The organism is Lichenifustis flavocetrariae (assembly GCF_026130545.1).
In the GTDB taxonomy this organism is placed as follows: domain Bacteria; phylum Pseudomonadota; class Alphaproteobacteria; order Rhizobiales; family Beijerinckiaceae; genus Lichenihabitans; species Lichenihabitans flavocetrariae.
Genome location: NZ_JAMOIM010000006.1, coordinates 227,331 through 284,145 on the forward strand (window position 1 = coordinate 227,331; position 56,815 = coordinate 284,145).

A 56,815-nucleotide genomic window follows, 5' to 3' on the forward strand; every position below is an offset into this window, starting at 1 on the left:
CAATTAGAAAACCAGCCTCCTCCTCCTGGCACGCAAGATCACGACAAGCTTGGCTCGGACAATCAAATCAACGCCGATCCGAACTGCAAAACGTCACTGCGCGTCCAGAACGATCGGCTTCCGCACACCGAGCATGTAGAACACCGCCGCGCCAGCCGCGATGATCGCGCCTGTGGTGAAGGCCAGGCCGTAGGAGCCGGTCCGGTCCACGATGCTGCCGGTCAGCCAGGGCGACAGAGCGCCGCCGAAATAGCCGCCGAAATTCTGGATGGCACCCACCGAGGCCGTGAGGCCAACGGGCGCCACATCGGAGGACAGTGCCCAGGCCGATCCGGTGATGGCGGAGATCAAAAACAGCGCGGCCGTCATCAGCGCGATCGCACCCCAGACCGTGGTGACGCCCGGCAGGTACGCCACAACCACACCGGCCAGCAACGAGCAGACCATGATTGTATAACGCTTGCAATCGATCGACGTTGTTAGGCCCCGCTCGACGACCTGCTTGCCCACAAAGCCGGATAGGATCTCGCCACAGGCGCCGCCCAGCCAAGGAATCGACGCATAGAGCCCGAGCTGCGACAGCGAGAGGTGGAACCGGTCCACGAGATAGAGGGGGAGGAACACAAGAAAGATGTTCCAGATCCAGATCGTGCAGAAATAGCCTCCGATCATGGCCCAAACGGTGCGGTTGCGAAACAAGGCGCTCCAGATCGCCAAAGAGACGGCCGATTTCTGCTCCTCCATGCCACCGCCCGCCGCGATATAGGTTCGCTCGCTTGCAGTCAGCCGCCGTTCCGCAGCCGGATCGCGGTAGAATATCCAGAAGACGAGCGCATAGACGAGACCGAGGCTGCCAGCGAGATAGAAGAGCGGGCGCCACCCCAGCACCACCAAAAGGTTGACGAGAACGATAGGCGCGATGGCAGGCCCGAATTTGCTCGATGAATCCCACAGGCCCGCCGCGAGTCCGCGCTCCGCGCGGGGAAACCAGACGGTGGTAAGCTTGGCGAAAGTGGGAAAGCAAGGTGCCTCGCCGATGCCGAGCACGAAGCGGCTCGCCAGGAGAGCTGCGAGTGAACTTACGGCTCCGGTCGCGATCGTGGCAGCGCTCCAGAGCGTCATGGCCAGGGCGAAGATACGCTTGGCTCCGAGCCGGTCGATGAGCCAGCCGGCGGGCAACTGCATCACCGCATAGGTCCAGGCGAAGACGGTCCCGAGGAGTCCGATATCCGTGCGTGTGAGCCCGAGTTCGGTGATCATCGAGGGTGCCGCAATGGAAAGCACGGCGCGGTCGAGATAGTTAATAATCCCGCCGGCGATGAGCCAAAGAACCACCGTCCACCGGACGATCCCGGCCGGAGTCGGTTTCCGGATCGCGGTCTGAGTCTCCACCAAAATCTTCTCCTCATCAGCCCAACCTGGACAGCGACACGGCACGTGGCGTCTGCCCGGGGTAGGATGCGGCTCTCCGTCCGCTTGGTCGTTCAGAAGTGATCCGGCGTCGCTTCCGGGTTCTTCAACTCATGTTTGAGGATCAGTGGGACCTGACAGAGCGCGAACACGACCGTGATTGGCATGGTGCCGAAGACCTTGAAGCCGGCCCAGAAGACGTCGCTCTGCGTCCGCCACACCACCTCGTTCAGGGCGGCGAGAAAGAAGAAGAAGATTCCCCAACGCAGCGTCAGTTTGCGCCAGCCGGTCTCGTCGAGGGAAAGTGCCGTGTCCAGCAGTACCGAAAGCAGCGAGCGGTTGAACAGGAGGCCGCCGAGCAGAACCGTCCCGAAAATGCAATTGACGATGGTGGGCTTCACTTTGATGAAGATCGGATTGTCGAAGTAGAAGGTCAGCGCGCCGAAGACCAGCACCGCGACCGCTGTCACGAGCGGCATGATGGGCACGCGGCGGACGATCGCATAGGAGACCGCCAACGTCACCAGCACGCCGGCCATCAGGACGCCGGTCGCCACATGGAGATTGTAGCGATAGGAGGCGATGAAGAAGAGACCCAGCGGTCCGAATTCGAGCAGCAGCTTGAGGGTGGGGTCGAGCTTGCGCGGCGCCGGTGCGCCGGCGGGGATCGATTTTGCCGCCTCGGGCTTTGTGTCGGTCATCGTGTCTCTTTCTGAATCAGCGTTCGAGGCCCGCGATGGCGCGCGCGAAATCGCGCGCCGCGAAGGGTTCGAGGTCGTCCACGCCTTCGCCCACCCCGATGAAATGGACCGGCACTTTGAATTTCTCGGCGATGGCCACGAGGATGCCGCCGCGCGCCGTGCCGTCGAGCTTGGTCATCACGAGCCCCGTCACGCCCGCGACCCGGCCGAAAATCTCGACTTGGCTCATGGCGTTCTGGCCAACAGTGGCATCGAGCACCAGAAGCACCGCATGAGGCGCGTCGGCGTCGATCTTGCGGATCACGCGCAGCACTTTGGCGAGTTCGTCCATGAGCTCGGCGCGATTCTGCAGGCGCCCCGCCGTATCGATCAGCAAGACGTCGGTGCCGGCCGCCTGGGCGCTCTTGAAGGCGTCGAAGGCAAGGCCGGCGGCATCCGCGCCCGCCTCGCCCGATACGACGGGAATGCCGATCCGCGCGCCCCAAACTTTGAGCTGCTCCACGGCCGCGGCCCGAAACGTGTCGCCGGCCGCGAGCATCACGCTTCGGCCTTCCCGCGTGAATTTGGCTGCAAGCTTGCCAATCGTCGTGGTCTTGCCCGATCCGTTCACGCCGATCACCAGGATCACGAAAGGCTTTGGGCCTGTGATCACAAGGGGCTTTGCCACGGGATCGAGCACACGCTCCACATGGTTGGCGATGATGGCTTGCACGTCCTCCGCTCCGACGCCTTTGGTAAAGCGCCCGTCGCGCACCGTGTCGACGATGCGCAACGCGGTCGTCACACCGAGATCGGCCTGGATCAGCAGGTCCTCGAGATCTTCGACGGTCGACAACTCGAGCCGCCGCTTGGTGAAGATCCCGGTGAGCCCCTGACCGAGCGACGACGACGAACGCGACAGGCCTTTGCGGAGCCGGGACAGCCAGCCGGTCGGCTCTGGGTCCCCGCTTTCCCTTGTGGAGTCAGGAGAGGGAAGAGAGCGCTCCTCGCTCGCCGGTGCGGACATTCGGTCGGGCACTGGAGGCGGCGCGGCCTCTCCTTCCGTCTCAGCCGGCTCATCGAAGACCTCGATCAGGTCGGCCGGGGTGACAGCAGTTTCGATCGGCCCGGTCACGGCCGTGCGCTCCACCAGTTCCTGTTCGGGTGTCAGGAGCTCGACCTCGTCGTCCGGCGGCAGCTCAGGCTCGGCCGGCGCCGTCGCGCCGCCGAAGAAGCGGCGGAAGAAGCCGGGCCTCTTGCGATCGGTGTCCTCGGCGCTCATGAACCAGCCATCCGCATGAAGAAAGGTGTAAACCCGTGTTGATCGGTGAAGCCGGCCCTCGATAGACCTTTGCGCATGAACCCGGAAGACCTTAATGACCGCCTGCTCCATCGTGACGGGCTGATGCTCATCCTCGACAAGCCTGCCGGTATCCCGGTCCACCGCGGACCCAAGGGCGGGGCGAGCCTGGAGGACGGCTTCGATGTGCTACGTTTCGGCCTGCCCCGCGCGCCAGCGCTGGCGCACCGGCTCGACCGCGACACGTCCGGCTGCCTGGTGTTGGGCCGGCACCGCAAGGCGTTGGAGAAGCTCGGATTGCTGTTCAAGCAAGGCAAGATCGGCAAGGCCTACTGGGCGGTGGTCGAAGGCGGCCCCGTCGAGCCCGAAGGGCTGATCGACCTGCCGCTCGCGCGGCGCGACGAAACCCGCGGCTGGTGGATGAAAGTCGATCCGCAAGGCATGCCGTCGCAGACACGCTGGACGTTGCTGGGCCGGGCCGACGGTCGCTCATGGCTCGCCCTCGCGCCCCTGACGGGGCGGACGCATCAATTGCGGGTGCATTGCGCCGCGCTTGGCTGGCCGATCCTGGGCGATCCGATCTACGGCACGGGACGGGGCGGCCCGACGCCGCTGCACCTGCATGCGCGGTCGATCAGCGTCCCCATGTCATCCGCAAAACCGCCGGTCGCGGCCGTGGCGCCGGTTCCCCCGCACATGGAGGAGGCGTTGGCGGCGTGCGGCTGGGTGAGGTCTGGTGAGGCTGCAAACGTCCGTCTGGATATCGGCACATGACCGCCGATCGCGCCTTTGGCGAAGCCTTTCGTGTCGATCTGCTGGATCTCTTCGCGTGGCGACGGGATGTACGTCGGTTCCGCCGCGATCATTTGCCCGAAGGTACGTTCGAGCGTCTGGTGGCGGTCGCGTGTCTCGCCCCGTCGGTCGGGCTCAGCCAGCCATGGCGGTTCGTCTCGGTGGCGGACGCCGTGCGTCAACAGGCCGTTCGGGCGTCCTTCGAGCGCTGCAACGCAGACGCGCTGCGCCGGCAGGGCGACGACAAGGCCGGGCTTTATGCCCGTCTGAAGCTTGCGGGGCTCGACGACGCGCCTTGCCAATTCGCAGTCTTTGCGGATCGGGAGACCGAACAGGGGCATAGCCTCGGGCGCCTCACGATGCCGACGACCATCGACTACTCGGCCGTCATGGCCGTCCACACGCTCTGGCTGGCCGCGCGGGCGGAGGGGATCGGACTCGGTTGGGTGTCGATCCTCGAACCCGATTTGGTTGCGGCGGCGCTCGATGTGCCGCCGGCCTGGGTCCTGATCGGCTACTTCTGTCTCGGCTATCCCCTCGAACCCGACGACGCGCCCGCGTTGGAACGTGCCGGATGGGAGCGGCGCTGCGATCCGGCAAGTGTTCTGCTGGTCCGTTGACGGTCTGGATCGAGCCGCCTCGCGCGCACGACACTCGGAGAATGCCCAGTCGGAGTTGCGTGATCTATTCGGTCCAGCAATTCCGACGTTCTTCATCCTGAGGTCCGCCCGAGGCGGTGTATCGAAGGATGCTGATTGTTGCGCGCGTTTCGATCCGGCCGCAGCGCGGCCTACGCAGCAGGAGGAATTGTTCCATCCGACCACTCTAGGCCCAGGATCGGGTGCCGAAACAGCGATGAGGCTGCGCCCCTGTCCGTCGCCTCTGGCCACGCATGCTTCCGATGGTTACGATGACGCGGGAGCGGAGCGTGCCCGGCTTTTGGGAGGGCACGCGATGCCAAGCGCACACGAGCCAGGCCTTTGCCGTCATTTCTCCGCTTTTGAGGCCGCAAGGCTGTTGGTGATCGCGCACGTCACCCGATGCCACCGCGCTCCGGCGCGTCTGCTTCGGATCCGGGGCCCGGTATCAGGAAGGTTGAATCTTGAGTCATCACACTGACGCGACGCCGCCCGGGGATGCCAGGCCGATCAATATCGCGTTCGGGCTGGAGCGGCTCGGGCTCTGGTCCCTGCGCATCCCGCTCGTGGCGGCGTTGATCTTTGCGGCGCTTGCGATCGGGGCCGGAATCGGGGTCAGCCGGATCAGCGTCGATGATTCTTTAAGCCAGCTGTTTCGCTCGGACACGCCCGAATTCAAGCAATTCGAACAGGTGACCAAACGGTTTCCATCGAACGAATATGACGTTCTGGTCGTCGTCGAAGGCAAGACGTTGCTCGAACGCGATAATCTCGACAAGCTACGCAGCCTCGTGACCGACTTGCAACTCGTCGACGGCACGCGTGGCATCATCTCGCTCTTCTCCGCGCGGGCCGCGCCGGAAAACGGCCGGATCCCGGCGCCGCTGTTCCCGGAAACGCTCCCGGACGGCGGTGACTATCAGGCCCTGATCGACAAGATCCGCGGCAATGACATCATCCGCGGCAAACTTCTGTCGGACGATGGCACTCTGGCCCTCATCGTCCTGTCGCTCGAGCCCTCGGTCACCCAAAGCACCAAGCTCAACGGGATCGTCACCGATATCCGCAAGATGATGGATGAGGATCTCGCCGGCTCCGGCCTCAAGGGCGAGCTCTCCGGCGTGCCGGTGATGCAGCTCGAGATCCGCAATGCGGTCGAGCGCGACCGCCTGCTCTACAACACCATAGGCTTCGTGGCGGGCTGCCTCGTCGCGATCCTGTTCTTCCGCCGCGTGTCCTTCATGATCATCGCGGCCGGACCGCCGCTGATCGCCATCCTGTTCGCGCTCGGGGCCCTGGGTTGGCTCGATTTTCGGCTCAATATGTTCCTGAACGTGATGACGCCGCTCATCATGGTGATCAGCTTTTCGGACTCGATGCAGCTCACCTTCGCGGCACGCGACCGGTTGATTGCCGGTGAGAACAAGGTGCAGGCCTTCCGCAATGCCATCATCGTGGTGGGACCGGCTTGCGTCCTCACGCATGCGACGGCGGCGCTCTCCTTCACGGCGCTGATGTTCACCGAATCCGACCTGATCCGCACCTTCGGCGAAGCCGGGCTGATCTCGACCCTCATCGCGCTCGTCACCGTGCTGACGCTCGCGCCGCTGCTGGGCGTGCTTCTCGTGCGCGGCGACATGACCAGGCTGAAGACCGGCAAGAACGCCGACACGGGCGTGCAGGCCTTGCGCCGCTTCTGCGCCTGGATCGCCCACGGCATGGTCGCGCGGCCGGGGCTCTACAGCATTATCGGCATTCTGGTCGTGGCCGGTCTCGGCGTGTTCTACGCGCATCTCGAGCCGAGCTACCGGCTGGCCGATCAGGTGCCGGACAAGGAGCAGGCCGTCCAGGCCTCGGGCAAGCTCGACAACAAGCTTTCCGGCGCCAATCCGATCGACGTCTATGTTCAGTTCCCGCCCGGAGCGGATCTCTATTCGCCCGAGACCTTGAGCGTGATCGACCAGGTGCACGAGACGGTCGAGAAACAGGCGGGGGTGGGGAACGTCTGGTCGCTCGATACGCTGCAGCGGTGGTTGTCCCAGAAACTGGGCAAGGATGACGTCGCCACGCTGAAACAATATGTGGACCTGCTGCCGGCCCATCTCACACAGCGCTTTATCGCGCCGGACCATGGCGCCGTGCTGGTGTCAGGCCGCATCCCGGATCATGATTCGAGCCGACTGCTTCCCGTGGTGAACCAGCTCGACGCGGCGTTGGCTCCGATTCGCGTCGCTCATCCGGGCTATCAGATCGCCGTGACCGGCCTCGCCGTGATCGCGGCGCGCAACTCGTCGGCGATGATCGAAAAGCTCAACCGGGGCCTCACACTCGAATTCCTGTTCGTGGCGGCCTTCATCGGGTTGGCGTTCCGGTCGATCACCGTGATGCTGGCCTCGATCCTGCCCGGCATCTTCCCAGTCGTTCTGTCCGGCACGGTGCTCTGGTGGATGGGCGAGGGGCTGCAGTTTATCAGCGTCGTGGCCCTGACCGTGTCGTTCGGCCTCGGCCTCAGCGCGACGATCCACTTCCTCAACCGCCTACGGCACGAGGACGACGAGCATTATGCGGCCGACCCGGCCGTCGCGGTCGAGCGCGCGACCGTGCTGATGGGACCGGCGCTGATTCTGACTTCGATCGTGCTGGCCTGCGGGCTCGCCGTCACGGTCTTCTCGGACCTGCCCTCACTGCGTACCTTCGGCTGGCTCTCGGCCTTTGCCATGATGGCGGCGCTCGTGGCCGACTTCCTCATCTTGCGGCCGACGATCAGCTTCCTGCGGATTCACTTGCGCGGCTCGCGCCGTGGGCAACCGTCGATCCACTCACGGGCCGCGGAATAGGCTCTAAATCAACATGGCCCGAACCTGAGGTCCGGGCCATGTTTGGAGAGACGTCCAGATGAGATGTGCCTGCGCGTCGCTTCGATCTTCGCGACGGGTCAGGCGGTGTAGCGCATGTCGGGATACGTCGATCCTCGTCCCCGACGCCTGACGTTTAGGCGCGCTTCATCTCGATTTGCACAGACTGGATATCGGTTCCCGTCGGTCTGATGGAGACACTCTGCGAGTTGCCCCGCGTGGTCACCCCGAGCGTGGCCGAGAAGCCCGTGCCCTTCACCGAGGTCGAGATCTGGCCGCCCTGGATCGTGCCGGTCACATCCCCGGTCACTTGGCGCGTGGTTTCCGTCCAAGTTCCAAGGATGTTGGAGCCGTCGGCCTGAAGGCTGCTCTTCACCTCGAATTTGTAGCTGTCGCTCGCGCACCGCAGGTTCTGGTGCATGATGATGCCGCTCGGCGTGACCTCATAGGTCGCCTTACAACGGATGCGCTCATTGTGACCGTCATTCATGGAGATCGTCCCGGCCCCTGACCAGGAACCCGAAAGACTGGCAAACGGACTGCCGCTTTGCGCGATAGCGCCGGTCGAGCCCAGTGCAATCATCACCAGTCCCGCGACTTCGATGCGTCCGATCATAAAATGCCCCTCATCCTCTCAGCGTGTTGCGACACTACATGCCAGAGATCACGCGTCTTTGCGACTTTGATGAGGCTGATTTTCCGCGATCTCCGAGCGGCTCAGCCCCTGCCTGTTCATGCGCCCTTGTTCAGCGTCGCGGCGGCGTGGTGTGCCGCGGCTGTGATCGTCGCCGGATCGACCGGTGCGGCCGGTACGAACCAGGATCCTCCGACCGCGATGACATTGGGGAGCGCCAGATAGGTGTGCGCCTTGTCGGCTGCGATGCCGCCTGTCGGGCAGAATTTGACGTCGGGCAAGACGGACCCGATCGCCTTCAATGTCGCGATGCCGCCCATCGGCTCGGCCGGAAAGAATTTCTGAACCAGGAATCCATGTTCGCGAAGGTCCATGACCTCCGAGAGCGATGTGGCGCCCAGCATCCATGGCACGCCGATGCTCTTGGCACAGTCGACCAGCTTGGCCGTGTGGCCTGGTGACACCAGGAAGCGCGCTCCCGCCGCGACGGCCGCCTCGGCCTGCGCTTTGTCCAGGATGGTTCCGGCCCCGAGGACAAGCCCGGGGCATTCGGTTCTGAGCCGGCGCAGAGCTTCGAGCCCGGCGGCGGTGCGCAACGTCACCTCGATGACGCCGACCCCGCCCGCGATCAGCGCTTGGCCGACCGGAACCGCATCCTCCACCCCACGAAACGTGACGACCGGAATGGCTCTGTTGCCGTTGAGAAGCGCCGAGAAGGTGGCCGTATCGTTCATGCTGGTTCTCCGGACAAGACAGCTTCAACTTCCGCCCGACGCGGAATGGGCTCGATCGCGCCGATGCCGCGCGTTTTCAAGGCCGCGGCCACGTTGGCATAGCGGGCGGAAGCGAATTCGTCACCCGTTCTCGCATACTCGGCCAGAAACGCACCCGTGAACGTATCGCCGGCCCCGGAGGCATCCACGAAGGCGACCGGGAGGCACGGAATAACCTCACGCCTCGCGGGTGTCGCAACGAGACATCCTTCCGATCCGAGCGTCAACACGACAATGCGCGGCCCGAGTCCGAGGTAGAAATCCGCAATGGCATCGGGAGTTTGGCGCCCGGTCAGGAGCCTGGCGTCATCGAGGCCGGGACGCAGGATATCGGCGAGCGCCGCCGTGGCATGGATGATGGCACGAGCCCGGTCGAGCGGCCAGAGTTTCAGCCGGAGATTGGTGTCGTAGGAGATCGAGACCCCCTTTTCGCGGGCCAGATGGATGGCCTCGAAAGTCGCGTCACAGGGGCCGAGCCCGATGCCCTGGCTGATGGCCGACGCGTGGAACAGCCGCGCGGCGGCGATATCTGCCGTCGGCAAGTCGGCCGGCGTGTAGCGGCTCGCGGCCGACCCGTCACGCGCATAGGAGAAGACGTGCCCGGCCGCCTCGTAGGTGATGAAGTAAAGGCCGGTGCGCGAACCGCCGGGCCGCAGAACGTGTCGGCGATCGACGCCCTCCCGGTCCCAAAGGGCCTGAAGCTTGCCTCCGAAGGCATCGTCGCCGACCGCTCCGATCATGCCCGCGGAAAGACCCTGCCGGGCGGCGGCGATCGCCACATTGCTCACATCGCCGCCATAGCCAAGCCGCATGACTGAGCCCTCCTGGCCGGACGCTTCGGCGAATTCCATAAGAGGTTCGCCGAAGCAAAGAAGGGCGGGCGGGGGAGGAAAGATGTCTGTCATGGATCTCGAAATAACGGAAAAGCGGAGCCCGTGTCAGCGCCGAAAGCCCTCGGCGGCTGTTTGGAACCGGCGCCTCATTCAGCTCGCATTCACGGATTGCCGCTCATGAACCTATGACACTTCGTGATACTAAATTTGAACGACGGTCTTGTCGGACACTGGACTGCATCGTTGGAGGCGCAAGTTTCTTTTTCGTCGGTGGCTTGCGTTCGCTTGAAAACAAGGGAACATCATCGGTGTTCCAGAACTTTGAAGTCGATCGCTCCCGTTGCGCTTGACCTGATTCGCTTGAAGGGAACACGGTGATGAGCCTTCACTTCGGTCCCCTGTGACGACGACGGCAGACGACCCCAGCGAGGACGAGCCTGCTGCAAGCGGGCGGATACCCGAGGTGATCGGGCAGAAGGGCGATGGCATGGGTAAGGGGTCCGTGATTTTAGTCGTCGAGGACGATGCTCTTCTGGCCGATATGGCTCTCGAAATGATCGAAGAGGCGGGTCTGACGGCGATTGCCGTCGATTCCGTCGATGCCGCGCTCGATTATCTCAAAGAGAATGCCGAGCGGGTCGCGGCCATGTTTTCCGATGTCCGGCTGCGCGGTCCCTTGAACGGCATCGAATTGGCGGCTTTCGTGGCCGTCCGGTGGCCGCAGATCGCCATCTGCGTCACGTCCGGTGTCGCACTCGAACGGCCCTACAGATTGCCCAAAAACGCGCAGTTCATGCCGAAGCCCTGGAAGCCGCAGGAAGTAATCGCCTTCGTTCAAAAGGCGGTGCGGCCGCGCTGACTGGAGCGATCGAGACGTCTGGGCCAAATGTCCGAGCGGCCCGGATGGAGAGCATCCCCGACTTCGGAGCCGGCCTTTACCTTTTGAGCAGGGTTCGGAGAACCGTCTCGACCTGATCGGCCGTGAAAGGTTTCGGCAACGTTGGGTGATTCTGCCATCGGTCGGGCAGATTTGCGGAGCCGTAGCCGCTCGCGAACACAAACGGAATGTTTCGCTCGATCAGCCTCTCCGCCACGGGATAGACCGGGTCTCCGCCGAGGTTGACGTCAAGGATCGCGGCATCTGCCGTCGCGTTCATGGCGAGGTCTTCGGCCTGCCGGACATTGACGGCCGAGCCCGCCACCTGGCATCCGAGCTCTTCCAGAATGTCCTCCAGAAGCATCGTGATCAGCATTTCGTCTTCGATCACGAGAATCTTTGCACCTGCCAGTGCGTCGTCTTTCTCCCCCACCACACTCACAACCGATGTCCCCAGAACTTTCTTCCAGCCCCGTCCCGTTGTAGACATGGGATCGCGACCCCGCAAGCCGCTCGTGGGCACGCTCAGCCGACATGTCGGTACGACGACTAACAGGACGGCATGAGCCATTTCGCCTTCGTTGTTCCTCCGTTCCTTGGGCATCTCAATCCCATGCTGGCCTTGTCGGCGGCTCTGGTCGAGGCCGGCCATCGAGCCACGTTCTTTGGCATGGCCGATATGGAGGCGGCCGTGGGCGGCCAGGGAGGTTCATTCACGGGGCTGGGCGGCATCACGCATCCACCAGGCCGGTTGGCGTCGATGACGGCCCACATGGCGGCGCCTGGCGGTTTTGGCCTCTTCCCGATTCTCGCCGATATGGCGCGGACGACCGACATGCTCTGCGCCGAATTGCCGGAGGCCTGCCGCGCGCGACGGGTCGACGGCATTATTACCGATCAGCTCGAGCCGGCCGGCGGTCTGGTGGCGGCGCATCTCGGATTGCCGTTCGTGTCGGTCGCCAATGCGCTGCCGATTCGGCGGGACCCGACGCTGCCGCCGCCCTTCACCGATTGGCCCTACGATCCCTCGCCGCAGGGTCTCCGCCGGAACAGAGGCGGCTATCGCGTGGCCGACCTGCTGATGTGGCCGATGGCGCGTACCATCGCGCGGCAGGCGCGCAGGCTCGGCCTCGGCAAGCGAGGCTCGCTCGACGACTGCCTTTCGCCCTTCGCCGATCTGACCCAGATCATCCCGGCCCTCGACTTTCCCCGCTCCGACGTGCCGCCCACCGTGCATGCCTGTGGGCCGCTCCGCCGCACCGGGCCGTTGGACGATGTCGAAGACCTGCGGCGCGGCGACCGGCCGCTCGTCTTCGCATCGCTTGGCACGCTCCAGGGCGGACGCGTCGACCTGTTCCGCCGTATCGCGGAAGCCTGCGCGGATCTCGGCCTGCACCTCGTGATCGCCCATGGGGGCCGCCTCAATGCCACCGAGGCGGCTTCGCTGCCCGGCTCGCCGATCGTTCGCGCTTTCGTGCCACAACAGGCACTGCTGCGGCACGCTGCCCTCGCCATCACCAATGGCGGCCTCAACACCGTGCTCGACGCCGCCGCCGCGGCCGTGCCGCTCCTGATCGTGCCGATTGCTTTCGAGCAAGGGGCCATTGCGGCCCGGGTCGTCCATGCGGGCCTGGGCCGATCCCTCCCGCGCCGCCGACTGACCCGGCAGCGGCTCTCGCAAACCATCCGGGAGATCCTGGACAGCGCCGACATCGCGGGCCGCGCCCGGTCGATCGCGGCCTCGATGGCCACAGCCGGCGGCGTGAGCGCGGCAGTCGCGATCATCGAGGCCGTCATGCGTACCGGGCACCCCTTCATGCAGCCTGAGCCGATGTCCAGTCGTTCCGCACGTCTTCGTCCGGCATGAGCGACGTGGCTGCTTGGGATCTCATTCTCGTCGGAGGTGGTCTGGCCAATGGCCTCATCGCCTACCGGCTCGCGGCGGTCCGGCCCGAGCTTCGCGTTCTGGTGCTCGAAGCCGGGCGTGTGCTCGGCGGCAATCACACCTGGTCGTTTCACACGCGGGACCTCACCGACGCGCAAGCGGCTTGGGTCGCGCCGTTCGTCAACCATCGCTGGGACCATTACGACGTCATCTTTCCGGAGTTCACGCGGCGGCTCGATCTCGGCTATTGCAGCGCGACGTCGGAGCGCTTTTCGGCGGTTCTCGATCAGGCGAAGATCGCGACCCGGTTGGGAGCGAATGTGACCGAGATCGGGCCGACCGCCGTCACCCTCGCGGACGGGACCCGGATGGAGGCCGCGGCGGTCATCGATGGGCGCGGCGTCCCCTCGACGCCGCATCTGCGGCTGGCTTATCAGAAATTCTTCGGCCAAGATCTGAGGCTCGCGGCTCCGCACGGCTTGACCGGGCCGGTTGTCATGGATGCGACGGTGACGCAGGAGGACGGCTACCGTTTCGTCTACCTGCTGCCCTTCGAGCCCGACCGGGTCTTGGTGGAGGACACCTATTATGCCGATACGCCGGCGCTCGATGCGCGGGCGCTCCGGGCACGGATCGATGCTTATGTGAAAGTACGGGGCTGGACCGTGCTGCGTCTTCTGCGCGAGGAAAGCGGGATCCTGCCCATTACTCTGGCCGGGGACATCGACGCCTTCTGGGCCGCGCAGCCCGGTCAGCCCCGCGCCGGGCTGCGGGCCGGGTTGTTTCATCCGACGACCGGCTATTCCTTCGCCGAGGCCGTTCGTCTCGCCGATCGCCTGGCGAGCCTTCCGTCGTTCGAAGCTGCCGCCGTTCATGCCGCGATCGAGGCCACCGCGCGGCGGCGGTGGCGAGAGCAGCGAATCTTCCGCGGGTTGAACCGGATGTTGTTCCAGGCCGGTGTCCCGGCAGAGCGCTGGACCATGATGCGTCGTTTCTACCGCTTCCCCCGGGACACGATCACGCGCTTTTATGCCGGCGCTTTGACGGGCCTCGACAAGATGCGCCTGCTCAGCGGCAAGCCGCCCGTGCCCATTCTGGGCGCCATCAAGGCGTTGCTGGACAACGGGATGCATGAATGACGCGGACAGCGGCAGTGATCGGGGCGGGGTTCGGCGGCATTGCGCTTGCCATCCGGCTACAGAGCGCGGGGATCGCCACGACCCTCTTCGAGAAGCGCGACAAGCCCGGCGGTCGCGCCTACGTCTACGAGGACCAGGGATTCACCTTCGACGGCGGTCCCACTGTCATCACGGATCCGAGTGCCATCGAGGAGCTTTTTGCGCTCACGGGTCGTAAGCTCGCCGACTATGTCACTCTGCTGCCCGTGAGCCCCTTCTACGCCCTGTCCTGGGAAAACGGCTTCACGTTCAATTATGTCAATGACCAGGCCGAGCTCGACCGGCAGATCGCCCTCAAGAGTCCGGAGGATGTCGCCGGCTACCGTAAGTTCCTGGCCTATTCGGAAGCCGTCTTCGCGGAAGGCTATCTGAAGCTCGGCACCGTGCCGTTCCTGCAGTTTCGCGATATGATCAAGGTTGCGCCGCAGTTGATGCGGCTCGAGAGTTGGCGCAGCGTCTATGCGATCGTGGCGCGTTTCATCAAGGACGAGGAACTGCGGCAGGCCTTTTCGTTCCATTCGCTGCTCGTCGGTGGCAATCCCTTCGCGACCTCGGCCATCTATGCGCTGATCCACGCGCTGGAGCGGCGATGGGGCGTCTGGTTCCCCAAGGGGGGCACCGGGGCGCTGGTGAATGGGATGATCCGCCTGTTCCAGGATCTCGGCGGCGCGGTGCGGCTCAATGCGCCGATCGACCGGATCCTGACCGAGGGCGGTCGCGCCACGGGCGTCGTTCTCGCTGGTGGTGAAACGCTGGCCTTCGATCGTGTGGCGTCCAATGCCGACGTCGTGCACACCTACGACAGGATGCTGCGCGACACCCCGCGTGGTCCCGCCAAGGCCGCCAAGATCAAGCGCCAGCGGCACTCGATGTCGCTCTTCGTGATCTATTTCGGGTTGAAACGGCACCGGCCCGAGGTCGCCCACCACACGGTCCTGTTCGGACCACGCTACAAAGGGTTGATCGACGCGATCTTCAACAAGGAGACGCTCGCGGATGATTTCTCCTTGTACCTGCACAACCCCTGCGTCACGGACCCGTCTCTCGCACCGCCCGGCGGCGGAAGTTTCTACGTGCTGGCGCCGGTGCCGCATCTCGGAACAGCGCCCGATGTCGACTGGCAGGTCGAGGGTCCGAAATACCGCGACCGCATCTTCGCCTATCTCGAAGAGCGCTGTCTGCCCGGTCTCCGGGACGATCTCGTGACGAGCCGGATCTTTACCCCCCTCGATTTCCGCGATGAGCTGAACGCCCATGTCGGGTCTGCCTTCTCGGTCGAGCCGATCCTGACCCAGAGCGCCTGGTTCCGCCCGCATAACCGTGATGACGTGATCCCCAACCTCTACATCGTCGGGGCCGGCACGCATCCCGGCGCGGGCGTGCCGGGCGTGATCGGCTCGGCCAAGGCGACCGCCGGGCTGATGCTGGCCGACGCCGGTCTGGCGCCCGCGTGACGGCATCGGCCCTACCGCATGACCGGGCGAGGGTCGCGGCCGCCACCGCCACGATCCGTCAGGGATCGAAGAGCTTCGCGGCGGCCGCACGGTTGTTCGATCCGGCCATGCGGGCAGACGCGGTGCTGCTCTACGCCTGGTGCCGGCACTGCGACGATGTGGTGGACGGCCAGGATCTCGGCTTCGCGGCCGCTGTCGCAAGCCGGCTCGCGCCCGACGAGAGGCTCGCGGCCTTGCGCCGCGAGACCGAGGCTGCGCTCGCCGGCACAGCCACCGATCCGGTTTTCGCCGGCGTCGGCGCCGTGATGCGCCGTCATGCCATTCCGGCCCGCTATGCCCTCGATCATCTCGACGGCTTCGCCATGGATGTCGCCGGACAGCGTTATCGCACCCTCGATGACACCTTGGCCTATTGCTATGGCGTGGCGGGCGTCGTGGGTCTGATGATGGCCCATGTCATGGGGGCGCGGCAGCCGTCGGTGTTGCGGCGCGCCTGCGATCTTGGTCTCGCGTTCCAGTTGACCAATATCGCGCGCGATATCGTCGAGGATGCCGAGAACGGGCGGGTCTATTGTCCCGAGTCCTGGCTCGATCAGGAAGGCGTTGCGCGGGACGAGGTGGCACAGCCGGCCCACCGTGCGGCCGTGGCGCGCGTGGCGGCCCGGCTGGTCGCTGCCGCCGAACCCTATTACGCCTCGGCCACCGTGGGGATACGGGCGCTGCCCTTTCGAGCGGCCTGGGCCATCGCGACGGCGCATGGCGTGTATCGCGCCATCGGCACCGAAGTGGTCCGCCGCGGCCCGCAGGCCTGGGATCGCCGGGTGTCCACCTCGACGGCCGCCAAGCTCGGGCATGTCGCGGTCGGCGCATTCTCGGCAGCCGTCAGGACGATGCCTCGGGAAGAGCCGGCGAGAGCAGGATTGTGGACGGTGCCCTGACGGTTCCTAGACAAGAACGTCAGAGGTCGTCCAAAAAAGGTTCGACAGCGTCGTTCATCCGTGCCGGTGCGGGGCACCCTGCTCGAACTCCGACTGTTGCGTCGCGGTCGCTTCCCGCTGGTGCAAGGCCTTCCAGCTGTCATAGGGCATGCCATAGACCTGCTCGCGCGCTTCGGCCCGCGTCAGATCGAGGCCTTTGTCCCTGGCCGCATCCTCGATCCAATTGGACAGGCAGTTGCGGCAGAAGCCGGCCAGGTTCATGAGGTCGATGTTCTGGACGTCCGTGCGCTCGCGCAGATGCGCGACAAGGCGCCGGAAGGCGGCCGCTTCGAGTTCGGTCTGCTGGGCCGGGTCGGGACGGGTCATGGGGAGAACTCCAGGTCGGAGAGCCGCCGGGCCGGACGGCCGGCCCGGCTTCCATGGTGCCGAATGACGGCGATGTCGGGGCGGCGGAGCACCGGCGCCAGAACCTGTGCGAGTCGCACGCCCCAGGCCGAGGCATCGGCATCGTTGCGGATCAGGTCCTGTCGCACCTCGATCAGTACGTTGGCGAGGCCGCGCCGCGTGGCATGCGTGTCCATTGTATCGCCCGGCAGCGCGCCATCATAGGGCTCGTTGTCGCCGATGCGCTCCGCCGGGGGAGCCAGATAGGGCTCCTTCGCCAACGCCCGGAGCAAGGGTGCGGCGATGCGGGAATCGTCGTCCCAGAGCAGCCCGATGTGCCAGGGCCGTGCCACGCCCTTCATCGAAGGCGTGAAGGAATGCATTGCCACGACGGCCGGGATGCGGCCGGTCGCGATCATCGCGTCGAGTGTCACGTCGATGCGGTCCCGGTAGGGCTGCCAGTAGCTGGCGATTCGGTGCGCGACTTCCGCGTCGTCCACTGTCGCGTTGCCGGGCACGATGGCGCCATCGGAGATCCGCATCACCAGGGTCGGATCGCGGGCGCCGCGATTCGGATCGATGAGGAGACGCGAAAAGGTCGTCAGCAAAGCCGGGACCTTGAGGATGGCGGCCATCGTGCGGGTCACGATTTCGGCGCCGATGTCATAGGCGATGTGGCGCTCGAATTCCGACGGGTCGAGCCCCAGCCTGCCATAGCGTGCCGGCAGGCGGTTGGAGGCGTGATCGCATAATAGAAGCAAGCCTGCGTCCATCGGACCGTCCACAGCGATGACGGGAGGCTCATCCCGGTGCTCGGGTCCGGTCTGGATTGCTGGCATCAAAGTTTCGCGGCTCACGGCGGAAGGGTAGCGATTGTCACGCCCAAGTGCCATAGCACACACAGCTGCGCGGCGGCACATCCCGCCCGTTCGCCGAGGATCTCGCGCTCACTCATGTCGTCACTTGCGATCACGCGGCCCACGGGCAGTGTCATGCCCGTTGCGGCGCTCGTTCTCGGCGCCATCGCCATGGGATTGTCGCCCATCGCGGTTCGGCTGGCCGACGTGGGGCCGTTCACCTCGGCATTCTGGCGTGTGTTCCTGGCGCTGCCGGTGCTGTGGCTTTGGATGCGGGCATCCGAAGGCCGTCCGGCGAACCCGCCGCGCCCGTTCTCGCGGCCTACGATCCTTGCGGGTCTCGCCTTCGCGGGTGATCTGTTTTTCTGGCATCTGTCGATCGTGCACACGTCAGTGGCCAATGCCACGTTCTTCGCCACAAGTGCGCCGCTCTGGGTGGTGCTGTTCGGCTGGCTTCTCTTTCGCGAGCGCGTGAGCGTCGCGGTGCTGCTCGGCCTCGGCCTCTGTCTCCTCGGCGGGGCCTCCCTGGTCTGGCAAAGCTTGCAACTGGCGCCGGAGCATGTGAGCGGCGACGCCTATGGAATCATCACAGGCGTGTTCTTCGGCCTCTATTTCCTCGCCGTGAGGGCGGCACGCGGGAGTGTTGGAGCCGCCCGGGTGACGTTCGAGATCAGCGTCATCACGGCTGCGGTTCTCGCCGTCGCGGCGATCGGGTTCGAGCACCAGTTGCTGCCGCGGTCGGCGGCCGGATGGGGCGCGCTGCTCAGTCTGGCCCTCGTCAGTCAGGCGGGTGGCCAGGGGCTTCTGTCCTATGCGCTCGGGCTGCTGCCGACGGTCTTTTCTTCCCTGGTGATCTTTCTCGAAGCGGTTGCGGCTGCATTGGCGGCGCTGCTGATCCTCGGCGAACCCGTCTCGACTCTTCAGGTTCTGGGCGGCTTGCTGATCGTGGCCGGCATTTGGGTCGCCCGTCCGCGACAGGCGGCCGTGGTGGTGGAACCATGATCCGACGAGGTTTTCTGGTGATCCAGCATGGCCAAGACGGGGCGGATGGCCTATGACCCGGCGCATGCTCCGTCCGATTCTCGTAGCCCTGGCGACCAGTCTCGTGTTGGCGCCCCAGGTCCGTGCGGACTTTCGTATCTGCAACAACACCGCAAGCCGGGTGTCGATCTCCCTGGCTTATACGGACGGTCAGGCGTGGGTCTCCGAAGGATGGTGGAACCTCAAATCCACCAACTGCGAGACGCTGCTGCGTGGCCCGCTCGCGGCACAGTTCTACTATGTCTACGGCATGGACGAGAGCGGCGGCGAGTGGAAGGGCAAGGCCTTCATGTGCACGCGGGACCGCGAGTTCCGCATTGAAGGCCGGCAGGATTGTTATGTGCGTGGTTTTGACCGGACCGGCTTCTTCGAAGTCGATACGGGACGTGATGCAAAGAACTGGACCGTGCAGCTGACCGACCCGGCCAAGCCGGGCACCGGCCGTTAAGCGACCCACATGAGAAGAGGTGGATGATGAGACGGCATCGACGCGTCAAGATCCTGGCGACGCTTGGCCCTGCGTCACAGGATCGGGCCACCCTGGTTCGACTGTTCGAGGCTGGCGCCGATGTGTTCCGGATCAACATGAGTCATTCGAGCCATGACGCGATGCGCGAGCGCATCCGCATGATCCGGTCGATCGAGGCCGAATACAAACGGCCGATCGGCATCCTGGTGGATCTGCAAGGCCCCAAGCTTCGTGTCGGCACCTTCGCCGACGGGCCGGTCGATCTGCCCAAGGGCGCGAGTTTCGTTCTCGACAGCGATCCGACCCCGGGCGACATCAACCGTGTGCATCTGCCGCATCCGGAAATTCTGCGGGCGCTCAGGCCCGGTCACACGGTGCTGATCGACGACGGCAAGGTGAAACTGCACATCGCGGAGGCCACGGAGACAAGAGCGGTCGCGACTGTTGACGTGGCGGGCCGTATCTCGAACAAGAAGGGCGTCAGCCTGCCCGATACGGAGATTTCCACATCGGCCATGACGGCGAAGGATCGGTCGGATCTCGATGCCGCGCTCAATGAGGGCGTCGACTGGATCGCGGTCTCCTTCGTGCAGCGCGCCGACGACGTCGCCGAGGTGAAGAAGATCGCACGCGGTCGTGCCTCGGTCCTGGCCAAGATCGAGAAGCCGCAGGCCATCACCAAGCTTGAGGAGATCGTCGAGATCTCCGATGCCCTCATGGTGGCGCGCGGTGACCTCGGTGTCGAAATGCCGCTCGAAAAGGTGCCGGGCCTGCAGAAGCGAATCACGCGACTGTGCCGCCGCATGGGCAAGCCGGTCGTGGTCGCGACCCAGATGCTCGAATCCATGATCACTCTGCCGGTGCCGACCCGCGCCGAAGTGTCGGATGTCGCCACCGCCGTCTTCGAGGGCGCGGATGCCGTGATGCTGTCGGCCGAAAGTGCCTCGGGTCAATTTCCGTTCGAAGCGGTGAGCACGATGAACCGCATTGCCGAGGAAGTGGAGCGCGACCCGCTCTACGGGCAGATCATCGCCTCGCAGCGCTCGGAGCCCGAGCCGACCGGCGCCGACACGATGGCTTTCGCGACCCGCGTCGCGGCCGAGAATCTCGACCTCAAGGCCGTCGTGGCCTGGACCGCGTCGGGGGCAACCGGTCTGCGCATTGCCCGCGAGCGCCCGAACATGCCGGTCCTGGCACTTACGCCGAACATCGATGCGGCCCGGCGTCTCACCCTCGCCTGGGGCGTGCACCCCTTGGTGACGGCGGACGCCCGCGACGTCGACGATATGGCCCGCCGCGCCTGTGCCCTTGCGTTCTCCGAAGGATTTGCGGGCGCCGACGACCGGATCATCATCGTGGCCGGCCTGCCCTTCGGTTCGCCTGGCGCCACCAACATGGTGCGTCTCGCCTTTGTCAAAGCCGAGACCGCGACGACCGCTTAGATGGTGCGTACCCTCGGCATTGAGGTCGAGGCTACGCCCGTTCAGGGGTAGCGGCATACAAGTGAGAGCCTGCGTCCGGCTCGTCAAGGGCGGAGTAGGATGATTTAGCGCGGCCTGAATTCTAGGTAGGGTGCCGGTTCGAAGACGCCATAAAGTCGCGCTGTGTCGCCCGCCAGACCCGTTAAGGCTTGGTCCGAGGCTCAGCAGGCCTAGGGCAAGCTAACCTTTGGCCGAACAGCCCTTCGCGCGCATCTGGTCCATTGCCAAGGCCCTGTTGTGAGCCGACAGGTCCGGGTTGGCGACGTAATGTTCGTAAAATTTGCAGACTTCCTCCGGCGTCATCTTATCGAGCGCCTTCGGGGCATTGTAGAAGGAATCTTCCTCCGACTGACATCCAGCCAGCACAAGGCCTGCCACCAGTGCCAGGAGCAATCGCTTCATTCCGGTTCCCCTTGCGTTTCTGTGAACAAAGCGCGCAGCCTGTCGCATTGACGGGCGCCGACGTCAACCGTCACCGGCGCTGGGTCGATCAAGCCAGAATTTCGATCGGGTCGCCTTCTGCGATGCGTCCTTGCGTGCGCGGGATGATGTTCTGGCCGAACAGGACCTGACCGGCGGCATCACGGCGGAATCTCTGCAGGGTCCGGATGGGTTCGGCGCCGGGGTGGCGTGCACCGGTGATCTGATCGGTCGTCGTCACGATGCAACGCGCACAGGGCTTGACCACGTCGAATGTGACCGCGCCCACCCGCAGGCGCTTCCATCCATCCTCCGCCCAAGGAAGCGCGCCGTCGACGACGATGTTCGGCCGAAACCGGTCCATCGGTACCGGTTCCGCCAATCGGCCGTTCAGGTCTGCTAGCGATGCGGTCGACGTCAGCAGCAGCGGGAAGCCATCGGCGAAGCTGACGCGATCCTCCGCGGTGCCGAAGCGCGGATCGACGGGCCGCGCCGCCGCCGGGTCCGCCATGAAAACGAGCCGGCACTCTCGGCCCAAGGCCGCGCGGAGCCAATCGTCCGCTGTCTGTGACACGGCGCGAGCCTCCACGCGATCCCGCCAAACCGTCACGATCAGGCTTTCGGCTTCGTCACCAGGTCGGTCGACCGCGAGCGTGGCGCCGTCGGGATGGGTGATCATCAAGCCCGCGCCGTCGAACCACGCCTCGATAGTGGCCATCGCGGGCAGTTCACGCTGGGTGAGAAAACGCCCGGTCGCATCGACGATCAGAAAACGGCGGTCGCCCGCGAGCCCCCAGGCTTCCACGTCCGCCGAAGCAGTGCCCCGGCCTCGCAGCGATTTGACGGGGAAGATGGTGAGAGCGGCAACGTTCGGCATGGCGAGTTCCGGGAGCAGCCCGTCTTTGGAAGCTATCCCTTCAAACATACAGAGCACCAGAAGCGGCGGCAGGCCGCCCATTTTTTACGCCCCGACGGAACTTTTTAGATGTTGCGGATCGGCAACATCTAAAGTGTCCATCCTCATGCTCCACATTCACACAACTTGGATAGATCAGACGAATACTACTGAAAGAAGAAATAATAAGCCTAACAGTTTTACCACAGCGTCCCCCTGTCGGATGCAGGCTCCATATTGTGAACACAAACAAACATCATTTGCCCCGCCGTTCGAAACGGAAAAGGATGATGATATAGTGAGATCCGGATTTGTTGTTAGCGTTGCGTTAACTGTTGGTATGCTTGCAAACCATTCTTCCGCTCAGGCCCATTACGTTCATCGCTTTTCTCACGGGTCTACGCCACGTCTCAGCGGGTTGGCTTCATGGTATGGCCCCGGCTTCCAAGGCCGGCGAACGGCCAGTGGCGAACGCTTCAACAGCAACGGTCTGACTGCCGCGCACCGGTCGCTGCCCCTCGGATGTCATGTGCTGGTCACGAATCGCGCGAATGGCCGCTCCGTCGTGGTCCGGATCAATGATCGGGGGCCCTTTGGGACCGGCAAGGTGATCGACCTGTCGCACGCCTCGGCCCGCGCGATCGGCATGAACGGGTCGGCCCCCGTGAGCCTCGCGCCGCTCTGAGGCCGCCGCTACTGCATCAAATTTACCACCGTGCTGGCTTTCCGCCGGCGCGGTCGTTCCGGCAATTGCCGAGCCGAGGCGAAGCTTTGTAAGATTTTTGTAATGAGGACGATTTGATGATGAGACGTTGGCTGGCTTTTGTCTTGGTCTGGATGGACTTTACCGGCGGGGCAATGGCCCAGCCCGGCCATTATCAAGTCAACACCAATAAGTACCAGGTCACGGATATCGAGCGTGCGGCCTGCCAGAACGATGCGGTCGAGCTCTGCAGCACGAGCTTTCCAGACGAAGAGGCTTTGCTCGCATGCATGAAGTCGAGCCGCTTGAAACTGACACCGACGTGCCGGACAACCTTTGAGGCCGGTCTCCGCCGGCGTCATATTCCGTTCTAACGCGCTCCGGTTTGGACTACCGGGTCAGCCGGCAATCGCCAGACGCGGGCCGGCGAGGTCGTCGAGATCCGAGCCGAACAAGCGGTAGCCGCGTGCCCGGACTTCGCGGAGAAGCGCGGCCTCGCGATGTTCTCGGGCGAAATGGGTGGCCGCGGCCTCTGGAAAGCCCGCCTCGTCCCAGGCTTTGCTCCGACACAATTCGCGCAAGTAGAGGTTCGCCTTGAAGCGCGAAGCGAGCCGGTCGGACGCATCGACGTCGCGCCAGAACTGCGCATCCAGTTCGGGAGCCTCGTCGCTCGATGCCACAAAGCGGAAATTTGGCACGCCCATCGGTTGTCTCCTGCGGCCTTCGATGCCCGCAGGATATGAAAAGATGGCTGATAGGGCCTTAATCGCTCCCCCACCGGAGAGAGCTTGGTCGTCCGAATTTGAGACAGAGCGGGACTTGCCATGGTGCTCCGCCCCGAGCCGCCGCAGTGCTCAAGGGACGACCCGATCCAGCAGCGCGCCGCTCCAAAGCGCCACATGTTGGTAGATCCGCTTGGATTTCGCCCATATGCCGCCGTTCAGCGCCGATGTCGCGCTGTCGGTCGCTTGGTCGAGACTTGAGGCAAGCGAGACAGGCAGATAGTCGGCGCGCCGAGGTGGTACGACGCTCAAGGCCGTGTCCGTGGCGCTGCGCCGTTTCGCACCGATATGGGACACGGCCCGAGCGGGCCGTACGGTGTCGACCCAAGCCGTCGCGATGATGCTGGACGGTGCAGCAGCAGCCGGCAGGTCCGCATCGGGGAGGGCCAGATCGATCTGAGGCACGCTCGGCGCCGTGAACATCGGCAGGATGAGCGGCAATGCGGTCAGCAAGACGAAACCATCTTGATTTGCCGCGCCGGCATCCGCGCGCGCGGCAAGTTTGCCGCCGCTGGTGCGCTCCGACAGGGCATCCGCGCGGCTCGGCAGGTCCAGCTTCGGCGCGTGGAGCCCGCTCAGGAGAAGGCTGGCCAGCAGCGTGCCGGCCACCGACAGCCCCATCTGGTGGGAAAGCGAGATCAAAAAGCGACGTGCCGTTCGCTGTGCCAGGATCACGACATTGCTCCGATTCAAACGAGTGTTTGAATATCGCGGGAACATTGCGGCACCTTCAAGACGTGGAACGACGCGTGATCAGCGGGCTGCGCGCTCCATTGACAGGATCGAACCCGTCTCCCCAAACTGCGATCAAGAACGTGGAGGATCCCGACCGTGCAATTTCCGTTTCCCGTGGTGGTCTGCGATGTCGGCGGAACGAATTGCCGGATTGCGGCGCAGGCCGCGCCAGGCGGCCCCCTCCTCGCGCTCGGGTCCCTGAAGACGGCGGATTTCTCCGGTCTGGCGCCGGCCATTCGGGCCGTCAGTGGGCCGGCGTTCGAGCCGCGTTCGGTCATTGCCTGTGGGGCCGGGCCGGTCGAGGACGGGCGCCGCCTGAAACTCACCAATGCGCCCTGGATCATGGACGGTCCGCAGATCGCGCGCGATCTCGGGCTTGGAGCTGGACTCCTGCTCAACGATTTCGAGGCGCAAGCTCTTTCACTTCCCGCTTTGCGCCCCGAGTGGCTGCATGGCATCGGCTCGCCGAGCGGCGCCTTGGGCGGCGCCAAGGTGATCCTCGGCCCGGGGACGGGTCTCGGGATCGGAGGGCTGATCGAAGCCGTCGGCAAACTCGTGCCATTGTCGAGCGAGGCCTGCCACATCGGCTTTGCGCCGGAGGGGCCGGAGGAGGAAACCATCTGGCATCACCTCGAAAAGGCGCATGGGCGGATCACGACCGAAAGCGTCCTGTCGGGGGCCGGGCTCGAACGGCTGCATCGCGCCCGTCTCGCAGCCTCGGGCGGGGCGCCCGCGCCACTCTCGGCCGCGGAGATCACCAGCGCGGCCCTGGCCGACCTTCGCTCGGACGCGGCCGGGACCATCGCACTCTACTGGCGCTTGATCGGCCGCTTTGCCGGCGACATGGCCATCACGTTCAAGGCGACCGGCGGCGTCACTCTCGCGGGAGGCATTCTTCCGCGCGTGGTCAGCCTGCTCGATGCGGACGTGTTCCGCGAAGCCTTCGAGGCGAAGGCGCCCGTGCGTCGTCTGGCCGAGTCGATCCCGACGCAGCTGATCATCCACAACGATTCGGTCCTTGGCGGCATGGCGGCCATCGCCGAGACCCCCGAGCGCTATGCGATCGATTACCGGCTGCGCGCCTGGGCGTGACAGGCGCTGGTGCCGTTCAGCCTGTCGCTACTGCGCCCTGAGGAACCCCGCTGGCTTTTGGCCCAGGATCCGCCATGTCCCAAGCAGGCCGAGGGCGATTGTGAGGAGAAACGCGACCACGGCCGCCGTCAGCGCTGGCCCCCAGGCGAAACCGAAGTCGAAGTGCATGACCCGCGTGACGATGAACCAGGCGGCGCCGGTCCCCGCCAGAACGCCGAAGATGGCGGTCGCGAGACCCAGCAGGCCATATTCGATGAGATAAGCGGTGAGTAGCCGACCCCGGGTGGCGCCGAGCACCTTCAGCACGACGGCGTCGTAGATGCGGGACCGCCGGCCTGCCGCGATCGCGCCGGCGAGGACCAGGATCGAGGCCGCGACCGCGACGCCCGAGGCGCCCCGGATCGCCAGGGCCAGGCGGCCCACCAGCGCGTTGATGGCATCCAGTGCATCCTTGACCCGCACGGCCGTGATGGTCGGGAAAGCGGCTGCGACATCCTTCAGCAGGGTGAGTTCGCGCGTCTGGTCGCCGCCGTCTGGAAAGGCGGCTGTCGCGAGCAGCATATGCGGCGCGCCCCTGAACGTGTTGGGCGAGAAGACCATGACGAAGTTGATCCCGAAGCTCTCCCAATCGATCTGTCGAAGATTGGCGATTCGGGCCGTGACCGTGCGACCGAGGACATTGACCGACACGCTGTCGCCGAGCTTGAGGCCGATCCCGTCCGCGAGCTTGCGGTCGAACGAGACAAGCGGTGGCCCATTGTAGTCCTTGGGCCACCACGCACCCGCCACAAGCTTGGACCCCTCCGGGACGCCGTCCTGGAACGTGATGCCCCTATCCCCTTCGAGCACCCAGGCGGCGTCCTGGGCGGCCTTAACCTTCTCGACGGGCTCGCCGTTGAGCGCCGTGATACGTCCCCGCATCATCGGCACTTCTTGCATCACGGCATCGGGCGCGTGGGTTTTCATGAAGGCGTCGAAGTCGCCTTGCGCGCGGTTTGGGATGTCGACGAAGAAGAAGCTCGGCGTCTTGCCCGCCGCGGTGTGGGTCAGTTGGTCTCGGATGTTTACGTCGATCAGGGTCAGGGTGACGAGAAGCGTGAGGCCGAGGCCGAGCGACAGAACGACCGAGGGCGTCAGCGCGCCTGGCCGGTGCATATTGGCGACAGCGAGCCGCAGCGGCAGGCTGCGGGCATGGGGCGCCACGCGGGCCAGCGCCATGAGGCCCGCCGCGACACCTCTGAGAAGCAGGAACACGACAATGGTCGCGCCCACATAGAGGCCGGCGAGACGGCGATCGGCCGCAAACAGCACCGTGACGCCGGCAAGTGCCAATCCGGCCGCCAAGACGGCCGCCCGATAGCGAGGGCGCAAGCGATGTCGTCCGGGCTCGACCGCATCACGGAACAGCGCCGAGACCGGGATGTCATGCGCGCGGCCGAGGGCGCCGAGCGAGAAGGCGAGCGCTGTCAGCAGCCCGTAGAGGGCGCCGAGGCCCAGAGCCGAAGGCACGATCGTGGCGACGAGCGGAAACGGAATCACGGTACCGAACAGGATGACGGCCAGATAGGGCAGGGCGGCCCCCACCGCGAGACCGGCCGCGATCCCCAGGGCCGCGACCGCCAGCACGGCCGTCAAGCTCACGGCGAACACCGTCCCGCCTGTCGCGCCCAAGGCCTTCATGACCGCGAGACTGGTCCGTTTGCGTTCAACCGTCGCTTGCACCGCATTGGCGACCCCCACCCCGCCGACGATCAGCGCCGTGAGGCCGACGAGCGTGAGAAACTGGGTGAAACGCGCCAGATTGCGATCGAATTCGGGGGAGACGTTGTTGCGCGTCCGCGCCTCCCAGCCGCTCTCCGGAAAAGCAGCCTTGGCGGCGGCCACGAAACGGTCGAGCGCTTCGGTCGAGACGGGCGCGTCCGAGCCGCTGCGGAGCAGAACGCGCGTCGTCCAACGGACGAGCGAGCCGGGCTGCAGCAAGCCGGAACCATCCAGAGCCGCCCGTGACATGAGCACACGAGGTCCGAGCGCGATGCCGCCGGCCAGCTTGTCGGGTTCCCGCGTCAGGATCGCACGCAACTGGAACTGCCCGGTGCCGATCGCCAGCGTATCGCCGACCTTCAATCCGAGCCGCGCCGGCAGGGCCGCATCAGCCACGATCCCGAACCGGCCGCCACGCTCCTCAAGCGCCGCGACGAGCGATTGGGGCGGATCGAGCGTGACACTGCCGGAGAGCGGATAGGCGGCATCGACCGCCTTGATGTCGATGAGCCCCGCGGCGCCATCGGCGGCTCGCCCCATCGCGCGCAGTGTGCCCACCGATGAGACGCGCCCCCGTTCGGCCAGGAACGCCTGCGCGGCGGGTGGCGGTTCGGTGTTCATCACCGAGAAGGCCGCGTCGCCGCCCAGGATCGTCCGTCCTTCGCGCGCGAGGCCGTCCTGCAGCCCGCCCGCGACGGACCCCACCCCGGCTATGGCCGCGACGCCGAGCGCGATGCAGGCGAGAAAGATCCAGTAGCCGCCGAGGCCGCCACGCAGGTCGCGCGCCGCGAAGCGGAGGATCGTCGCCAAGCGTGAGGGCGCGCCTTCACCTCTACTGTGCGATGTCGCGGCAATCGTCACAGGCTCGAGGCCCCTTGCGGTGCTGGAGCGACATGCTTCTCCACCAGGGAGCCCGACCCGGCCGCCCCGGCGATCCGCATCGTCGCAAAGCCAAGACGGGTGACCGCGCCATCGCCGCAGCGTTGCCATAAGCGCGATCGACGAGAGGAAACGGCGTCTGGCATGGCAAGAGCTCCAAGGTGCCGGCTCCGAGGCCGACCCCCGCACCCGAATGTCGGGACATCGCGCGAATTTGCAACGTGTTGCTTCGCCACTGTTAGAGCCCCCGTTTCTCAGCCTTGCGCTGCCGCCCCATCCGACTTATCTTGATTGTGACGCTTCGGCGTATATGGCGATAAACGGCATCTGGAATAAACTCTGCGGACCCCGGGGCAGCACCGGGCGGGTCCACCTGAGCGCTTTAGGACGAGCGTTTTGGCGGGCCCGAAACAGGATCGACGCGGGTGTAAAGAGATGGCTTTTGCCCGGCATTGTACCACCGTTATCGGGCTAAACTTATAGTTGCCAATGACAACTATGCTCCGGTGGCCCTCGCTGCGTAACGCAGTGCTGGTACTGGGAATCAAGTCCTAGGGGGTTGCACTTCTAGGCGGGGTTCGGAGGCACCTGGCAACAGAAGCCTCCACTTTCCGCTTACATGTAAAATCGACAAGCCGGTCTCGGACCGTCAGGACGCTCGTCGATGATGGTTTGGTTCGCCAGGCTCTAGCGGCGCAAGTTCGTCCGCAGATCCACTGCCTTGCCGTGATTTGATTTTCAGCGCGACATACGAGCTCCGGAGAGCCAGCCTCGCGGCCCACGCGCAGATTAGCAGTCTGCGACCCTCCTCTAATCTCTGCTCACCCGCGTTTCCCCGCGAAGAAGTCCCGCAGCAGATCCGCCGCTTCTCGCTCGCGCAATCCCCCATAGACCTCGGGCGCGTGGTGGCAGGTCGGCTGTCCGAAGAAGGCCGGGCCATGCTCGACCGCGCCGCCTTTCGGGTCAGACGCCGCGAAATATAGCCGGCGAACGCGAGCGAAGGAGATGGCTGCCGCGCACATCGCGCAGGGCTCCAGCGTCACGTAGAGGTCGCAGCCGGCGAGGCGCTGCGAGCCGAGGCGCGCACCCGCCGCGCGAATGACCAGCATCTCGGCATGGGCGGTCGGGTCGTTCTGTTCGAGCGTCCGGTTGCCGGCCGCGGCGATCAACTGGCCGTCGCGGACCAGCGCGGCCCCGACCGGAACTTCGCCGCGCACGGCCGCCGCGCGGGCCTCATCGAAAGCGCGCGCCATCGCGTCGAACCGATCCTGCGGCAACGCCCTTCCCCTGTTCTCCCGCAACCTGCTAAGACCGGTGAGAATTCCGAGCCTTCATCCTACGCAGACCGGTTCCGGCCAACGCGGAGGACGGGCGATCGGCTCCGCCCACGGGCTGAGCCAGACCGTAGCACGCCCGCATGACCGACATACGCAAAGACACCCGCCCTGCCAAGCGCGCCGCGCCCGAAACGGCGGAGGTGCCCGACGACGGAAAGGAGCGCGTCGCCAAAGTGATGGCCCGCGCCGGCCTGTGTTCGCGGCGCGATGCCGAGGCCTGGATCAAGGAAGGCCGGGTCGCCATCAATGGCGCGACGATCACGAGCCCGGCCCTCAACATCGGCCCGGACGACGTCATCGCGGTGGACGGCCATCCCGTCACGACGCGCGAGCGCACGCGGCTTTTCATGTACCACAAGCCGCGCGGCCTGGTGACGACGGCGCGCGACCCGGAAGGACGGCCCACGGTCTTCGATGCGCTGCCGCCCGAACTGCCGCGCCTGATCTCGGTCGGCCGCCTCGACATCAACACCGAGGGATTGCTGCTGCTCACCAATGACGGAGGTCTCGCCCGTGTGCTCGAATTGCCGGCGACGGGCTGGCTCCGACGCTACCGGGTACGGGCGAACGGTTTCGTGTCGCCCGAAAAACTTCATGCCCTGAAGGACGGCATCACGATCGACGGCATCGACTACGCCGGAATCGAAGCGACGCTCGACCGCGCGCAGGGCGCGAATGTGTGGCTCACCATGGGGCTGCGGGAAGGCAAGAACCGCGAGATCAAGCGGGTGCTCGAACATCTCGGGCTCGCGGTGAACCGGCTGATCCGGCTGTCGTTCGGCCCCTTCCAGCTCGGCGACCTCAAGGAGGGCGCGGTCGAAGAGGTGCGGCAGCGCATTCTCAGGGACCAACTCGGCGAAACGCTGGCCGCAGAGGCTGGCGTCGCCTGGGAGGATGCCGTTCAGGCCGAGGTCGTGACACGGGCGGTCGCCGACAGGAAGCAGGCCGACGCGAAGGCGCGTCCGCCCCGCGCCCAGGCTCCTGCCAAGATGGGCGGCGTCCGCGCCCATCAGGACGAGGTGCCGCAGCCCCGGCAGGACCGCCCCGCGCCGCGCGCCCGGCCGCATGTTTCCGCGCTGCGGGCCGAGCGACCGGGAACGGGCGACGAGCCGCGCAAGCGTATCACGCGCAAGAGCACCGAGGACCGCCACGGCCGCACCATCGCGGTCGAGCGCGTCAGCGTCGAGGACAAGGCGCGGCATCGAGGCGAGGGTGGCACCAGCCGCAACGCCCGCAACTTCGCGCGCGAACGCCGTGAGGCGGAGGGGGGAACTGAGGCTCGGCCCCCTCGGGCCGCGCCTCGATCCGCCGGCCGGGCGCCAGCGCCTGCCGGTGCCGCCACGGGCAAGACAGCCGCCGGCGGCAACAAACGCGCGGGCGGATTTTCCAGCGAGCGCCCGATGACCGGGCGAGCCGTCAAGGACGGCAAATTCCGCGCGGGACCGAAATCGACTGAGGGCCGTGAACGGCCTGCACGCGGCGGTGGCACGAAAGCCGGCGGGTTCGACGCCAAATCCGGAGGCGGGCGGGCGAAGCCGGGCGGAACAAGTCCCCGGCCCGGCGGACGAACCCCGCGCGGCCGCGGCTGACCCATGCGGATCGTCGGCGGGCGCCTCAAGGGCCGGGCCCTCAAGGCGCCCGAGACGCGGGCCATCCGTCCGACAGCGGACCGGCTGCGCGAAACTCTGTTCAACATTCTCACGCATTGGGGCGGCGCGGACCGCGTCGTCGGCACCCGCGTGATCGACCTCTTTGCCGGTACGGGCGCCCTTGGGCTCGAAGCCCTATCGCGCGGGGCGCACTTCGCCCTGTTCGTCGACGACGGAGCGGAAGCGCGCGCTCTGCTTCGCGAGAATGTCCAGACGCTGGGCCTCGCCGGCACGACACGCATCTTCCGACGCGATGCGACGAAACTCGGCGCCATCACGGTCGAGCCTTTCGGCCTCGCCTTTCTGGACCCGCCCTATGGCCACGGTCTCGCCAATCAGGCGCTTGTCACATTGGCGGACGGTGGCTGGCTGACGCCGGGCGCACTCGCGGTGGTGGAGGAGGCCGCGGAAGCCGACGTCGCCGTTCCTCCTGCCTTCGAAAAGGTGGAGCAGCGTCACCAGGGCGACACGCAGGTCGTTATCGTAAGGCGGCGCGAGGCTTGAGCAGCGCCGACCCGCTGCGCTCAAAGCGGCTTGCTCGTCCGTTTCCTGCCGTATGTTGCCGCCGCGAGGGCGAGCAGTGCCGAGCCGGCCATCGGCAGCGAGGCGGGAAGCGGAACAGCCGACACGGTTTGCGGGCCAGCTTCCAACCGCACGTCCGGAGCCGTTACGGTTCTCGCTTCAATCGTCCCGCTTGCGGCAAAGAACAGGCCGGTGGGGTCTGACGGGCTGACGTAGGCTTCCGCCAAAGTGGAGCCGGAGAGTGACCCGCACATGCCCCCATGAATATCGTCGCAAGTTAGAAAGCGGGGTGCGGGCGGATTCGAGAGGTCGAGCGTCAGAACGAAATTGTTCGTGCCGATCTCATCGATAGCACCGCCATTTTGAGCGCCTTCGATAAGGATCGGTCCAAGGGACAGGCCCGATCCTGACGTGGATCGCGGCGTCCCACTATTCAGTTTGATCACAACCGAGCTATTCTCAGGCAGAGACGGATCCAGACCCAATGTGAATGATCCCGAAACACGCGAGATCGGCGAGGGCGACGGTCCATTGGCGTTTTGGAAGTCGCTCAGCTGGAAGTCGTAGGTCATACTGATCATGGCGGCGTCCGCCCGATCTGCCCCCATGATCAGAAGAGCTGCCAGTGCACAAGAGCGCGTCGTCTGGAAAAGCATCTCGAAATCAACTTCAGTAAATTTTTAATTAATACCCCCAACTCTAGGGAGACGCGTCCTTCGCTGTCAAGGCCGCTGTGCTTCGGCTCAGGCTTGAACAAGCCGCACCTTCGGTTTCGGCCATTTGCTCTTTGCTCGGGCTTGCACCCCTATGTTTAAGCGGTCTTGAAGCCGGTTTCCCTCCAGATCTGGCGAACCTCGTTCAGACTGGGTCGCCTGTGCTCGAGGGATTGCAAACGGGTGACCTGTTTGCGGAAAAGACTTTGACGGCATGTCAGCGCGAATGTTGTGCCCTTGGCCATAATGACCTCCTCACGTCCACCAACACGGTGAAGATCAACCCAATCCTGCTCTATGTCTGTGCCTTTACTCACACAGACGGCGGGGATCATAGGCAGGACAACCGAGTGCCCTGGTCTACCGAAGGCCTCATTCGGCGGCGTGCACGCAGCAGATCCAGAGCGTGGGCCTTGCGCTACCCGGCCAATACCCTGAATCGCTTCAATTTCGAAAGTCGCTCGACATCGACGGCGTCGAACACGCTCGGCATCTTTCCGGCGTCGCGAAACAGGCTGACCAGGAGGCCATGTTCCCGCGCCTCCAGATAGCGGCGCACGGCCGATCTCAAGGACATGTTGCCGACTCCGGAGACGAACACGGTCTCGTCGGGTTCGGCGTCTTCATAAGTGTCGGTCACGGCGGCCTCGGGCTTCAAGGAAGTGCAGTTCATAAGGCACGATTTGGATCGATGCGCGCGACCACATGCGCGCACCCCTCTTTCCGTTCACCCGTTTGAGCAAGTGTTCGTGCATGCCGACTAAAGCAGCTGCGGCCTCGTTCGCGGGTTCCGTCATCACGGTCCCGCTCGCCGGAACGCAGCCGCGGCATCGCGAGCAGGTTCCGGGCCTCAATCGTCGAGGCCGAAGCCGATGGCCGGGGAGAAGCTGCGTTGCGCGCCGGGCGGCGGCGGCGGGAAGGGCGCCGAGTGACGGATATAGTCGAGCGCGGCCTCGTCGACATCCGGATGGCCGCTCGAAACCGCGATGCCGAGGGTTGCGAGTCCGCCTTTGTCGTCGAGCGTGAAGGCCACCACGGCTTGGCCACGAAGGTGCTGGGCCTGTGCAGCCTCCACCACGTCCTTGGCTTTGGCGAAGGCGCCGTAGACTGCACCCCGATAGGCCTGCGACGTAGCGCTGCCCTGGCCCGTGGGGCCGGCCTGAAATGGACTGGCCGCAATGGACGTGCCGAAGGGCAGCATCGCCGCAAGCGTGGCGGTATTTTCGGCCTGGCGCTTCTGCTCTGCGGTCGGCTCTGGGGGCTCTTTCGGTGCTGGGGCAGGCGGCGGCACGAGGGTTTCAGGGTCCGGGTTGGTCTCGACAGGGGGCGGCGGTGGAGTGGGCTCCGTCGATGAAGCGTCCTGCTCGGTCGGCTCATGCGGCGCAGCTTCGGGTGTCGTCTCGCCTGCTACCGCAGGTGGCCCCGGTGGCTTCGGAGCCTCGACGAGCTGTGGGCGCGCATCATTGTTTGGATGTTCGGGCGGGGGCGGTACGGCGACCCCGGGCGGTTGAGGCATGTTTGGCGCAGTCCCGGTCGGGTCGGGTACAACAGGGGGTGGAGAGGGATCGGCCGGCTCCGTTGCTGGCCCGGCGGGCGGGCTGGCCTTCACGATCTCTGACGGAGCCGGTTGTGCGGCTTGTTTTGGGGGCTCGGCCGCCGGCTCTTCCGGCTTTTCCGGCGCGGCATCGGCCCCTTTCTCGTCAGGGACAGTGACCTTGACGGGAGGCTGGTCCGATGTGTTCGACGGCCTTGCGTCCGCCTGTGGCTTGGTCTCGGGATGGCTGGTCTCTCGTCCCGCAGTGGCTGCAGTCATCTCGCCCGGGACATGGTCGACGATCTCGACCGAGATTGGACCGGACGCGGCCGGCGCGGATCTGAGCGGCCAACCGACTTGGATCAGCCAACCCACCACGGCGGCATTGACAAGCAGCGACAAAAGCCCGTCGCTGAATATCGTCCGGAGGCGCTCCGCCAGGACTGGGCGACGGACGGGATCGAGAATCCGTTCGGGGACGATGTCAAGGGAATCCGGCGATGTCACGGGCGGACAATGGTCACAGTTCGAGGCACCCGCAACAAGGGCGACCCGTTTCCGACAAGGTCTTGCGGAATTTACCCCTGCGGCTTGATTATGACACTCTGACGACGCAAACCGCGTAACAATTGTCAGCGAGGAGCAGGGTCGTTCCGTGTCGAAGAAGCCATCCGCAAGAGCCAAACAGGATCCGAAGCCTGCCGACCCGACACCGCCACACCCCATGACGCTCGCGATCGACATCGGGGGAACCGGCCTCAAATGCACGGTGCTCGACCCCTCTGGCCGGATGGTGCATGAGCGCAACCGCGTGGCAACTCCGACCGATGCCCCGCCGAGCGCTTTGATCGAGGCGGTCGTGGAGATGGCCAAGAGCCTCCCGCCTTTCGACCGCATCTCGGCCGGGTACCCTGGCGCGGTCCGGCAGGGCCGCGTGGTGACGGCTCCTCACTTCTCCGACGAAAGCTGGGTCGGCTTCGACTTGGTCGGTGCCTTGGGCCAGGCCTTCGGCAAGCCGGTGCGGGTTTCGAACGATGCCGACATTCAGGGGCTCGGCGCGATCTCGGGCCACGGTATCGAATTCATGCTCACGCTGGGGACAGGCGCCGGCACGGCCGCCTTCCGCGATGGCATCATCGGCCCGCACCTCGAATTCGCGCATCATCCGGTGCATGCCAAGAAGACTTACAACGACTATGTCGGCGATCGCGCGCTGAAGAAGATCGGCAAGAAGCGCTGGAACAAGCGGGTCCACAAGGTGATCGGGATCCTCGAAAGCCTGATCCACTACGACCGCCTCTACATCGGTGGCGGCAACGCGTCGCATATCGAGGGGCCATTGCCAGAGCACATCACCATCGTGTCGAACGATGCCGGCATGACGGGCGGAATCGCGCTTTGGAAGGAAGGCGCCGTCCCGCAATGATGACGGGTCGTGCGTCCGTACGAAGCACGCGAGCTGATGAAGCCTGCTTCAGTCTGTTGCGGAGACGTTCAACCCGAATCCGGCTTGGTCAACTTGTGCGCTGAGGCTCCCTGGTGCCAAGCTTAGGCTCCTCGTTATACCTTGGCGGTTGAGGCCGGACTTCTCCCGCTCGTTTGTTGAAGGGGCCGCGGACGTCAAATCACTCGGCCGCCGCATCGCGGTCGACGAACCATTCGATGTCGCCGGAGGTGACGAGCCGGCCAGCCGGGACCGACGTGTCTCCCGCGCGAACCGCGCGCAGCATCGGCGTCTTTTCCTTGCCGGTCACCAGGAACGCAAGTGCCCGGCTGCTCTCGATGACCGGGTAGGTCATTGAAATACGGGCCTCCGGTCGGCCGTGAGCGACGCTCGCGACCCATTTGTTGCGCTCGTCCAGGATCGGCTCCCCAGGGATCAGCGACGCCGTATGACCATCGGGACCAAGTCCGAGGAACATGACGTCGAACATCGGCCGGTTCGGGTCGAGATGGCTTGAACCGTAGAAATCCCGAAGAGCTTTGTCGTAGTCGGCGGCCGCATCTTCCGCTGTGGGCCGCTCCGTCACGATCCGATGCACATGGCCGTCCGGGATCGGCACTTTGGAGAACAGCGCCTCTGAGACCATCCGGAAGTTGCTGTCCTTGTGGTCGGTCGGAACAAACCGCTCGTCGCCGAAGAACCAGTGCGTGTCCTTCCACGGGAACTGCTCACGGTAGGGAGATTGGGCGAGCCGTTCGTAGAGACGGCGCGGTGTGGAACCGCCCGAAAGACAGACGGTGAAGACGTCGTCCTTGGTGCTGGCGAGTTGGGTCAACCACTCGGCGACGCCATCGGCCAACGCTGTCGGGTCGGGGTAGACCGTCATGGTTCCGGTGAGTTCCGACATGGTCAGTCCCTCTTGTTCATGCCGACACCAGGGTGCTGGCCCTGATGTCACGGATTGCCCGGCCGTAATCCTTAGTCGCAAAGATCGACGAACCGGCCACCAGCACGTCGGCGCCGGCCTCCACGGCCGCACGCGCGGTCTTGGTTGTGATCCCGCCGTCCACCGTGATGCGCGGCGTCAGGCCCCGCTCGCGGCACATATGGCGTAGACGGCTCAGCTTCGGCAGAGTTTCCGGCAGGAAAGCTTGGCCGCCGAACCCCGGGTTGACGGTCATCACGATGATGTTATCGCAGAGGTGAAGCACCTCTTCGATCAGGGCCAGCGAGCTGCCGGGATTGAGCGCGACCCCAGCGGACTTGCCGAGATCACGGATGCGGCTCAGCACGCGGTGAAGATGGATGGTCGCGGAAGGCTCTGCCTGAATGACGAGATGATCGGCACCAGCCTTGGCGAAATCGTCGATCAGCCGTTCCGGCTCGACGATCATCAGATGCAGGTTGAGCGGCAGTTCGGTGGCGCGGCGCGCGGCCTCGACCAGCGCCGGGCCGAATGTGATATTGGGCACGAACCGCCCGTCCATCACATCGACGTGAATCCAATCAGCGCCGCCACGCTCGACGGCTTGGATCTCATCGGCCAGATGCCCGAAATCAGCCGACAGGATCGAGGGCGCGATCAGGACATCGCCTTGCTGTTGCATCAGGCTGCACCGGACTTCAGGAGATAATCTTCGATCGCCTTGGCAAATCCCTCGTCGTTGTAGGAGGCGGTCGTCGCGCTTGCCTGCTGTTTGACGGCGTCGCTAGCATTGCCCATGGCGATGCTGAAGCCGCTCTTCTTGAACATCAGCACGTCGTTCGGCATGTCTCCGATGGTGGCAAACTGGTCTTTTGAAATTCCCAGCATCTTCGAGAGCACTTCCACCACGTCGCCCTTGTTGGCATGCGGATGTGTGACGTCCAGATAGTAGGGTTGGGAGCGGGCGGCAGAGACCTTGTCGCCGAAAGCCGCTTGCGCATCGCTTTCACATTTGGCCACAAGATCGTGATCGTCGCTCACGCCAACGATTTTCACCGCCTTGTCGAGATCGGTGTCGGCGAAAGTCTCAACCACTTTCGGCTCGAACTTCACTGTCCAAGCCTCACGGTCGCAGTGCGGCGCCTTGCGGTCGTGCACGAACCACTCGCTGGCCGTGTAGAGCCAGGCGTCCATTTTGTGCTCTTCGATGAGCTTGATCGCCGCGCGCGCCACAACTGGCGGCAAGGTCTTTTCCTCGATCACCTCGCCATCGGGCTTCACGATGGCACCGCCATTGAAGCCGGCGATCGGTGTTTCGAGGGCGAGAGGTTCGATCAGCATCGCCATGCCCTTCGGCGGCCGGCCACTGGTGACCGCGAAGGTGATTCCGGCAGTCTTGAGCGCCCGAACGGCCTTGATGGCTCGCTCCGTCAAGACCTTCTGCTCAGTGACCAGCGTCCCGTCGACGTCGGCCAACAACACGGCGATCTTGCCGGGTGGGGATGAGATGTGTTCAGTCATCGAAATGGTCCGGCTATGACGCGAGATCTTCGTCGGCGAGTCTCTCGGCGCGCCGTGGGTCGGCGAGCACGAAGGTTTCGATGGCCTCAGCGAAGCCTTCCTGGTCGCAATCACCCGTGATTACGGTGGCATGCTTCTTCACGAGATCGTTGGCATTGCCCATCGCCACGGCAAACCCCGCCTGCTGCAGCATCGTGATGTCATTGACGCCATCGCCGATTGCCAGCACGGCCTCGGGCGGAATATCCAGCAACCGGGCGATGCCAAGCAATCCAAAGCCTTTGATGGCCTCTGGATGTGTGACGTCGAGATAATAGGTTTGTGAGCGCGTGGCGGACGCGTGAGGACCGAGGAGTGCCTGCAACTCGGCCTCAAGGCGCTCCAGCAAGGGATGATCGTGGCTCGCGGCCACGATCTTCAACGCCTGGTCGAAGTGCGCATCGTCGAACTCATCCACGACGGTGAAATCCATGCCGAGCGTTTTCTTCTCGTGCTCGACATGGGCGCCTTCAGGATCCCGCAAGAACCATTCGGTATCGGTGAAAAGCCAAGCGTCGATCCCGTGCCGGCGGATGAACGCGACACTTTCACGGGCTGCCTTCGCGGGCATGTAGAGCCGCTCGATCACCGAGAGATCGCCACGGATCAGTGCCCCGCCGTTCACCGCTCCAATCGGCCCCGGAAGATCGAGTGCTCTCACGATGGCGCTGACGCCGACAGGCGGTCGCGCACTCATGATCGTAAAGTAGATGCCCTGGCGCCGAAGATTTTCGACGGCCGCACGTGCCCGGGGTGTCACCCGCTTATCCCGCGTCACGAGCGTGCCATCGACGTCGGACACGACGAGCGCGATCGGGATCTTTGGAAGCTTGTCCGTCATTTCGAGGCCAAGCCCGTCGAAAGGGGTTTCGGGCCGGCGTCGACCGCGACGGGCCGCCAGCTTCGCCCACCGTCCTGAGCCAGAAGTGCGTCCGCGGCAGCGGGTCCCGCTGTACCGGCGATATAATTCGGGAAGTCGTCGGGCGTCGTCTTCGCCCATTGGTCGAGGACGCGCTGGACAATCCGCCAGCCCTCTTCAACCTGGTCGGCGCGCTGGAACAGCGTCTGATCACCGGTCATGACGTCGTAAAGCAGAGTCTCGTAGCCGACATTTTGTTGCGGCGGAAACCAGTCCTTGTAGGCGAAGTTCATCTTCACCGTCTGCAGTTCGACGGTGGGGCCGGGACGCTTCACCTCGAATTGCAGCGAGATCCCTTCCTCGGGCTGTACGCGGATGACGAGCCAGTTGGTGCGCAGAGCTTCGCATCCCGTCTCGGCGAACAAGGCCATCGGGGCTTGCTTGAACTGAATCGCGATCTCGGAGGACCGGCGTGTCATGTATTTGCCGGTGCGGATATAGAACGGCACGCCCGCCCATCGCCAATTGTCGATGTCGATTTTCAGCGCCGCATAAGTCTCGGCGTTCGAACGCGGGTCGACGTTGGGTTCGCTGCGATAAGCTCGCACCGACTTGCCCAGCACCGAGCCCGATTCATATTGGCCACGCACGGCATGATGCGGCTCGACCGGCTTGATGGCCTTGAAGACATCCACCTTCTTCGAGCGGATCGCATCGGCTTCGAACGAAGTCGGGGGCTCCATGGCGGTCATGCAGAGAAGCTGGAATACATGGTTCGGCACCATGTCGCGTAGCGCGCCCGTCGCCTCGTAGAACGACCCGCGCGCCTCGACCCCGACGGTCTCGGCGACAGTGATCTGCACATGATCGATGTGATCGCGATTCCAGAGCGGCTCGAACATCCCGTTCGAGAACCGGAAGGTCATGATGTTCTGGACCGTTTCCTTGCCGAGGAAGTGGTCGATGCGAAAGATCTGGTCCTCGTCCAAGACCTTGAGGATGCGCGCGTTGAGGTCGCGCGCCGACTTGAGATCGTGGCCGAACGGCTTTTCAATCACCACCCGGCGCCACGGCTTCGCCTCATCGGCCGGTGCCGGTTCATCAGCATCGACGAGCTTGGCTTTGCCGAGCTCGTCGATGACACGGCCGAAAAACCGGTCCGCGACCGCGAGATAGAAGATGACATTGCCGCCGGTCTCGTGGGCTTTGTCGATTTCGGCGATCCGATCCCGCAGCGTGTCGAAGGACTTGGAATCTTCGAAGTCACCGACCTGGTAGTACATGCGCTCGGTGAGCCAAGTCCAAGCCGTCTGATCGATCGCCGCAGGATCGAACTCGCCCGTTCCTCCGACGAAGCTTTGCATGGCTTGGCTGAGATGATCACGCCACGCCTGATCGTCGCTGGCGGTGTGATCGACGCCGATGATGGCGAAATTCTCTGGCAGGAGGTGCGTGCAGGCGAGGTTATAAAGCGCAGGCGTGACAAGTCGCTTGGTGAGGTCACCGCCGGCGCCGAAAATCACCAGGAGGCACGGACCGGGGGGCTTAGCCGAGCTCGGTCGCCCTGCGGTCGCCGACCGCTCAGGTTTTGATACGGCCGGGGCTGCAGGTGCGTTCATGGCGGCTACTCCGCGGCCTTGTAGTCTTTCGGTGAACTTGTGGCGCTCTCGCCGAGCTCCACATGGCCCCCGAAGCCGAACCGCATCGCGGACAGGATCTTCTCGCCGAATGTGTGGTTCTGGCGCGAACGGAACCGGGTGTAGAGCGCCGTCGAGAGGACGTTGGCCGGCACGGCTTCTTCGATCGCCGCTTCGATGGTCCAGCGCCCCTCGCCAGAGTCGGCCACATTGCCGGAGAAATGTTCGAGGTTGGGGCTGCCTGCCAGAGCCGAGGCCGTGAGGTCGAGGAGCCACGAGGACACGACGCTGCCACGCCGCCAGACTTCGGCGATGTCGGTCAGGTTGAGGTCATAGCGCTCGTCGTCCTTGAGGTCTGACGAGTTCTTGCCTTTCAGGATGTCGAAGCCTTCGGCATAGGCCTGCATCAGGCCGTATTCGATGCCGTTATGCACCATCTTGACGAAGTGACCCGATCCGACCGGGCCCGCGTGAATATAGCCCTCTTCGGCGCGGTGGTCGGGGATGTTTTCCCGGTTCCGGGTGCGGGGAATGTCGCCCCGGCCGGGCGCGAGCGTCTTGAAGATCGGGTCGAGATGATCGACCGCGACCTTGTCGCCGCCAATCATCATGCAATAGCCGCGGTCGAGCCCCCAGACACCACCGGATGTTCCGACGTCGACGTAGTGGATGCCTTTCTCGGCCAGAACCTTGGCGCGCTTGATGTCGTCCTTGTAGTAGCTGTTGCCACCGTCGATGATGATGTCGCCGCTCTCCAGCAAGCCCCCGAGCGTTTCGACCGTCGACTGCGTGATCTGTCCCGCGGGAAGCATGACCCACACGGCCCGAGGCCTATCTGTAAGATGCTTGGCAATGTCTTCGATCGACGATGCGGCCGTGCTGCCCGTGCTGACGAGATCGTCCACTGCCTTGGAGTTCTTATCGTAGACGACACACGTGTGACCGTTGCGCTCCAAGCGGCGAACGATATTTCCACCCATGCGACCGAGGCCGACGACGGCAATCTGCATCCACCACTCCTGCTAGACAGTGCAGGCTCTCCCACCCGGGAAGCCGCTCGCTGAAAGATGCCGGACGCTCGGGATCGAGCCGTCCGGCAGAACCGAGAGCCTCAGGCCGCTGCTTCCTTGGGATTGGGAGCCGCTCCGGCGAGTTCGCGCCGTTTCTTGGCCACACCGCCCAGCAGCTTGTCGAAGGAATCGACGAACTTCTTGACGCCATCCTCGACGAGATCGTCCGTGATCGTCTGCAATGAAATGCCCAGCTTGGGCAGGCTCTCGATCGCGGCCTTTGCGCCGGGGATGTCGGATTCGATCGTATCGGACTTGGCGGTTCCGGTTGCTGCGAATGCCTTCATGGTGGCATCCGGCATCGTATTCACGGTGAGTTTGCCGATCAGCGCATCGACATAATAGGTCTTCGGCAGCGCCGGGTCCTTGGTGCCCGTCGAGGCCCACAGCAGACGCTGCGGCTTCGCGCCCTTGGCCGCAAGGGCTTCCCAACGGGCGCCCGAAAACAGTTCGATCCAGCGCTGGTAGGCGAGCTTCGCCCAAGCGATCGCGATCTTACCCTTGAGCTTCTCACCATCGGACTTCTTGTCGGCGGGAAGCTCGCTCAACTGCTTGTCGACCACGGTGTCGATCCGGCTCAGGAAGAAGCTTGCAACGCTCGCGACCTTCGAGACATCGCCGCCCGCCTTGTCGAAGGTCTCCAGCCCCGCAATATAGGATTCGACCACCTTTTCGTAGGCGCCGATGGAGAACAGCAGCGTCACGTTGATGTTGATCCCCTGGCCGATCAATTCCTTGATGGCCGGAACGCCGGGAGTCGTGCCCGGCACCTTCACCATCAGATTGTCACGCCCGACGAGCTTCCAGAGCCGCTTGGCTTCCTCAACCGTCTTGCCAGTCTCCATGGCGAGGCCGGGCGGCACTTCCAGGCTGACATAGCCGTCGAGCTTGTGCGTTTTATCGTAGACAGGACGGAACACGTCGCAGGCCGCTTTGATATCAGCGACCGCAAGCGTCTCATAGATCGCCATGTCGTCGAGCTGGCCCTTGCTGAGAAGGTCCTGCAGTTCGTCCTTGTATTCGTCGGTCTCGCCGATTGCTTTCTCGAAGATGGATGGGTTCGAGGTCATGCCCCGAAGCCCTTCCTCATCGATCATCTTCTTGAGGCCGCCCTTCAACACGAGGTCGCGGTGGAGGTCGTCAAGCCATGGGGACTGGCCGAGGGCCGACAGTTCGATGAGTGGATTCATGATCCTGGTCTCCTGACGTTACTCGGCCGCGTCTCTGACGGCGGCCGCCTTGCCGTTGCGCTTGATCTGCTGCTTGGCAGCCTCGACGATCTTTTCCGGACTGAAGCCGAACTTCGTCTGCAAAGCCTTCAGGGGAGCCGAAGCCCCGAACGTATGCATGCCGATGATCGCGCCCAGACGGCCGACATAACGATCCCACCCCATGACGGAGGCTTGTTCGACCGACACACGCGCCGCGATCTGCGGCGGGAAGACCTCATCCTGGTAGGCCTGATCCTGCTTCTCGAATAGATCCCAGGAGGGCATCGACACGACGCGCGCCGCGATGCCTTCCTGAGTCAGCGTCTCCCAGGCGGCCACGCACATCTGCAATTCGCTTCCGGTGCCGATGAGGATCACCTCCGGCGTCTTGCCGCCCTCTGGATCGGCCAGGACATAGGCCCCCTTGGCAAGTCCGGAGGCGGCCGCGAACTTCTGGCGATCGATCGTCGGCATCGCCTGACGGCTGAGAATGAGCGTCGCGGGCTCGTGCTTGAGGCCGAGGACGACACGCCAAGCCTCACCACACTCGTTGGCGTCACCCGGCCGGATTGTGATGAGGCCCGGGATGGCCCGCAAACTCGCGATCTGTTCGACGGGCTGGTGGGTCGGGCCGTCCTCGCCCACGCCGATCGAATCATGCGTGAAGACGAAGATCGACGGCAGTTCCATCAGGGCCGCGAGCCGGATCGTCGGGCGCAGATAATCCGAGAAGATCAGGAAGGTGGAACAATAGGGGCGGATCTTGGAGAGCGCCAAGCCGTTGGTGATCGCCCCCATGGCGTGTTCGCGCACGCCGAAATGGATATTCCGTCCCGCACGATTGACGGCCGAGAAGCTGCCGGCCTCTTTGGCGGTCTGCTTGGTCAGGGTCGAGGAGTCGAGATCCGCGGACCCCCCGATCAACCAGGGGAAGTGCGGCGCGATGGCGTTTTCGACCTTGCTCGACCCTTCGCGCGTGGCCATGCCCTTCGGGTCGGCCGGGAAGGTTGGGATCGCGTCACTATAAGTGGGCGGCAACTCGCGGCGTTCCATCGCGTCGAACTCGGCCGCGAGCTCGGGATAGGCCGACTTGTACTTGCCGAACATGTCCTCCCAGGCCCGGTAGGCATCGGCGCCCCGCGCTCCCACACCCTTCTGGAAATCCTCGTAGACGCCATCCGGCACCAGGAAATGCGCGTCTTCAGGCCAGCCGTAGGACCTTTTCGCGAGCTTCACCTCGTCCTCGCCGAGGGGCGAGCCGTGTGACTTGTTGCTGTCCTGCTTGTTGGGGGACCCGTAGCCGATATGGCTGTTGACGATGATCAGCGTCGGACGCGCGGTCTCGCGCTTGAACTCGGCGAGCGCTATCCGCAACTGACCGAGATTGTTGGCATCCGGCACATGCAACACGTTCCAGCCATAGGCGAGGAAGCGGGTCGCGACATTCTCACTGAAGGCCCAGTCGGCGGGCCCGTCCAGCGTGATCGAATTGGCGTCGTAGAGCCAGCACATGTTGTTGAGCTTCAGGTGCCCGGCGATCGAAGCCGCCTCGCTCGCCACGCCCTCCATCATTTCGCCGTCCGAGCAGATCGCGTAGATCTGATAATTGACGACATTGTAGTCGGGCTTGTTGTAGCGCGTGGCGAGCCACTTTTCGGCGATCGCCATGCCGGTGGCCATCGAAATGCCTTGGCCGAGCGGACCAGTCGTGGCCTCGACCCCGGTGGTGTAGTGATATTCGGGATGGCCCGGACACGCGCTATCGGGCTGCCGGAAGTTCTTGATGTCGTCCATCGAGACCGCCTCCCGGTTGAGCGACTTGTAGTCGTCGCTCACCGCCTGCACCTTCGCGAGATGCAAGACCGAGTAGAGAAGCATCGAGGCATGGCCGGCCGAAAGGATGAAGCGGTCGCGGTTGGGCCAAATCGGATGCTGCGGGTCGAACTTCAGGAAGTCCTGCCAGACCGTATAGGCCACCGGGGCCAGACCCATCGGAGCGCCGGGATGGCCGGAATTGGCCTTTTGGACGGCATCGATCGAAAGCGTCCGGATCGTGTTGATGCTCAAAAGTTCGAGCTTGGCTTTGGCTTCCGCCGCCGCATCCACGACCTTCGGACCAGTGTCGACAACTGCCGCCATTTTTACGCTCCCTGTCTTCCGCCCGCCAAGGCAAACGGCCCCGAACCCCGGCCGACAACCCCTGTCAACGCGAAGCCCCGGTTAATGTTCATCTCGGCTCTCAAAACCGTCTTTGCCCGATCCAATGGGAATCAAGCGCAGCAGTCGATGTCGGGCCGATGACACAGATGTAGCGACCTCGAAGCAAAGCTCAAGCTTAAAGCCGCGTCGTGGGAGGCGGATCACAAACATGCTAGCCAATGCGGCGCCAGCTGATATCCTGGAGACGACCATATGCGGCGCACCTAATGCGCCCGACGGGCGAGGAAACAGTGCAGACGAAAAATTTCACCACCAGATCCGGAGCCTCACTTCCGTTCAGTCCGCTTGGCTTCGGCGCGGCCCCCTTGGGCGACTTGTTCGAGAAGCTCGACGAGATGAAGGCGATCGACACGGTGCGGGCGGCCTACGACGCCGGCATGCGGGTGTTCGACACCTCCCCGCATTACGGCAACGGTCTTTCCGAATCGCGCTGCGGCACGGCCATCCGCACCATGCCGCGCGACGAGGTCGTGTTTTCCACCAAGGTCGGCCGGGTCATGGATCCGTTCGAACCGGTGGCGCCGAAGGACACGAATGTGTTTTCGCCAGGCTTTGCCGGCGGTTTTCCGCACAAGGCGCGCTTCGACTACACCTACGATGGTGCCATGCGCTCCGTGGAACATTCGCTGCTGCGCACGGGGCTCGACCGGATCGATGTGCTGCTGATCCACGATTGCGACGTCTGGACCCATGGAACGGACGTCGAGGCGAAATTCGCCGAGGCCATGGGGGGCGCCTACAAGGCGCTCGACAAGCTCAGGGCCGACGGCACCGTGAAGGCGATCGGCTGCGGTCTCAACGAGGCCGACATGTGCGAGCGTTTCGCTCGGGCCGGTGATTTCGACGTGATCCTGATGGCTGGTCGCTATTCGCTCCTCGAACAGCCGGCGCTCGAATCGTTCCTGCCGCTCGCGGTCGAGAAGAACATCGGCATCATCCTGGCCGGTATCTTCAATTCCGGGATCTTGGCCACCGGGCCGATCAAGGGTGCCAAATACAATTACGGCGATGCGTCGCCGGAGATCTTGGCCCGTGTCGCGGCGATCCAGAAGATCTGCGAAAGCCACGGTGTTCCGCTGCAGCGGGCCGCGCTTCATTTCGCGACCTTCCACCCGGCGGTCGTCACGGTCATCATGGGGGCCGTGAAGCGGGCCGAGATCGACGCGAATGCTGCCGCCATGAAGGAGACGATCCCGAGCGCTCTGTGGTCCGATCTGAAAAGCGCCGGTCTCCTCAACCCGGCGGCCCACACGCCGAATTGAGCAGGGAGGCAACCCGGACGCCTGCCATTCGTTCTGCTCTGCGGCCAAGCCCGAGTTGGCCGCAGGGGGTCCGGACACATGTTGTTTCGCCGATTTGCCGTGGCGGTGGCCCTCCTGGTGGCTGCACTTGCCTCACAACTCCCTGAGTTCGTGCAGCAATACAGTCAGCGCCTGGGCGGAGCGATCGATGAGTTGCGCAGCGTCGTGACGCAATTCGATCACGATTCGGCCGGCCAATCGCTGACAAGGGCACAAGGCATCGCCCGTCTGGAAGACAATCCCGATCCCCTGGCGCAGGGACGGGGCCACGACATGGAGACGACGGTCACACGCGTCGAACGGCTCGAGCGACAACGCCAAGCCTTCGCGGTCGCCGGTCCGTTGTCGCGCTATGCGGTCTTCGCGGAGGATTTCGATCCCCGGATCGCGGCGGGCGCCTACGCGGAGTTCGAGCCGGCGCTGCCCGTGACGCTCGGCGGCCTTGTGGCGGCCTTGCTGGGGTTTGCCGGAGGCTGGCTGGTGACGCACGGCCTGGGATGGCCATTCCGACGCCGCCACAGGCCCGGCTTCGCGGATCCGGCGCACGTTCCCGTGCGATAGGTGTCGCGCCGCGAGATGATCGTGGCTGACAAGCTCGGGTCCGACCGCTATTGGCCTCGACCGGGCCAAATTCCAAGCCTTTGGCAGATCGCGGAATGATTCACTACGACAAGCCGTCTCAACTATTGGCGGTCGGGCTTTCAGCCATTGCGGGTTACGTCGATGCAGTCGGGTTTCTCTATCTCGGTGGGTATTTCGCGTCGTTCATGAGCGGCAATTCCACGCGTTTCGCCGTCGGACTCGCGCTGGAGCGTCCTGAAGCCGGGATAGCCGGGACACTCGTCGGCACCTTCGTGCTGGGCGTAATGTTGGGGGCTTTCACGTCCTATGTCGCCGGAACACGCCGACCGGCCGCTGTTCTGGCCCTGGTGACGCTCCTCCTCGCCATCGCCGCAACCCTGCACCAATCGGGCCAGGATCGGCCGGCGGTCATCGCCATGGTCTTGGCCATGGGAACCGAAAATGCCGTGTTCCAGCGCAATGGAGACGTGAGTATCGGCCTCACTTACATGACCGGAACGCTCGTGAAATTCGGCCAACGTCTCACCGGGGCGCTGCTCGGCCGTAACCGTTGGTCCTGGCTCCCCTACGCCATGCTCTGGAGCGGGCTCGTCGTGGGTGCGTATCTTGGCGCCACCATTTACCCCTATCTCCAGCTTGGTGCCCTTTGGGTCGCCGTCGCGGCGGCTCTCTTCCTCACTTTGACGGTCTGGGCGATGCCGCAGCTTCTGGGTGAGGCGGACCTGGGGCACGTCACCCCGCTCGGCTAACAAAGTTGAGGGCTTCTTGACGACCGTGCCCTATAACCCCCCGCAGCGAAACGGGAATGGGCGATATGGCTGCGGACGACACGCGCGTGCAGGAAGGGCGGTCCGAGCCGCGAGGCGTGACGGTCGAGGGAAGCGGCATCAATGTTGCAGTCTTCTCCGCCAACGCCGAGGCGATCGCGTTCTGCCTTTTCGATGAGACCGGCACGCATGAGGTCGAGCGGATCCGCCTTCCGGGCCGCACCGGCGACGTCTTCCATGGCCATATCGACGGCATCGGACCCGGCGCGCGATATGGGCTGCGCGCCTTTGGGCCCTTTAGGCCAGATGCAGGTCATCGGTTCAATTCGGCCAAGCTGCTGCTCGATCCCTATGCGCTGGCCGTCGACCGGTCGTTCGTGCTCGACCCCGTCCTTTTCGGTTTTGTGCCGGACACGGGCGAAGCCGATACGGCCGATAGCGCAGCCGCCATGCCGAAGGGCATTGTCTCCGCGCCACCCGTTGTCGCGCCTTGGACCGGCGCGGTTGCATGGGAGCGAATGGTTGTGGCGGAGCTGCATGTGCGCGGCTACACCAAGCTGCATCCGGGCGTGCCCGAGGCGCAGCGCGGCACCTTCGCGGGCCTTGCGTCACCGGCCGTCGTCGCGCATCTGACGGCGCTCGGCATCACCACGATCGAGCTGCTGCCTGCCGCGGCCTCGCTCGACGAGCGCCACCTGCCGCCGCTCGGCTTGACGAATTACTGGAACTATAACCCGGTCGGGTTCCTGGCACCCGACCCTCGGCTGGCGCCCGGCGGCTGGGAGGAGATCAGGACGGCCACCGCCACGCTCAATGCCGCGGGCATCGAGGTGATCCTCGACGTCGTCTACAACCATTCCGGCGAAGGCGACGAACTTGGGCCGACCGTCTCGCTGCGCGGGCTCGACAACGCCTCCTATTACCGACTCGATCCGGCCGATGCCGCCCGCTACATCAATGATGCCGGCTGCGGCAACATCCTGCGGGCCGACCATCCGGCGGTCGTGCATCTGGTGATGGAGTCGCTTCGCGCGTGGGCCCGCTTCGGCGGCGTCAACGGCTTCCGATTCGATCTCGCGACCACGCTCGGGCGCCGCGCCTCGGGGTTCGAGGCCGCCGCCCCACTGCTCAGCGCCATCGAACAGGACCCGGTGCTGCGGTCGCTTCGGCTCATCGCCGAGCCCTGGGACATCGGGCCGGGCGGCTATCAGGTGGGAGCCTTCAGCGGTGTCTGGGGCGAGTGGAACGACCGCTATCGCGACGACGTCCGCCGGTTCTGGCGCGGCGATGGTTCGATCGCGGCCCTCGCAACCCGATTGTCCGGGTCGACCGACAAGTTCTGGCTGAAGCGCCGCCCCTCGCGCAGCATCAATTTCGTCACAGCCCATGACGGTTTCACGCTGCACGACCTCGTCTCTTATGCGCACAAGCACAACGAGGCCAACGGCGAACAGAACCGTGACGGCACGAATGACAATCACGCCTGGAACAATGGAGTCGAAGGCTTCACCGACGATCCGGCCGTGATCGAAGCACGTCGGCGCGACCAGCGCAATCTTCTCGCCACGCTGTTCCTGTCGCGCGGAACGCCGATGCTCGGGCCCGGTTCAGAGACCGGCGACACGCAGGGCGGCAACAACAACGCTTATGCGCAGGATAACGAGATCTCTTGGACCGACTGGGGGCGGGCCGACGCCGCGATGCCAGGCTTCATCGCGGCCCTCACGGCGTTGCGTGCCACCAACCCGGCCATCGGGCGCGACCGTTTTCTGACGGGTCAAGACAGCGACGATATCGGCGTTGCGGACGTGGTCTGGCAACTCGCCGACGGACGCGTCCCCGAGGACGCTGACTGGCAGCGCCATGCGGCCACGACCCTCGTCGCAGTTCTGGCCGCCGCGACGCCGGGTGCCGCCGACAGTCTGAACCGGGTCGTCGCCGTCTTCCATGCCGGTCGGGAGACGGCTTCGGTCGCCCTTCCGGCGACCCGGCCCAATCGCGTGTGGCGGCTCGCGCTCGACACCGGAGCCGCCGCGGAGACCGAGGCGCGTGTGCTCCCTGGCGCGGCCGCGCTCGAAGTCCCGGCCCGCAGCGTTCTCCTGTTCGTCGAGTCTCGTGCCGAGCCGGAGCCAGGGGCAAGCCGTGACGTCGCACCGGAGGTCCTGAGCCGTCTCGCACAGGCTGTGGGCATCGCGCCCGAATGGACTCAGATCAACGGCGCCGGCCATCAGGTGTCGGCGGAGACCAAGCAGGCCCTGCTGGCCGCCATGGGGCTTCCGGCCCGGACGACCGGCGAGGCGCGCGACAGCCTGCGGGAGATCGCGGCGATCCGGGACCGCCGCCGCCTGCCGCGCGCGCTCGCGAGACGCGAGGGGGATGCCGTGACGTTGCGGGTCGCCGACACCGAGCATTTGGAGGGGCGCTCCCTGGCGGTTGCGATCCGCAGGGACGACGGCAGCCGGGCGCGCCTCACGCTGAAACTCGACCCGGCCCTGCGCCGGCAGGAGACGGCCGCGGACGGCACGCCCGTTGCCGTGTTCGACCTGCCGCTGCCGCCGCAGCCTCTCGGCCGCCACGAGATCGTGCTCGAAGACGCACCCGATGCCGGCTGCACCCTGACGGTCGCGCCGCAGCGCTGCTTCCTGCCCGGGCATCTTGCCGATGGTGGATCGGCCTTCGGGGTTGCGGCCCATCTCTACACGCTGCGGCGAGATGCCGATGCCGGGATCGGCGATTTCACAACATTGGGGGAGTTCGCCGAAGGCGCCGCCCAAAACGGGGCGAGCCTCATCGGCATCAATCCGATTCATGCCATGTTCGCCGCCAACCGCGACCGTGCGAGCCCCTACAACCCGTCCGACCGGCGCTTCCTCGATCCGATCTATCTCGACGTCGAGAGCCCGGACATTCTGGGAGAAGCCGCCGAGGTGCAGCTTACGTTCGATCGCGAGGCACCCACCTTCGCGCGCCTCCGGGCGGAGCGTCTGGTCGATTATCGCGCCGTCTGGGCCGGCAAGAGCGCCGTGCTGGAAGCGGCCTTCAAGGCTTTCGACGAACGCCGTGCCACGCGACCGCGGGACGAAGATCAACGCGACTACACCGCCTTCGTGACGGCTGGAGGCGCCGCGCTGCGGCGCTTCGCGACGTTCGAAGCCATCGCCGAGACCCATCCGGACAAGCACTGGCAGATCTGGCCATCCGCCTTGCGGGATCCCGTCGGACGCGCCGTTGCGGATTTCGCCGCAGCCCATGAGCACCGCATACGGTTCCACACCTACCTGCAATGGCTGAGCGATCGACAGCTTGGGCGGGCCGTCACCCGGGGCCACGCATCGGGATTGTCGCTCGGCCTCTATCGCGATCTCGCGGTCGGCTGCGCCCCGGATGGCGCCGAGGCATGGAGCGAGCAGGCCTCCTATGCCCAAGGTGTCTCGGTTGGGTCGCCGCCCGATCCGTTTTCGGCCGCCGGACAGGTTTGGAGCCTGCCGCCGCCCAATCCGATGGCCCGGCATCGCGTCGGCAATGGCCTGTTCGGATCGTTGCTCGACGCCAATATGCGGCATGCCGGCGCGTTGCGGATCGACCATGCGATGGGGCTTTCGCGCCTGTTCTGGGTGCCGGATGGCATGCCGGGATCGGCGGGAGCCTATGTGGCCAACAATTTCGCGGCCAACCTGGCCGATGTGGCGCTCGCCAGCCATCGGGCCCGATGCCTCGTCATCGGCGAGGATCTCGGCACCGTGCAGGAAGGGTTCCGCGAGACGCTCGCGGCCAATGACATCCTGGCTTACCGGGTGCTGTTCTTCGAGCGCGACGAGACCCGGTTCAAGCCCGCGCGGGACTATCCCCGCACGGCGGTGGCCTGTGTGGCCACACATGACATCGCGCCGCTCGCCGGATGGTGGCGTGGCCTCGACATCACGGAGCGAAAGGCCATCGGGCAGCTGACACCCGAGGATGCGCAACGCGCCACGGCGGAGCGCACGAAGGACCGCGTCAGGCTTGCCGAGGCCGTGGGGCAACCAGAACTGGCCGAGGGAGACGATTTCCCGGCCCTGTCACGTGCCGTGCATGCTTTCGTGGCCGAAGCGCCCTCGATGCTCGTGGTCACCCAGGCCGAAGATCTTGTGGGCGAGGAGGAGGGGGTGAACCTGCCCGGCACCGACCGCGAACGTCCGAATTGGCGGCGTCGGCTGTCAGCCGATACGAAAGAGATCTTCAACCGGGCCAGGACCGAAGGAACTCTGCTGCAAAGCGTCAAAGTCTGACCACGAAGCCGGGCCGGTGGGGGCGCGGTTTACCGCATGTGCGAAGAAACCGGTCCGCTTTGCTTTACTTTGGGGACCGTTGCTGTTGATGTCTTCGCATGGATTCAGCGCGCTACATCACGGACTTTGCGGACCAGGCGGTGCTTTTGCCGCTCGCGGTCGTCATTGGTGTCGCCATGCTGGCTTCGGGCTGGCAGCGGGGTGCCCTTGCCTGGACCGTGGTGATCAGCGCCATGCTGGCCGTGATGCTCGTGCTGAAGATTTGGGCGGGCGCGTGCGGCGAGATCCTGTTCGGCGATCAGTTGCAAAGCCCGAGCGGCCACACGGCCTCTGCCGCCTCCATCTATGGGGGCGTCATCGCGCTGATGCTGCGCCGCACCTTCCGCCGTGTGCCTCTTGCGCTGGTCTGCGCGGGGGTCATCGCGCTGCTGGTCGGTGCCACACGCGTGCTGATCGGCGCCCATAGCGTGCTCGAAGTCGCCATCGGGGCCGCGGTCGGCGTCGCTGCCGCCGTCATCCTCGAACAGACCGCCGGGCCCGTGCCATCGCGCCTGAAGATGATGCCCGCCGTCATTGCGGTGCTGGCGACCGTCATCATTTTCCACGGCCTGCATCTGCCCGCCGAGGCGGCGATACGCAAGGCCAGTGTCACGTGGATGCCGTTCGGGCTGTGTCGCGCGGCGTGAGCGGACCTTTGCTCAGGTGAGCGAGGACCCGAGGACCACGACGAGGCCGAGCACCAGAAATGGCCCGAACGGGATCGCGAAACGTCCCGAGATCGTCTTCCCACGGCACATCTCCACGCCGATGAACGCGAGTGCCGTGGTGCATGCAACGAGGATCAGCGGTGCGACACCCGACAGACCAATCCAGGTGCCCGCCGCGCCCATGAACTTGACGTCACCAAGTCCGAGGCCGTGGACGGGCCGCAAGGCGCGATAGAGCCGCCGCACGCTCCAGAACAAGGCGAAGACCAAAAGCCCTTGCAGCGCGGCCGAGACGAATCTGTCGGTTCCCGTCGTCGCCGCGACGGCAAGGCCGAGGGCCGCGACGGCCGCATTGCAGCCGTCCGGGATGATGCGATGCCGCCAGTCGATGATGGCAATCGCGACGCATAAAACGAGAAGAAGGCAAAGAGCAGCGACGCTGGGCCCGTTCAGCTCCTGGCCGGGGCCTGCGAGGTCGATCGCAGGGAGCGCCATCATGGCGGTGGCGCCGCACCGATCGCATCGGGTGGCGCAAAGGCGTCTGATGCGGCCCCGGGCGGCTGTCCCGCATCGGGCACGGGATTGTCGGGCGAAGACGACGATGCGGGTGCCGATGGTTCTCCAGGGTGCTTTGCACGTTGCGCATAGCGGTCGGCCACCTTCAGCGAGAAGCTCTGTCCGTCGCGTTCGAGAACGGCACCGCTGGCGTCGATCGAGGTCACATGCCAACCGCCCACCTCGCTCCCCACCGTGCTCCAGGCCGCCCGCCCGCCCTCGACCGCGAGCATGGCTTTGCGAAGATCCCCGCTGAGGAGAACGCCGGAGATCGCAACCGGAGACGGGCCCGCATCTCCCGCCGGCTTGGCCCTGAGGTCGTCGATCGACCCGGAGACGGTTTCCGGCCGGTGTCCCGGATCGAACAGCGCCACATGTTGCGCTATCGCGGGAGTGCTTCCTGTCCGGGGCTTTGGGAGCGGCGCGAGCGACGGAATCGATCCCGAAGCCGGGCCGGCATTGTCGCCGGGATCGCCGGACAGGATGCTGGCCAACGTCATGACGCCTGCTGTCAGGAACGTCACGACCGGAAGCGACGTGCGGATCAGCAGGAAGGTGAAGCGGATCATGCGACGGCGCTCACGGGACAGGCTCCGCCGGCGGTGCGGTCGTGCCCGGCCGGGCTGGCGGCGCCGGCGCGACAAGCGCTGCCACCCGGATCTCCGCACTGACGATCAGGGGCTTGTTGTGATCCGGATCGGCGGCCCGAAACGGGGTGATCTCCAGGCGCGGGACCACAAGATAGGGGACCTGCTGCTCGACCGACTTCAAAAAGGCATAGACGCCGCTCTGCGTGCCGCGCAACTGGACCGAGGCGGTGGCGAGCGCCGTGTCTTGCGGCAGAGGGGTGACGCCGTCGATAAGCACCTGCTGACCATCAGCCGCATGGGCCACCGCGGCCGCGAGAGCCTCCTGGGCATTGCCGGTGCTGGGCAGGATAAGCGCGCCCTTGCCGGATTTCGGCAGCAGACGCGCAAAAGTCGTTCTCGCTTCGGCGAGATCGCGCAGGCTCTGCAGTTCCAGGCGCTTCTCGGTGATCTCGCCCTGGCCGTCCGCATAGCTGTCGATCGACGTCCAAGCGATCGTCCCGGTGACGAGCACGAGGCCCGCCAGCAGTCCGACCGCTGCGGCGCGTTGCATGAGGGGCGAGGCCGGCACGCTCAGATCTCCGGCGTGGACGGCAGGGGTCTGACTTTCAGTCGAATCGTGAAAGCGATTCCTTCGCTGCCGGACCCAGGCGCTGCCGTGTTGTGACCCGCCGCAAAAAGCGGCGAGGCCGAAAGGCTGTGTTCGAGGACGTGAACCGAGGTCGTTCGTCCTTGAATTGTGACGACATCCTTGTCCAGGAAGAGATGATCGAGATTGCTGTCGGGCGGCAGCGCCGCCGCGAGCCCGTCGAGGATTGCGGTCGCGGGCGGCAGATTCCGCTTCGCCTGCAGGATTTCGCCGAGCGCTTGCAGGGGCGCGCGTGCAAGGCCGGGTCTGCCCGCCACAGTGTCGGTCGCATCGGCGATATCCTGATCGAGTTTGGACAAGATCGCGGATTGTTGTGTGAAGGCCAGCGGCACGATGGCGATCGCGGTCAGGACCGCCGCACCGACCAGAACCGAACGCGCCTTACGGAGGTTGTGCGGTTCATCCTCGCCCGGCCTGTCATGCCGTTGCAGATCGACAGGGAGGCGGCGCGACGGTGGGGCGGCGTGCTCGTCCTCGACCGAGAGGGTCGCCACCGCGACGCCCGCCTCGGCAAGCCGCTGCGCGATCGCCTCGGTGTCCCGCCGCTTGAGCACGATTTGGGCAACCGTAAGTGCGCCCGCCTCGGTGCCTTCGCCCCGGACGAACCAGTCCCAGTGCACCGAACCGGTCTGGAACGGGGTGACGGTTTCGAGTTCGGACGCGAGGATCGACCCCGCATGGCTGAGCAGCGAACGCGGCAGTTCGGTATGCCGGACAAAACAGCGGGAGAGAGGATAGATGAGCGTCGCCCGCGCCGGTTTGCGTCCCTGGCGCAGGGACCGGAAGGCTTGGAGGGCTGCGGCCGTGTCGCGCGGATCGATCTCTGTGCTGCGGCCGCGCCGGTCCCGCATCATCCAGCTCTGTGGAGAGACGCGGATCTCGGCATCGCTGCGGCCGCCGCGCCGACGCTTGAGCCTATCGGGAACAAGCGCCGCCAACTCGCCAAGCCACCATGCCAGTGCGCCCCGGGCGATCGACGGCAGCGAAGCGCGTGGCCGGGCCACCGCTGTCACGCGGCGAAGCTCGCAGGTCCATCGGCCGTGGTGCGGGTGCCGGTCATCCTTGTCCTTCCAGGGTTCGATCGAAGGGTAGGATGCGAGTCTTTAAGCTTTGTTAACGCTGTTCCAACAAACTCGGTCACGATAGAGCCGGCATGGCGCCGCCGTCGGCATTCCACAGGAGCCCGCCCCGGAGGCTTGATGGCGAAAGCATTCGGCCTCTTCGGCAAGCTCGCCAGGCGAACAGTGCTCCAGACACTCGAGGCGCCGGACCCGGACCCGGTCGGAGAGAGTCCCGAGGTTCGGGAGCGCGCGCCGGATGTCTCGATGTTCGTGCGATCGCTGATCGGTACCGGTCGGATCGATGCCACCAACGAGGGGCGTGCCCTCGCGGCCCTCAAGCAAACGGTCTCGGGAACGGACTGTTCGATCCTGATCGACCTCGGGCTGATCGAGGAGAGCGATCTCGTGGCCGCCCTGGCGGTGTTCCACGCCACGGCCATGACCGGTCCCGACGATCTGCCGGCGCAATTGCCGCCCATCGAGGCCGTCTCGCCCAGCTTCTGGGAGCGGGCTCGAATCCTTCCCCTGCGCCGTGACCTCGATGGGCTGACGGTCGCCATGGTGGATATCTTCGATCGCGAAAAGATCGAGAGTTTGCAGCATCTTCTCGATGAGCCGGTTCGGGCGACCGTGATCGGTCCTTCGGTGTTCGAGAGCGCGATCCGCTCCCTCGGCGAGGCGTCGGCGGCGGACGACCTGCCCTCCGACAGCGGCGAAGCCGAGCTTGACGATCTCGCTCGGCTGCAGGATGTCGCGAGCCAAGCCCCGATCATCCGTCTCGGCTCGCGGCTCCTGAAGACCGCCTTCGAACTCAACGCCTCGGACATCCATATCGAGCCCGGCGAGACCGATGTCCGGGTCCGCTATAGGGTGGACGGCGTCCTGGTGCAGTCCGAGACGCTGCCCAAGGCCGTCCAGATGGCGCTGACAACCCGCTTCAAGATCCTGGCGGGGCTCAACATCGCCGAATTGCGCATGCCGCAGGATGGTCGCATGACAGTGGTCGACCGGGGTGCCGCGACCGACCTGCGCGTCGCGGCCCTGCCCACCGCGAATGGCGAAGCGCTGGTGATGCGTATCCTGCGCCAGTCGCGGCGCGTGGGCACGTTCGGGTCCCTTGGCTTTTCCGCCGAGGCCGAGGAGGTGCTGAAGACCATGATCGGCCGGCCGAACGGCATCGTGCTCGTCTCGGGTCCGACCGGCAGCGGCAAGACCACCACGCTGTATACGGCCCTTTCCCTGTTGAATGGGAGCGACCGCAAGATCATCACGGTCGAGGACCCGGTGGAGTACCGAATCGCCGGCGTATCGCAGGTGCAGACCCATGCCGCGATCGGTCTTGATTTCGCGGCCGCCCTCCGTTCGATCCTGCGCCAGGACCCCGACATCGTGATGATCGGCGAGATCCGCGACCAGGAGACGGCGCGGATTGCCGTGCAGGCGGCCCTCACCGGGCATCTCGTGCTGTCGACGATTCATACCAATTCGGCGGCCGCGACGGTGACACGTCTGGTCGAGATGGGCGTCGAGCCGTATCTGATCGCCGCGACCCTTAACGGTGTGGTGGCGCAGCGCCTCGTGCGGCTCGTCTGCCAGGCCTGTGCCGAGGACGAGCCCGGCCATCGCGACGCAACGCTGCGGGCCCGTGGCTGTCCGCAGTGCAACGGGACCGGCTATCGCGGCCGGACCGTCGTGGGTGAGGTCATGCCGCTCGACGCGTCGCTGCGCGACCTCATCGCCGACAAGGCGACCGCGGGTGTGATCGAGGCAGCCGCCATCCGAGCCGGCATGTCCACGCTGGCCGTGACCGCGCTCGACAAGGTCAAGCGTCGCGAAACGACGATCGACGAGGTCCTGCGTCATGTCGATCTCGGTCCCTCCGCGCTGGCCAAGGTCTCCTGATGCCGAGCT

The 56,815-nt window shown here is 65.1% G+C and carries 54 protein-coding genes and 1 other RNA gene (1 of these 55 running past the window's edge); 25 read left to right on the forward strand and 30 right to left on the reverse strand.

The window, feature by feature from the left end:
- Positions 1-93 precede the first annotated feature (93 nt).
- From M8523_RS11640 to ftsY, 3 genes are all read right to left on the reverse strand, one after another.
- Complete coding sequence (locus M8523_RS11640; RefSeq protein WP_282585031.1) at positions 94-1,392, reverse strand: MFS transporter; 1,299 nt, start codon at positions 1,390-1,392, stop codon at positions 94-96.
- Between the two features lie 92 nt (positions 1,393-1,484).
- On the reverse strand, positions 1,485-2,111 hold the full coding sequence (locus M8523_RS11645; protein WP_282585032.1) for a septation protein A: 627 nt from the start codon (positions 2,109-2,111) through the stop codon (positions 1,485-1,487).
- A 16-nt stretch (positions 2,112-2,127) separates the two neighbouring features.
- Positions 2,128-3,372: a signal recognition particle-docking protein FtsY gene (gene ftsY, locus M8523_RS11650; protein ID WP_282585033.1), complete on the reverse strand. Its 1,245-nt coding sequence runs from the start codon at positions 3,370-3,372 to the stop codon at positions 2,128-2,130.
- Between the two features lie 75 nt (positions 3,373-3,447).
- On the opposite strand from ftsY, the gene M8523_RS11655 reads away from it, so the two are divergent.
- The 3 genes from M8523_RS11655 to M8523_RS11665 all read left to right on the forward strand — a co-directional run bounded on the left by M8523_RS11655 (position 3,448) and on the right by M8523_RS11665 (position 7,657).
- On the forward strand, positions 3,448-4,164 hold the full coding sequence (locus tag M8523_RS11655) for an RluA family pseudouridine synthase (RefSeq protein WP_282585034.1): 717 nt from the start codon (positions 3,448-3,450) through the stop codon (positions 4,162-4,164).
- On the forward strand, positions 4,161-4,802 hold the full coding sequence (gene bluB / locus M8523_RS11660) for a 5,6-dimethylbenzimidazole synthase (protein ID WP_282585035.1): 642 nt from the start codon (positions 4,161-4,163) through the stop codon (positions 4,800-4,802). Before M8523_RS11655 ends, bluB begins: the two co-directional genes overlap by 4 nt.
- Positions 4,803-5,284: 482 nt before the next feature.
- Positions 5,285-7,657: an efflux RND transporter permease subunit gene (locus M8523_RS11665; RefSeq protein WP_282585036.1), complete on the forward strand. Its 2,373-nt coding sequence runs from the start codon at positions 5,285-5,287 to the stop codon at positions 7,655-7,657.
- A 154-nt stretch (positions 7,658-7,811) separates the two neighbouring features.
- On the opposite strand, the gene M8523_RS11670 is transcribed toward M8523_RS11665, so the two are convergent.
- The 3 genes from M8523_RS11670 to M8523_RS11680 all read right to left on the reverse strand — a co-directional run bounded on the left by M8523_RS11670 (position 7,812) and on the right by M8523_RS11680 (position 9,987).
- Positions 7,812-8,291, reverse strand: a complete 480-nt coding sequence (locus M8523_RS11670; protein ID WP_282585037.1) for a hypothetical protein — start codon at positions 8,289-8,291, stop codon at positions 7,812-7,814.
- Between the two features lie 116 nt (positions 8,292-8,407).
- On the reverse strand, positions 8,408-9,043 hold the full coding sequence (gene eda / locus M8523_RS11675) for a bifunctional 4-hydroxy-2-oxoglutarate aldolase/2-dehydro-3-deoxy-phosphogluconate aldolase (RefSeq protein WP_282585038.1): 636 nt from the start codon (positions 9,041-9,043) through the stop codon (positions 8,408-8,410).
- The gene (locus M8523_RS11680) at positions 9,040-9,987 is read right to left on the reverse strand and encodes a sugar kinase (RefSeq protein WP_282585039.1); all 948 of its coding nucleotides are present in this window, start codon (positions 9,985-9,987) and stop codon (positions 9,040-9,042) included. Before M8523_RS11680 ends, eda begins: the two co-directional genes overlap by 4 nt.
- Before the next feature lie 391 nt (positions 9,988-10,378).
- Here M8523_RS11680 and M8523_RS11685 point away from each other — a divergent pair, with 391 nt between their 5' ends.
- Positions 10,379-10,774 carry a response regulator gene (locus tag M8523_RS11685; protein WP_282585040.1) on the forward strand — a complete coding sequence of 132 codons (396 nt, stop codon included), beginning with the start codon at positions 10,379-10,381 and terminating at the stop codon, positions 10,772-10,774.
- Positions 10,775-10,850: 76 nt separating this feature from the next.
- On the opposite strand, the gene M8523_RS11690 is transcribed toward M8523_RS11685, so the two are convergent.
- The gene (locus M8523_RS11690; protein WP_282585041.1) at positions 10,851-11,183 is read right to left on the reverse strand and encodes a response regulator; all 333 of its coding nucleotides are present in this window, start codon (positions 11,181-11,183) and stop codon (positions 10,851-10,853) included.
- 171 nt (positions 11,184-11,354) lie between these two features.
- Between M8523_RS11690 and M8523_RS11695 the strand changes: the two genes are divergently transcribed.
- From M8523_RS11695 to M8523_RS11710, 4 genes are read left to right on the forward strand one after another with little or no spacing between them, the layout of a single operon-like run.
- Entirely contained in the window at positions 11,355-12,659 is a 1,305-nt protein-coding gene (locus M8523_RS11695; protein WP_282585042.1) for a glycosyltransferase, read from the forward strand.
- Positions 12,660-12,664: 5 nt separating this feature from the next.
- Positions 12,665-13,816: a lycopene beta-cyclase CrtY gene (crtY, locus tag M8523_RS11700; RefSeq protein ID WP_282585043.1), complete on the forward strand. Its 1,152-nt coding sequence runs from the start codon at positions 12,665-12,667 to the stop codon at positions 13,814-13,816.
- On the forward strand, positions 13,813-15,309 hold the full coding sequence (locus M8523_RS11705; RefSeq protein ID WP_282585044.1) for a phytoene desaturase: 1,497 nt from the start codon (positions 13,813-13,815) through the stop codon (positions 15,307-15,309). The genes crtY and M8523_RS11705 overlap by 4 nt, the downstream gene beginning before the upstream one ends.
- Complete coding sequence (locus tag M8523_RS11710) at positions 15,306-16,247, forward strand: phytoene/squalene synthase family protein (protein ID WP_282585045.1); 942 nt, start codon at positions 15,306-15,308, stop codon at positions 16,245-16,247. The genes M8523_RS11705 and M8523_RS11710 overlap by 4 nt, the downstream gene beginning before the upstream one ends.
- Before the next feature lie 54 nt (positions 16,248-16,301).
- Here the strand turns inward: M8523_RS11710 and M8523_RS11715 are convergent, their stop codons facing one another.
- Positions 16,302-16,613 (reverse strand): DUF1244 domain-containing protein, encoded by a 312-nt coding sequence (locus M8523_RS11715; protein WP_282585046.1) that lies wholly within the window; start codon positions 16,611-16,613, stop codon positions 16,302-16,304.
- A complete protein-coding gene (locus M8523_RS11720; RefSeq protein WP_282585047.1) occupies positions 16,610-17,404 on the reverse strand; it encodes an N-formylglutamate amidohydrolase in 795 nt (264 codons plus the stop codon). Before M8523_RS11720 ends, M8523_RS11715 begins: the two co-directional genes overlap by 4 nt.
- Positions 17,405-17,584: 180 nt before the next feature.
- On the opposite strand from M8523_RS11720, the gene M8523_RS11725 reads away from it, so the two are divergent.
- From M8523_RS11725 to pyk, 3 genes are all read left to right on the forward strand, one after another.
- Positions 17,585-18,490: a DMT family transporter gene (locus M8523_RS11725; protein ID WP_282585048.1), complete on the forward strand. Its 906-nt coding sequence runs from the start codon at positions 17,585-17,587 to the stop codon at positions 18,488-18,490.
- Between the two features lie 64 nt (positions 18,491-18,554).
- The gene (locus tag M8523_RS11730) at positions 18,555-18,977 is read left to right on the forward strand and encodes a DUF1036 domain-containing protein (protein WP_282585049.1); all 423 of its coding nucleotides are present in this window, start codon (positions 18,555-18,557) and stop codon (positions 18,975-18,977) included.
- 26 nt (positions 18,978-19,003) lie between these two features.
- Entirely contained in the window at positions 19,004-20,440 is a 1,437-nt protein-coding gene (pyk, locus tag M8523_RS11735) for a pyruvate kinase (protein ID WP_282585050.1), read from the forward strand.
- A 219-nt stretch (positions 20,441-20,659) separates the two neighbouring features.
- On the opposite strand, the gene M8523_RS11740 is transcribed toward pyk, so the two are convergent.
- Together M8523_RS11740 and M8523_RS11745 are read right to left on the reverse strand one after the other, a co-directional pair.
- The gene (locus M8523_RS11740; RefSeq protein WP_282585051.1) at positions 20,660-20,881 is read right to left on the reverse strand and encodes a lipoprotein; all 222 of its coding nucleotides are present in this window, start codon (positions 20,879-20,881) and stop codon (positions 20,660-20,662) included.
- A gap of 88 nt (positions 20,882-20,969) precedes the next feature.
- Positions 20,970-21,776 (reverse strand): MOSC domain-containing protein, encoded by an 807-nt coding sequence (locus M8523_RS11745; RefSeq protein ID WP_282585052.1) that lies wholly within the window; start codon positions 21,774-21,776, stop codon positions 20,970-20,972.
- Between the two features lie 358 nt (positions 21,777-22,134).
- Here M8523_RS11745 and M8523_RS11750 point away from each other — a divergent pair, with 358 nt between their 5' ends.
- Positions 22,135-22,479: a septal ring lytic transglycosylase RlpA family protein gene (locus M8523_RS11750; protein ID WP_282585053.1), complete on the forward strand. Its 345-nt coding sequence runs from the start codon at positions 22,135-22,137 to the stop codon at positions 22,477-22,479.
- Between the two features lie 116 nt (positions 22,480-22,595).
- Positions 22,596-22,871 carry a hypothetical protein gene (locus tag M8523_RS11755; RefSeq protein WP_282585054.1) on the forward strand — a complete coding sequence of 92 codons (276 nt, stop codon included), beginning with the start codon at positions 22,596-22,598 and terminating at the stop codon, positions 22,869-22,871.
- A gap of 24 nt (positions 22,872-22,895) precedes the next feature.
- On the opposite strand, the gene M8523_RS11760 is transcribed toward M8523_RS11755, so the two are convergent.
- Together M8523_RS11760 and M8523_RS11765 are read right to left on the reverse strand one after the other, a co-directional pair.
- Complete coding sequence (locus M8523_RS11760) at positions 22,896-23,201, reverse strand: hypothetical protein (RefSeq protein WP_282585055.1); 306 nt, start codon at positions 23,199-23,201, stop codon at positions 22,896-22,898.
- 150 nt (positions 23,202-23,351) lie between these two features.
- Complete coding sequence (locus M8523_RS11765) at positions 23,352-23,954, reverse strand: hypothetical protein (RefSeq protein ID WP_282585056.1); 603 nt, start codon at positions 23,952-23,954, stop codon at positions 23,352-23,354.
- A 156-nt stretch (positions 23,955-24,110) separates the two neighbouring features.
- Here M8523_RS11765 and M8523_RS11770 point away from each other — a divergent pair, with 156 nt between their 5' ends.
- Positions 24,111-25,106: a glucokinase gene (locus tag M8523_RS11770; protein ID WP_282585057.1), complete on the forward strand. Its 996-nt coding sequence runs from the start codon at positions 24,111-24,113 to the stop codon at positions 25,104-25,106.
- Positions 25,107-25,133: 27 nt separating this feature from the next.
- On the opposite strand, the gene M8523_RS11775 is transcribed toward M8523_RS11770, so the two are convergent.
- Positions 25,134-27,677: an ABC transporter permease gene (locus M8523_RS11775; protein WP_282585058.1), complete on the reverse strand. Its 2,544-nt coding sequence runs from the start codon at positions 27,675-27,677 to the stop codon at positions 25,134-25,136.
- Positions 27,678-28,002: 325 nt separating this feature from the next.
- Here M8523_RS11775 and ssrA point away from each other — a divergent pair.
- Positions 28,003-28,355, forward strand: a transfer-messenger RNA (tmRNA) gene (gene ssrA, locus M8523_RS11780).
- 212 nt (positions 28,356-28,567) lie between these two features.
- On the opposite strand, the gene M8523_RS11785 is transcribed toward ssrA, so the two are convergent.
- Positions 28,568-29,023, reverse strand: coding sequence for a nucleoside deaminase (locus M8523_RS11785; RefSeq protein ID WP_282585059.1), 456 nt, complete (start codon positions 29,021-29,023; stop codon positions 28,568-28,570).
- A 140-nt stretch (positions 29,024-29,163) separates the two neighbouring features.
- Here M8523_RS11785 and M8523_RS11790 point away from each other — a divergent pair, with 140 nt between their 5' ends.
- Both M8523_RS11790 and rsmD read left to right on the forward strand, forming a co-directional pair.
- The gene (locus M8523_RS11790) at positions 29,164-30,672 is read left to right on the forward strand and encodes a pseudouridine synthase (RefSeq protein ID WP_282585060.1); all 1,509 of its coding nucleotides are present in this window, start codon (positions 29,164-29,166) and stop codon (positions 30,670-30,672) included.
- A 3-nt stretch (positions 30,673-30,675) separates the two neighbouring features.
- Positions 30,676-31,236 (forward strand): 16S rRNA (guanine(966)-N(2))-methyltransferase RsmD, encoded by a 561-nt coding sequence (rsmD, locus tag M8523_RS11795; protein WP_282585061.1) that lies wholly within the window; start codon positions 30,676-30,678, stop codon positions 31,234-31,236.
- 20 nt (positions 31,237-31,256) lie between these two features.
- Here the strand turns inward: rsmD and M8523_RS11800 are convergent, their stop codons facing one another.
- The 3 genes from M8523_RS11800 to M8523_RS11810 all read right to left on the reverse strand — a co-directional run bounded on the left by M8523_RS11800 (position 31,257) and on the right by M8523_RS11810 (position 33,903).
- Positions 31,257-31,835 carry a hypothetical protein gene (locus M8523_RS11800; RefSeq protein WP_282585062.1) on the reverse strand — a complete coding sequence of 193 codons (579 nt, stop codon included), beginning with the start codon at positions 31,833-31,835 and terminating at the stop codon, positions 31,257-31,259.
- 550 nt (positions 31,836-32,385) lie between these two features.
- Positions 32,386-32,607, reverse strand: a complete 222-nt coding sequence (locus M8523_RS11805; protein WP_282585063.1) for a hypothetical protein — start codon at positions 32,605-32,607, stop codon at positions 32,386-32,388.
- A 210-nt stretch (positions 32,608-32,817) separates the two neighbouring features.
- Complete coding sequence (locus M8523_RS11810; protein WP_282585064.1) at positions 32,818-33,903, reverse strand: TonB family protein; 1,086 nt, start codon at positions 33,901-33,903, stop codon at positions 32,818-32,820.
- 253 nt (positions 33,904-34,156) lie between these two features.
- Here M8523_RS11810 and M8523_RS11815 point away from each other — a divergent pair, with 253 nt between their 5' ends.
- Positions 34,157-34,927: an ROK family protein gene (locus M8523_RS11815; RefSeq protein WP_282585065.1), complete on the forward strand. Its 771-nt coding sequence runs from the start codon at positions 34,157-34,159 to the stop codon at positions 34,925-34,927.
- 199 nt (positions 34,928-35,126) lie between these two features.
- On the opposite strand, the gene pgl is transcribed toward M8523_RS11815, so the two are convergent.
- The 8 genes from pgl to tkt form a co-directional block, all read right to left on the reverse strand.
- Entirely contained in the window at positions 35,127-35,852 is a 726-nt protein-coding gene (pgl, locus tag M8523_RS11820) for a 6-phosphogluconolactonase (protein ID WP_282585066.1), read from the reverse strand.
- Positions 35,853-35,868: 16 nt separating this feature from the next.
- Positions 35,869-36,552, reverse strand: coding sequence for a ribulose-phosphate 3-epimerase (rpe, locus tag M8523_RS11825; RefSeq protein ID WP_282585067.1), 684 nt, complete (start codon positions 36,550-36,552; stop codon positions 35,869-35,871).
- Entirely contained in the window at positions 36,552-37,391 is an 840-nt protein-coding gene (locus M8523_RS11830; protein ID WP_282585068.1) for a Cof-type HAD-IIB family hydrolase, read from the reverse strand. The genes rpe and M8523_RS11830 overlap by 1 nt, the downstream gene beginning before the upstream one ends.
- 13 nt (positions 37,392-37,404) lie before the next feature.
- Positions 37,405-38,271 (reverse strand): Cof-type HAD-IIB family hydrolase, encoded by an 867-nt coding sequence (locus tag M8523_RS11835; protein ID WP_282585069.1) that lies wholly within the window; start codon positions 38,269-38,271, stop codon positions 37,405-37,407.
- On the reverse strand, positions 38,268-39,908 hold the full coding sequence (gene zwf, locus M8523_RS11840; protein WP_282585070.1) for a glucose-6-phosphate dehydrogenase: 1,641 nt from the start codon (positions 39,906-39,908) through the stop codon (positions 38,268-38,270). Before zwf ends, M8523_RS11835 begins: the two co-directional genes overlap by 4 nt.
- Before the next feature lie 5 nt (positions 39,909-39,913).
- Positions 39,914-40,936 carry a phosphogluconate dehydrogenase (NAD(+)-dependent, decarboxylating) gene (gene gnd / locus M8523_RS11845; protein ID WP_282585071.1) on the reverse strand — a complete coding sequence of 341 codons (1,023 nt, stop codon included), beginning with the start codon at positions 40,934-40,936 and terminating at the stop codon, positions 39,914-39,916.
- A gap of 101 nt (positions 40,937-41,037) precedes the next feature.
- Positions 41,038-42,186 carry a transaldolase gene (gene tal / locus M8523_RS11850; protein WP_282585072.1) on the reverse strand — a complete coding sequence of 383 codons (1,149 nt, stop codon included), beginning with the start codon at positions 42,184-42,186 and terminating at the stop codon, positions 41,038-41,040.
- A gap of 18 nt (positions 42,187-42,204) precedes the next feature.
- Positions 42,205-44,346, reverse strand: a complete 2,142-nt coding sequence (gene tkt / locus M8523_RS11855) for a transketolase (protein WP_282585073.1) — start codon at positions 44,344-44,346, stop codon at positions 42,205-42,207.
- Between the two features lie 311 nt (positions 44,347-44,657).
- Between tkt and M8523_RS11860 the strand changes: the two genes are divergently transcribed.
- From M8523_RS11860 to M8523_RS11880, 5 genes are all read left to right on the forward strand, one after another.
- On the forward strand, positions 44,658-45,689 hold the full coding sequence (locus M8523_RS11860) for an aldo/keto reductase (RefSeq protein WP_282585074.1): 1,032 nt from the start codon (positions 44,658-44,660) through the stop codon (positions 45,687-45,689).
- A 78-nt stretch (positions 45,690-45,767) separates the two neighbouring features.
- The gene (locus M8523_RS11865; RefSeq protein ID WP_282585075.1) at positions 45,768-46,289 is read left to right on the forward strand and encodes a DUF2937 family protein; all 522 of its coding nucleotides are present in this window, start codon (positions 45,768-45,770) and stop codon (positions 46,287-46,289) included.
- 95 nt (positions 46,290-46,384) lie between these two features.
- Positions 46,385-47,059 carry a YoaK family protein gene (locus tag M8523_RS11870; RefSeq protein ID WP_282585076.1) on the forward strand — a complete coding sequence of 225 codons (675 nt, stop codon included), beginning with the start codon at positions 46,385-46,387 and terminating at the stop codon, positions 47,057-47,059.
- 65 nt (positions 47,060-47,124) lie between these two features.
- Positions 47,125-51,345, forward strand: a complete 4,221-nt coding sequence (glgX, locus tag M8523_RS11875; protein ID WP_282585077.1) for a glycogen debranching protein GlgX — start codon at positions 47,125-47,127, stop codon at positions 51,343-51,345.
- Between the two features lie 98 nt (positions 51,346-51,443).
- Complete coding sequence (locus M8523_RS11880) at positions 51,444-52,031, forward strand: phosphatase PAP2 family protein (RefSeq protein ID WP_282585078.1); 588 nt, start codon at positions 51,444-51,446, stop codon at positions 52,029-52,031.
- Positions 52,032-52,043: 12 nt separating this feature from the next.
- Here M8523_RS11880 and M8523_RS11885 read toward each other — a convergent pair whose 3' ends face one another.
- The 4 genes from M8523_RS11885 to M8523_RS11900 are packed head-to-tail and all read right to left on the reverse strand — an operon-like array spanning position 52,044 to position 54,856.
- Entirely contained in the window at positions 52,044-52,550 is a 507-nt protein-coding gene (locus M8523_RS11885; RefSeq protein WP_282585079.1) for a prepilin peptidase, read from the reverse strand.
- Positions 52,547-53,176, reverse strand: coding sequence for a hypothetical protein (locus tag M8523_RS11890; RefSeq protein ID WP_282585080.1), 630 nt, complete (start codon positions 53,174-53,176; stop codon positions 52,547-52,549). The genes M8523_RS11885 and M8523_RS11890 overlap by 4 nt, the downstream gene beginning before the upstream one ends.
- Before the next feature lie 10 nt (positions 53,177-53,186).
- Positions 53,187-53,765, reverse strand: a complete 579-nt coding sequence (locus tag M8523_RS11895) for a hypothetical protein (RefSeq protein ID WP_282585081.1) — start codon at positions 53,763-53,765, stop codon at positions 53,187-53,189.
- A gap of 2 nt (positions 53,766-53,767) precedes the next feature.
- Positions 53,768-54,856, reverse strand: a complete 1,089-nt coding sequence (locus M8523_RS11900; protein WP_282585082.1) for a PilN family protein — start codon at positions 54,854-54,856, stop codon at positions 53,768-53,770.
- Between the two features lie 186 nt (positions 54,857-55,042).
- Here M8523_RS11900 and M8523_RS11905 point away from each other — a divergent pair, with 186 nt between their 5' ends.
- Both M8523_RS11905 and M8523_RS11910 read left to right on the forward strand, forming a co-directional pair.
- Complete coding sequence (locus tag M8523_RS11905; RefSeq protein ID WP_282585083.1) at positions 55,043-56,806, forward strand: GspE/PulE family protein; 1,764 nt, start codon at positions 55,043-55,045, stop codon at positions 56,804-56,806.
- Positions 56,806-56,815, forward strand: partial view of a type II secretion system F family protein gene (locus M8523_RS11910; protein WP_282585084.1) — the 5' portion only. It continues 1,208 nt past the right edge of the window; the window shows 10 of its 1,218 coding nt (coding positions 1-10); the start codon lies at positions 56,806-56,808; its stop codon lies off the right edge, out of view. Before M8523_RS11905 ends, M8523_RS11910 begins: the two co-directional genes overlap by 1 nt.

Excerpts from the sequence above, each read along its gene's own strand:
- glgX (WP_282585077.1), top strand. The coding sequence starts at position 47,125 with ATGGCTGCGGACGACACGCGCGTGCAGGAAGGGCGGTCCGAGCCGCGA.
- rpe (WP_282585067.1), bottom strand. The coding sequence starts at position 36,552 with ATGCAACAGCAAGGCGATGTCCTGATCGCGCCCTCGATCCTGTCGGCT.
- M8523_RS11890 (WP_282585080.1), bottom strand. The coding sequence starts at position 53,176 with ATGATCCGCTTCACCTTCCTGCTGATCCGCACGTCGCTTCCGGTCGTG.
- ftsY (WP_282585033.1), bottom strand. The coding sequence starts at position 3,372 with ATGAGCGCCGAGGACACCGATCGCAAGAGGCCCGGCTTCTTCCGCCGC.
- M8523_RS11830 (WP_282585068.1), bottom strand. The coding sequence starts at position 37,391 with ATGACTGAACACATCTCATCCCCACCCGGCAAGATCGCCGTGTTGTTG.
- M8523_RS11905 (WP_282585083.1), top strand. The coding sequence starts at position 55,043 with ATGGCGAAAGCATTCGGCCTCTTCGGCAAGCTCGCCAGGCGAACAGTG.
- M8523_RS11680 (WP_282585039.1), bottom strand. The coding sequence starts at position 9,987 with ATGACAGACATCTTTCCTCCCCCGCCCGCCCTTCTTTGCTTCGGCGAA.
- bluB (WP_282585035.1), top strand. The coding sequence starts at position 4,161 with ATGACCGCCGATCGCGCCTTTGGCGAAGCCTTTCGTGTCGATCTGCTG.
- M8523_RS11870 (WP_282585076.1), top strand. The coding sequence starts at position 46,385 with ATGATTCACTACGACAAGCCGTCTCAACTATTGGCGGTCGGGCTTTCA.
- zwf (WP_282585070.1), bottom strand. The coding sequence starts at position 39,908 with ATGAACGCACCTGCAGCCCCGGCCGTATCAAAACCTGAGCGGTCGGCG.
- M8523_RS11745 (WP_282585052.1), bottom strand. The coding sequence starts at position 21,776 with ATGCCGAACGTTGCCGCTCTCACCATCTTCCCCGTCAAATCGCTGCGA.
- M8523_RS11885 (WP_282585079.1), bottom strand. The coding sequence starts at position 52,550 with ATGATGGCGCTCCCTGCGATCGACCTCGCAGGCCCCGGCCAGGAGCTG.
- M8523_RS11755 (WP_282585054.1), top strand. The coding sequence starts at position 22,596 with ATGATGAGACGTTGGCTGGCTTTTGTCTTGGTCTGGATGGACTTTACC.
- pgl (WP_282585066.1), bottom strand. The coding sequence starts at position 35,852 with ATGTCGGAACTCACCGGAACCATGACGGTCTACCCCGACCCGACAGCG.
- pyk (WP_282585050.1), top strand. The coding sequence starts at position 19,004 with ATGAGACGGCATCGACGCGTCAAGATCCTGGCGACGCTTGGCCCTGCG.
- M8523_RS11705 (WP_282585044.1), top strand. The coding sequence starts at position 13,813 with ATGACGCGGACAGCGGCAGTGATCGGGGCGGGGTTCGGCGGCATTGCG.
- tkt (WP_282585073.1), bottom strand. The coding sequence starts at position 44,346 with ATGGCGGCAGTTGTCGACACTGGTCCGAAGGTCGTGGATGCGGCGGCG.
- M8523_RS11645 (WP_282585032.1), bottom strand. The coding sequence starts at position 2,111 with ATGACCGACACAAAGCCCGAGGCGGCAAAATCGATCCCCGCCGGCGCA.
- M8523_RS11715 (WP_282585046.1), bottom strand. The coding sequence starts at position 16,613 with ATGACCCGTCCCGACCCGGCCCAGCAGACCGAACTCGAAGCGGCCGCC.
- M8523_RS11740 (WP_282585051.1), bottom strand. The coding sequence starts at position 20,881 with ATGAAGCGATTGCTCCTGGCACTGGTGGCAGGCCTTGTGCTGGCTGGA.
- eda (WP_282585038.1), bottom strand. The coding sequence starts at position 9,043 with ATGAACGATACGGCCACCTTCTCGGCGCTTCTCAACGGCAACAGAGCC.
- rsmD (WP_282585061.1), top strand. The coding sequence starts at position 30,676 with ATGCGGATCGTCGGCGGGCGCCTCAAGGGCCGGGCCCTCAAGGCGCCC.
- M8523_RS11790 (WP_282585060.1), top strand. The coding sequence starts at position 29,164 with ATGACCGACATACGCAAAGACACCCGCCCTGCCAAGCGCGCCGCGCCC.
- M8523_RS11835 (WP_282585069.1), bottom strand. The coding sequence starts at position 38,271 with ATGACGGACAAGCTTCCAAAGATCCCGATCGCGCTCGTCGTGTCCGAC.
- M8523_RS11760 (WP_282585055.1), bottom strand. The coding sequence starts at position 23,201 with ATGGGCGTGCCAAATTTCCGCTTTGTGGCATCGAGCGACGAGGCTCCC.
- gnd (WP_282585071.1), bottom strand. The coding sequence starts at position 40,936 with ATGCAGATTGCCGTCGTCGGCCTCGGTCGCATGGGTGGAAATATCGTT.
- M8523_RS11695 (WP_282585042.1), top strand. The coding sequence starts at position 11,355 with ATGAGCCATTTCGCCTTCGTTGTTCCTCCGTTCCTTGGGCATCTCAAT.
- tal (WP_282585072.1), bottom strand. The coding sequence starts at position 42,186 with ATGAATCCACTCATCGAACTGTCGGCCCTCGGCCAGTCCCCATGGCTT.
- M8523_RS11865 (WP_282585075.1), top strand. The coding sequence starts at position 45,768 with ATGTTGTTTCGCCGATTTGCCGTGGCGGTGGCCCTCCTGGTGGCTGCA.
- M8523_RS11720 (WP_282585047.1), bottom strand. The coding sequence starts at position 17,404 with ATGGACGCAGGCTTGCTTCTATTATGCGATCACGCCTCCAACCGCCTG.
- M8523_RS11670 (WP_282585037.1), bottom strand. The coding sequence starts at position 8,291 with ATGATCGGACGCATCGAAGTCGCGGGACTGGTGATGATTGCACTGGGC.
- M8523_RS11730 (WP_282585049.1), top strand. The coding sequence starts at position 18,555 with ATGCTCCGTCCGATTCTCGTAGCCCTGGCGACCAGTCTCGTGTTGGCG.
- M8523_RS11880 (WP_282585078.1), top strand. The coding sequence starts at position 51,444 with ATGGATTCAGCGCGCTACATCACGGACTTTGCGGACCAGGCGGTGCTT.
- M8523_RS11750 (WP_282585053.1), top strand. The coding sequence starts at position 22,135 with ATGCTTGCAAACCATTCTTCCGCTCAGGCCCATTACGTTCATCGCTTT.
- M8523_RS11725 (WP_282585048.1), top strand. The coding sequence starts at position 17,585 with ATGTCGTCACTTGCGATCACGCGGCCCACGGGCAGTGTCATGCCCGTT.
- M8523_RS11655 (WP_282585034.1), top strand. The coding sequence starts at position 3,448 with ATGAACCCGGAAGACCTTAATGACCGCCTGCTCCATCGTGACGGGCTG.
- M8523_RS11800 (WP_282585062.1), bottom strand. The coding sequence starts at position 31,835 with ATGATCAGTATGACCTACGACTTCCAGCTGAGCGACTTCCAAAACGCC.